Consider the following 56,719-nt stretch of genomic DNA (forward strand, 5'->3'; position numbering starts at 1 on the left):
ATCGCAAGCCTCGACGATGTCCTTCTCGGTCTCCGGCAGCCGCTGGTGATAGGCGTCGCGGACCTCGGTGGCCTCGAACATCTTCCCGAACGCGAAGTCGTGAACCCGGGCGCCCTCCAGCTTGCCGGGCACTTCCCGCAGCGACGCCTCCGCAGTGCGGAGCGCGGCCACGAACGCGCCCATCGGGTCGGTCTCCTCCGTCGTCACCGTACCCCTCCCATCAGTAGGTTCGGCGCGGAGCCTACTCCGAGTTGCAGGGTTCGCAGCACCCCGCGAACACTGGTTCCCATGTATGAGATCAAGGTCGAACGCACCGATGACGGCCGCTACATCGCCACCAACGAACGCGGCGCCCGCATCGAGTTGAGCGGAGACGGCCAGGGCCCGAACTTCTCCCCCGTCGAGCTGCTCCTGGTCGCGGTGGCCGGCTGCAACATCGTCACCACCGAGCCGCTGACCGCGCAGCGCGGGCACCGGATGACCAGGCTGATCGCGGCGGCGACCTCGGAGAAGATCGAGCGGAACAAGCTCGGGCCGGTGACCTTGAGCTACAGCGTGGAGCTGCCCGAGGGCGACGCGGACGCCGAGAAGGTGTTCCGGGACGTCGCCGAGCGCGTGGAGGAGCGGCACTGCACGGTCAGCCGCTCCCTGCGGGAGGGCACGCCGGTGAAGCTGGAGCTCGGGGAAGACTGAGAGAGCGGAGAAAGTTCGCACCGGCGCCGAACCGCGCCCGAAGGCGGTTCGGCCCGGGAGAGCCGGGAGAACCGGCACAGCCTGGGATACGGGATATCAGGGCTTGAGCGAGTCGGTGTGCAGGATCCGGTAGAACTGCTTGCTGTCGGCCCACCGGCCGTTGACGTACAGGTGCGACCGCGACAGCCCGATCTCCTCGAACCCGCACTTGGCCAGCACCCGCTGCGAGGCGACGTTCTCCACGTTCGTCCCGGCCTCGATCCGGTGCAGGTTCCAGCGCTGGTGCGCGTACTCGCACACGCCGTTCACGGCGGCGGTCGCCAGTCCCCGGCCGACCAGCTCGACGTCCACCCAGTAGCCCATCCGGGCGTTGAGAAAGATCCCCAGCTCGATGCTCGACAGCGTGAGGCTGCCGTACACCTCGCCGTCGCCGCGGTCGAAGGTCCAGCGCTCGATGCGGCCCTCGGCCCGGTCCGCTTCGAGCTTCTTCAGCCGCGAGTACTGCCCCGTCTCGGTGTAGAAGTCATCCGGGCGGATCGGGTCCCACTTCGCCAGGTGCGCGCGGTTCCGGTCGAAGGCACGGGCCAGGGCGGCGGCGTCCGTCAGGCGCATCGGCCGCAGCAGGACGTCTTCGGTCAGGCGTATTTCCCCAGTGGTCATCGCAGCAGGGTAAGGCTCAGACCGTCTCGTCTTCCATTGCGTTCTCCGCTGCGGCCTGCGCGGACTCGTCGGCCGAAGCCTGCGCGGACTCCCTCGCCGCCGCCTCCGCGGAGACCTCGGCCGCGGCCTGTGCCGGCACGACCTTCGGTGCGTCGCTTATGGCGCCGGTCTCCTTGTTGCGCAGCTTCTGGCTGATGACCGTGGTGACGCCGTCCCCGCGCATGGTGACGCCGTACAGCGCGTCGGCGACCTCCATGGTGCGCTTCTGGTGCGTGATCACGATCAGCTGCGAGGTGGCCCGCAGCTCCTCCATGATGTTGATCAGGCGGCCCAGGTTGGTGTCGTCCAGCGCCGCCTCGACCTCGTCCATGATGTAGAACGGCGAGGGCCGGGCCTTGAAGATGGACACCAGGAACGCCACCGCGGTCAGCGACCGCTCGCCGCCGGACAGCAGCGACAGCCGCTTCACCTTCTTGCCCGGCGGGCGCGCCTCGACCTCGATGCCGGTGGTCAGCATGTCCTCGGGGTCGGTGAGGATCAGCCGGCCGTCGCCGCCGGGGAACAGGCGGGAGAACACGCCCTCGAACTCGCGGGCGACGTCGTGGTAGGCCTCGGTGAAGACCTGCTCGACCCGGTCGTCGACCTCCTTGATGATGTCCAGCAGGTCCTTGCGGGTCTTCTTCAGGTCCTCCAGCTGCTCGGACAGGAACTGGTGCCGCTCCTCCAGCGCCGCGAACTCCTCCAGCGCCAGCGGGTTCACCTTGCCCAGCGCCGAGTAGTCCTTCTCCGCCTTCTTCAGCCGGCGCTGCTGCTCGGCGCGGTCGTAGGGCACCGGGATGTCGCCCTCGACGGTCGGCGGGATCGGCACCTCGGGCCCGTACTCGGCGACCAGCACGTCGGCCTCGACGCCGTGCTCGGCGAGCGCCTTCTCCTCCATCTGCTCGATGCGCATCCGGCGCTCGGCGCGGGCGACCTCGTCGCGGTGCACCGAGTCGGTGAGCTTCTCCAGCTCGCCGGACAGCTCCCGGACCCGGGTCCGCACGACCTGGATCCCGGCGTCGTGCTCGACCCGGGCCCGCTCCGCGTCCTCGCGCCGGGCCTGGGCCAGCGCCAGCGACTGCTCCAGGTGCCGGATGACCTGCTCGAAGCCGTGGGCCACGGCCCGCGCGACCTCGGCCTCCTCGGCCAGCCGCTCGGCGCGCTCTATGGCCCGTTCGCGGGCCTCGCGCTCCTGCTGCGCGGCGCGGTCCAGCTGGTCGGCGCGGCCGGCCAGGGCGCGGGCCCGCTCCTCGGCGGTGCGCACCGCCAGGCGCGCCTCCATCTCCGCGGTGCGCGCGGCGGTGGCCTGCTGGGCGAAGTCGTCGCGGCGGCCGGTGGACAGGACGTCGTCGAGCTCTTCGGCGGCGGCCGCGACCTCCTGGGCTTCGAGCAGCTGGCCCTCCAGTTCCTCGACCTGCCCCAGGTCCCGGTCGCGCGCCTCCTCGGCCTTCTCGATCGCGGCGACGAAGCGCTCGACCTCGCTGAGCGCGGCACGGGCCTGGCCGCCGAGCCGGCCGAGCTGCTGCGCGACGCCGGCCTTCTGGCTGTCGGCCTCGCGGCGCTGCGCCATCAGGGTGTCGACGCGGGCCTTGGCGGTCTGCCGCTCGGCGGTCGCGAACTCCAGCTCGGTCCGCAGGCGCTCGGCGCGGGCGCCGGCCTCGTACAGCTTCTCGGTGGCCTCGTCGACCGCGGCCTGGACCTCCAGCAGGGTCGGCGCCGAGGACGAGCCGCCGCGCGCCGAGTCCCGGCCCAGTACGTCGCCGTCCCGGGTCACGGCCCGCACGTCCGGGATCCGCCCGATCAGCTCGGAGGCCTCGGACAGGTCCTCGACCACGGCCATCCGGTTCAGCAGCCGGGTGAACGCCGGGCGCAGCTCCTCCTGGACCTGGATCAGGTCGATGACATAGCGGGCGTTGGCCGGCAGTTCGGGCCATTCCCCGTCGTCCGGGTAGGAGACGTCGCCGCCGACGATGACCGTGGCCTGGCCGGCGTCGTCGGCCTTCAGCAGCCGGATGGCGTTGACCGCGCTGTCCACGCTGGTCACGGCGACCGCGTCGGCGGCGGTGCCGAGCGCGGCGGCCACCGCGGCCTCGGCGCCGGACTCCACCGTCAGTATCGCCGCGACGCTGCCGAGCAGGCCGGAGAGCCGGTCGGTGGCGGCCAGCAGGGCGCCGGCGCCGTCCTTGCGGTTCAGGCCGAGTTCGAGGGCTTCCTTGCGGGCCGCGAATCCGGCCTGCTCCTTCTGGGCCTCGCGCTCGGCGGCCCGCAGCTCGGTCAGCTTCTCCTCGGACTCGGACAGCGCCTGCGAGGCCTCCTCGACCTCGTCGTCCAGCCCGCCGCCGTCCGTCTCCAGGCCCTCGACCTCGGCCTTGAGCTCGTCGTACTCGCGCTGCACGCCGGCCGCCCGGCCCCGGGCCTCCTCGGCGGCGGCGCCGAGGCGGCCGATCTCGGCGTCGGCGGCCGTGGCCTTGGAGCGCATCGCGCCGACCCGGCCCTCCAGCTTCGCCAGGCTCTCGCGCTGGTCGGCGGCGGCGCGCACGGAGGCGGCCAGCCGACGCTCTTCCTGCTGCAACGCGGTCTCGGCGTCGGTGCGCTGCATGACCGCGCCGGCCAGCGTCTCCTGCGCCTCGGCGATCTCCTCGGCGAGCTCGGCCTCCTCCTCGCGGATGCGCGCGGCCTCGGCCTGCATCTCCTCGGGATCGCGGCCGTGCCGCTCCTCGGGGGCGGTGCGCGAGGCGTTGCGGACCCGCTCGACGGCGAGCTGCGCCGAGCCGCGGTAGCGCTCCTTCAGAGAGCTGAGGCGATACCAGGTCTCCTGGGTCTGGGCCAGGTACGGGACCAGAGCGGCGCCGCGCTGTTCGAGCTCGGACTCCTGGGCCTGCGCCTCGGAGTACTCGCGCTCCAGCTGCTTGCGCCGGACCTTCATCGCCTCTTCGTCGGCGGACTCCTGCTCGAAGGCGTGGCGCATGGTGACCAGGTCGTCGGCGAGCAGTCGGAGCCGGGCGTCGCGCAGGTCGGCCTGGATGACCACGGCGCGCCGGGCCACCTCGGCCTGCCGGCCCAGCGGCTTGAGCTGGCGCCGCAGTTCGCCGGTGAGGTCGGTGAGCCGGGTCAGGTTGGCCTGCATCGCGTCCAGCTTCCGCAGCGCCTTCTCTTTGCGCTTGCGGTGCTTCAGGACGCCGGCGGCCTCCTCGATGAAGGTGCGGCGGTCCTCGGCGCTGGCCTGCAGCACCGCGTCCAGGCGGCCCTGGCCGAGGATGACGTGCATCTCGCGGCCGATGCCGGAGTCGGAGAGCAGCTCCTGGATGTCCAGCAGCCGGCAGGGGTCGCCGTTGATGGCGTACTCCGAGCCGCCGTTGCGGAACATGATCCGCGAGATGGTGACCTCGGAGTAGTCGATGGGGAGCGCACCGTCGCCGTTGTCGATGGTCAGCGCCACCTCGGCGCGGCCCAGCGGCGCGCGGCCGGTGGTGCCGGCGAAGATGACGTCCTCCATCTTGCCGCCGCGCAGCGACTTGGCACCCTGCTCGCCCATCACCCAGGCCAGGGCGTCCACGACGTTCGACTTGCCCGAGCCGTTGGGGCCGACCACGCAGGTGATGCCCGGTTCCAGGCGCAGGGTGGTGGCCGAGGCGAAGGACTTGAAGCCGCGCAGGGTCAGGGTCTTCAGGTACACGTGCGGCGACACTCTCCTGCGCTGCCCGGCCGGCGGGCCTGGTTAGGGGTCCGGTTAAAGCTTCGCCTGCTGTTCACGAGCCCGGCGATGCTTCTGGCGAGCGTACCCCCTCCAGTGCAAGGGACGCCGGAGGTCGCTCCAACGTCCCTTTAGTGGAGATGCCGCTGATGGGACCAGCTTTCGCCGGCTAGCGGGTCAGAGCGGGTTCCCGCTCCAGCTCGCTGAACTCGGAGTCCAGCCCGGTCGAGCTGTACTTCGAGGCGGCCAGCGCCGCGTTCTCGTCCTCGAGGCGGGACACATACGCCTCCAGGTCGACGACGCGCTGCTTGAGCCGCCTCATCTCGGAAACCATGCGGTGGTCCACCGCAGCGACATGCCCGAGAAGCGCCTTAGCCATAGTGAGGGTCCTTCACGATGAGTGCCTGGCGTCTTCGCCAGAACCTCTGTAGGTGTCAACCTGCCAGACAAGGTGGTGCCGTGGTCGCGCACCGGCTGCGGGTGGCAGCGTCGGAAGCGTTATGAATCGGCGATGACCCCGGTGTTTAGCCGGTTTCACCACAGGGCATACCGCGCCGACAAAAAGGAGTGCGCGACTACCAGGGTCGCACCGAAAGGGGTCTTGGGTCAACACGAAGGCAGGCACCGCAAAGCGGACCGCGCGGGCCGTGAGGCCACTCGATCACTTCGGGCACCCGGCCGTCAAGCTTTATCCGTGCGGGATCCGCCTTATCCGGAGCGGGAATTCACCCTGGAGGAGTCAGTCGCGAGGTCCGGGACGGCAAGGGTCCGCAAAGGTTTACCCAAGTCACTCGAACGGACTAAACGGCCCTTTGTAGCTTGGCGGTATGGCCTCAGTGCTTGACGCCGGAGAGCGGTCCGCCGACCCCCGCCGCCCCACCAGCCACCGCCGCCGGGCGCCGCGCCGGAACCGGGGGCTGCGCCGTCCGGTGATCACCGCGGTGGTCGGCGGACTGGCGATCGTGACGCCGTTGATACTGCGCCCGCACGTGGACACGGAGGTCGCGCTCGGACCGGGGAGTTCGGCGCCGGCCGTCCCGCCGCCGGCGTCCTCCAGCGGGAGCACGCCGGGCCCGATGCCGTCCGCGGACGCCTCAGGCCTCGGTACCGGCCGCAGCGCCTCGCCGGTGTCCCGGGACGCGACCCGCTCCTCGTCGCCGCTGACGCCGTCACAGACCGCGGCCACTTCCGCGACCACTTCCAGGGCCGCCTCCACGACCACTTCCACTGCTGCGGCCTACGAGGCCGAGGTGGTCACACTGACCAACGACCAGCGCGCGGCACACGGCTGCCCGGCATTGCGCGACGATCCCCGGCTGCGCGCGGCGGCCACAGGCCACAGCGTCGACATGCGCGCCCGGGACTACTTCGCCCACAACACCCCGGACGGCGTCACCCCGTGGACCCGCATCGAGGCCCAGGGATACTCAGATCCCTCAGCCGAGAACATAGCGATGGGCCAGCAGACGCCGCAGTCGGTCGTCGACGCCTGGATGAACTCCCCCGGGCACCGCGCCAACATCCTGAACTGCTCGTCCAAGGCCATCGGGGTGGGGGTGCAGTTCGGTCCGAACGGGCCGTGGTGGACCCAGGACTTCGGCTATTCCTGAGCCGTCCGCCACAGGGAAAACCTGTGCCGGAATTCCTGGTCGGACCTCGAATTCTCTTACGCCCCACCCGCCCCGGCGGTAGCATCTGGTGACTTCGGCGCCGGTGGGACAAGGGGGATATCAGTACATGGACATACGCACCTGGCAGGAGGCCGGCGTCCGGGCCGGCGCCTACAGCGCGCGCCATCGGGCCCGCAGCCCGTTCAGCCCGCTGCGGCCGACCCCGATCGCCATCGGCAGCCTGTCCACGGCGGCCATCGCCGCGTTCGCCTTCGTCGCGCCGGGGATCCTGCACAGTCCGGCCGGGTCCGCCTCGACCGTCCTGGACGGCGCGCCGAACCCGATGGCGCCGCTGTCGCCGGGCGGCGGCGGCAACGCGGCCCCGGGGTACGTGAGCGTCACCTCGCCGACGACGTCGGCGACCTCGGACTCCCCCGCCGCGCCGAGCAGCACGGCGACGTCCCCCGCCGCCGCGCCCATGAGCTCGACCAGCCCGTCGCCGTTCACGGAGCGCACGCCGACCATGTCGTCGTCCACGCCACGGCCTTCGCAGCCGCTGCCGAGCCGGTCGCAGCCGCCGCCGACGGGCCCGACCTCGCCGAGCCAGCCCCCGACGACGCCGCCGACCGCGCCGACCACCCCGGTCCCGACCACGCCGACGACGCCGCCGACCACCCAGAGCAGCACGGCGCCGTTCAACGCCTCGGCCGCGGTCGCCTCGGCCCTCGGCGAGATCAGCGCCGCGCGCTCGCAGCAGGGCGTGGACCTGCTGAGCACCGACTCGCTGCTGACCAAGGCCGCCAAGGTGCACTCCACCGACATGGCGCACACCGGCGACTTCAGCCACATCGGCTCCGACGGCTCGGACCCGTTCAGCCGCGCGTCGGACCTGGGCTGCTACTCGCTGTCCCAGGAGCTCATCGCGCACGGCAAGCCCGGGGACGACGTGATCGGGGCGCTGATGCGGGACTCGTCTTCGCGGCGGGCGCTGCTGTCGTTCTGGAACAGCTCGATCGGCGTCTCGGCGCAGCTGGACCCGGCGACCGGGGACGTGTACTGGTCGATCGAGCTCGGCTGGGGATAGCCCCCAGGCGCTCTGGGTTCACTCGCAGAGCGGACAAATCGTGCTGCCGCACGGCCTCGGTCGTTGAACCAAGGCGTGCGTAAACCAAGGATCGAAGACCTCCGTCCGTCCCGGCTCCCGGTGACCGTCCTCGCGGCGGCCGTCGGCGCGGGTTCGGCGGTGTTGCTCATGCTGCGCCTGTTCGTGCCGCGGCCGGTCGGGGTGGCCGACAACTACGACGGCGTCCGGCTGATGTGCCACCTCGGCGTGGACGTGCGGCTGCCGCGGAACACGCCGCGGCTGCGCGACTACGTGTACTACCGCTACGACCATCTCGCGCACTTCAGCTGCCAGCGGCACGCGCTCGGCACGATCCGGCTGCCGGACGTGCCCTACCGCAGCAGCCAGCTGCTGGTGCTGTACGCGGCGCGGGGGCTCACGCGGGTGCTCGGGCTGCCGGGCTACCTGGACCTGCGGGCCGTGGGGATCGTGTGCTGCCTGCTGATCGGCGCGGCCGTGGGGCTGCTGTACCGGGTCGCCACGCTGCGGCACCGGTACCGGCTGCTGGTGTGCGCCGCGGTGGTCGCGGTGGTCGCGGACACGGTGTTCATCGACTACGCGGTCTCGCCGTTCAGCGAGATCGCGTCGGTCATCGGGCTGCTGTACGTCGCGGTCGGCGTGCTGATGCTGGCCGGGCCGAGCCGTCGGCGGCGGTTGGCGGGGATCGCGGTGACCGGCGTGTCCGGGCTCTTCCTCGCCACCGCCAAGACGCAGAACGTGCCGGCGGTGCTGCCGCTGGCGCTGGTGCTGCTGGCCCCGGCGGTGCCGGTGGTGTCGGCCGCGCCGGAGCGCCTGACCCAGCTCGCCGGGCTGCTGCGGCTGCATGCGCTGCGCGGCCTGGACCGGCGGCTACGGCACCGGCTGACCGGCCTGGTGGCCGTGGTCGTGATGGCTGCCGGGGCGTTCGCGGTGTCCGGCAACGAGGACAAGCGGACGGCCCAGCTGACCGAGGCCAATTTCGTGAGCGTCACGCTGCTGCCGACCTCGGCGCATCCGCAGCGGGACCTCGCGGAGTTCGGGGCGCCGGCGTGGCTCGCGCAGTACGCCGGGGCGCCGCCGTGGTGCGCGCCGACAGCGTTGCAGGACAGTGCCGGATATCAGAAGTTCACCAAGAGCCTGTCGCACCAGCGGATCCTCGGCTTCTTCCTGAACCACCCGACCCGGCTGCTGCCGGTGCTGGACACGGTCGCAGGGTACTTCTACGAGCCCCGACCGACCGCGACGCTGTGCGGCGTCGGTCCGCACGGTACGCAGGTCATGGTCCTGCCGCGGCTGGGGAACTACACCCACCTCGCCCACACGCCGCGCGGTCTGCAGGACCACCGTTGGTCGCCGGTCACCGATGCGCTGGGGCTACTGCGCGGCTTCGGTATGGGGACGCTGCTCCTGCTGTGGCTGGTCCCGGCGGCTGCCGTGACCGCGGTGCGGCGCCGGAGGGCTTTGCGGGGCGTCGGGGCGCTGCTCGGGCTGCTGCTGGCCGTCGCGGTGACGCAGTTCGGGGCCTCGGCGTTCGCCGACGGGATCGACACCGCGAAGCACCTGGACCTCGCGGTGCTGGCGACGGCGCTGGCGTGGGTGTTCGCGGCGGTGGAGGTGCTGGCGGCGCTGACGACGCGCGGTGCGCGGGACGAGACAGGGGTCGCGAGCATCCCGCGCCCGGCTACGCAGCCGGAGTCCGAGCCGGTGCGCTGAACGACAAACGGCGATGCCGCAGGTCCATTCGGATCCCGCGGCATCGCCGACGTCGTTCTGGGAGTGTGTCAGACCTTCTGGTCGGACTGGGCCTGCGTCTGCTCGACCCGGCGGCGCGGCAGGATCGGCGCGTCGCGGCCGGTGCCCGAGGTGCCGGACGGCTTCTGCTCCGAGCCCTCCTCGTGGTACTCCTCCTCGACGTTCACCGACCACACGTCGTGCGTGGTGCCGGTAGCGATGTTCTCGGCGGTGAGCATCGCCGTCATCATCGAGTGGTCCTGGTTGTTGTAGCGGTGCATGCCGTTGCGGCCGACCGGGTGCACGTTCGGCACCTCGCGCGCCAGCCACTCGCGGATCACCTCGACGTTGCCGCGGTAGTACTCGTCGTAGACCGGGTACGCCTTCGGCATCCGGACCACGTAGCCCTCCTCGACGGCGTCCGAGGACACCAGGCCGAGGGCTTCGAGCTCCTGCGCGCCCTGCTTGATCAGGACGTCGTCGGCGGCCTCCCACAGGTCGTCGCCCTCGGAGACGAAGTACTCCAGGCCCAGGCAGGTGCGCCCTTCCTTGACCAGGTACGGCGACCAGGAGCCGAAGTTCTGGATCCGGCCGACGCGCACCCCGGGGGTGTGGATGTAGATCCAGTTGTCGGGGAAGCCCGCGGACTCCGGGACCACCAGCGCGACGGTGAGGAAGTCGCGGTAGCGCAGGTCGTCGGCGGCGGCCAGGACCTCGGCCGGGGCCGGCGGGTCCATGGCGCGCACCAGGGCGGAGATCGGCATCGAGGACACGACGTGGTCGGCCGGGACGGTGCGCTCGCCGGCGGCGTCCTTGACGGTCACCGCGACCGCGCCGCCCTCGGCCCGGTGCACGGTCTTGACCCAGGTGTTCATCACGACCGAGCCGCCGCCGTCGGCGACCAGGTCGCGGCAGCGCTCCCACATCATGCCGGGGCCGTACTTCGGGTACTGGAACTGCTCGATCAGGCTGGTGATCTGCTTCTGGTTCCGCTTCGGGGCCAGCGCGTTGGCGACCGCCTTGAACAGCGACAGGTTCTTGATGCGCTGGGCGGCCCAGTCGGCCTCGATCTCGTTGGCCGGCATGCCCCACACCTTCTCGGTGTAGGTCTTGAAGAAGATCGAGTAGAGCCGGAAGCCGAAGCGCGCGGCGACCCAGCCCTCGAACTTGGTCTGGTCCTTCGGCGGCTTGATCTGCGCCCACACGTAGGAGCCGACGCAGCGCGCGGCCTCGACCAGGCCCAGCCCGGACAGCGCGTTGCCGGCCTTGAGCGGGTAGTCGAACAGCTTGCCGCGGTAGTGGATGCGACTCATGCGCGGCCGCATCAGGAAGTCCTCGTCGGGCAGGATCTCGTGCCACAGCGCCTCCACCGGCCCGGCCTTGGTGAAGAAGCGGTGGCCGCCGATGTCGAAGCGCCATCCGCCGCGCTCCACGGTCCGGCTGATGCCGCCGACCACGTCGTCGGCCTCGAAGACCGACGGCCGCACCCCGGCCTTGACCAGCTGGTAGGCGGCGGTCAGTCCGGCCGGCCCGGCCCCGATGACGACGACGGCGGGCGCGTCGGGCGTGCCCTGTCCGGATTCTGGCGCTTGCGAAGAGATTGTTGACACGACGCACCAACGATCCGAAAGGCGCCGAGTAACGCGTATTACGCCAATAGGTGATGGAACTAGGAGTTTGCCGGCTCTGCTACCACCTGGGGTTCGGCCGGTGCCGCGGGGGCTGCGGGGACGGTGGTTCGGACGTTGGACGGACCGGTGGCGGGGACGGCGGTCGGCACCGGCCTCGTCGGCGTCGCGGAGGACGTTTCGGCCGCGGTGGCGGCCCACACCACGGCGATCAGCGCGACGGCCCCGAGCCCCGCGACGACCAGCACAACGAGCGACCCGACGGCCGGATGCCACGACCCGGCGAGCGGGTTCAGCGGAGCGTTCGGCCCGGCCTGCACCCGCGTCATCTCCACGGCGAGCACCCACAGCTGACAGAATGCGACGCCGACGACGACCAGCCGCGGAATCCGGCGCCGCAGCACCGGCGAAAGCTCCCCGGCCGGACCGGACGCCAGCAGCACGGCCGTCCCGGCCAGCCCCGGCAGGAAGTAGCGACCGTACTGCGACCAGCCGAGCGTGCCGAGGTACTTGATCTCCAGCACGACGGTGATGCCGAGCGAAGCCGCCGCGACCCCGAGCGCCACGGCCACCACCCGCCGGCTCCGCAGCATCGCCAACGGAATCAGCACCACGGCCGCGAGCCCGGCCCACAGCATCGGCGCCCACGACGCGGGCACGTCAAGCGCGAACGCCTCGGAGAACCAACCGCCGACCCGGTTCACGGCGACCACCCGCAGCAAAGCACTGACGCGGTGGTCGGCGGGATGCACAGCGATGAGGGTCCGGGTGACCTTGGAGTTGCCGGACACGGCATTCCAGGCCACCGCCGCCAACCCGATCACGAACCACGCGGCACCGACGAGGCGACCGGCGCGCCACCGCAGCAACTCCCGCACCCGACCACGCTCGGCCGCCAACAACGAGCCGCAGACCGCGAGCGCGAACCAGAACGGACCCTCGGCCCGGACGGTGAGGACGACGGCGCCGGAGATCGCAGCGAGGGCGAGGAGTGCGGTCTGGGAGACGGCCGCGGACTCCGCACGCATCGCTTGCCGGACTCGCTGCGGCATGGCCCCCAGAGACAAGCGCGCCGCAGACCCGGGCTCGGAGGTCAGCACAGCAGACCTCGACTCAGCAGACGACCCCGCCACGGAAACTCCCCGCGATCGCCGCCACTGCAACGCACCGACGGACGACCGACGAGCCGCAGACCCCGACACCGCCGAAGCCTGCTCACCCGCGCGCACCACAGCGCCTGACTCAGCCACCGGCGCCGCCGAAGCCGCCCGCCGCCGCCAATGCAGCCTTCCAGCTGGCAACTTTCCCGCCGCCGAAGCCTGCTCGTCCGCGCGCACCGCAGCGCCGTTCTCTGCCGCCGGCGCCGCCCGCCGCCAATGCAGCCTTCCAGCTGGCGACCTTCCCGCCGCCGAAGCCAGTTCGGTCTGAGTCGCCGGCACCGCCCCGGCACCTCCGCGCCGCCGCCAGTGCAGCCTTCCAGCCGGCGACTTTCCCGCCACCGAAGCCTGCTCGCCCACGCGCACTACAGCGCCGGTCTCAACCGCCGGCGCCGCCGAGACCGCCCGCCGCCACCAATGCAGCCTTCCAGCCGGCGACTTTCCCGCTGCCAAGGCCGGTTCGGTCTGAGTCGCCGGCACCGCCCCGGCGCCTCCGCGCCGCCGACCCACCGCACCGCTCACCGCACCGCCCGCCGAAGCGCGCATCGCGGCACCCGGCCGCGCCAGGTCCACCATGCACACCCACAGCAGCACCGCCGCCGAGATCTCGACCCCGTTCGGGTTCACCGTCGAGTTCAGTGCGATCGTCGTCGGCGTCAGCACCGTCAGCAGCGCGGCCAACAGCAGGGGGCGCCGGGTCCGCAGCGCGACCATCGCGGCCGCCGCCACGAACGCCGATGCCAGCAGGGCCGCGAGGATGCGGCTCAGCAGGATGCCGGTCAGGTCCGGCCAGAAGCGGAGCGGGCCGCCGACCGCGAGGTAGTACAGCGGGTTGTAGCGCCCCACCCAGGACACCACGCGGACCTTCGCGTGCGTGGCCGGGGCCGGGTGCTGGCAGCTCGCCGCGCGGGCGACCCAGCTTTCGTCCTGGTGGTAGTTCGGGAAGTAGACGCAGAGGGCGTTCGGCGGCAGCAGGCTCTTGGGGACCTCGAAGGCCGCTCCCGGACGGTGTACCAGCGGGTCCTCGCCCTGCGGTGCCAGCAGGTGGCCGGTCACCGCTCCGTAGGCGCGCTCCAGGTGCTGGCGCTCGTCGGTGGTGCCGTCCGGCGGCATCGCCAGGGACCAGGCGACGGCCAGCAGGGCGAACGCCGCGAAGGCCGACAGCCAGGTGCGGCGGACGAGTGCTTGGCGGGACTGGTGCTTGAAGGCCTGGCGGTTGAGGGCTCGGCGGTCGCGGGCCCGGCGCTCGAAAGCCTTGCGCCGCAATGCCTGTCGCTCGAACGTCTGGCGCTGCCGCGCGGGCACGGTCCGGGACACGGGTCAGCCTCCTGGGACGGGCTTGAACTGGCGCGGGGTGTCCTGCGGACGCTAGACCACCGCCGCCCCCGCGGACCGCGCGGACACACGTGCGTCACCGGATGCGGTGAACATCCCAGCCGTTCGGCTCAGCAACCGGTGCCGGGGGCGGTGGTGGCTCGTTGAACAGCCTCGGCGCGCGTCCCGTCCGCAGAGCGCGTCCTGCGCCCCGCCCGAGGAGTCCTGCGTTGAGTGTCACGCCCCCGGCCCTGCGGCCGCCGGCCCCCCGCCGTCCCCCCGCCGAGGCGGCGGCCGGCCCCGGTTCCGCCCTCCCGCGCAGGGGCCGGCTCCCCCGGCCGCGGACCGACCTCGGGACGGCCGTGCTGGTCGCGGCCGTCGTCGCGGTGCTGGCGCAGATCCCGCTGCTGACCAACCGGTTCTTCTACCTGTGGGACGACAGCGCCGCGGAGTTCCTGCCGGTCTGGCACCGCATCGGCGCCGATCTGCTGGCCGGGCACTGGAACCCGCTGGTGCCGGGGATGTGGAACGGCGGGAACTTCGCCGCCGAGGCGCTGTTCGGCATCTGGAACCCGGTCGAGCTGCTGGACTCGGTGTTCACCGCGCTGACCGGGGACCTGCTGATCGCCGCGATCGTGATCAAGACCCAGTTCCTGGTGCTGCTGACGCTCGGCATCTACGCGGTCTGCCGCGAGTACCGGGCCGGCCGGGCCGCCGCGGCCGTCGTCGCCGTCGCGCTGCCGTTCTCCGGCTTCACGCTCTACTTCGACGCCGCGTCCTGGATCGCCGGCCTGATGGGCTTCGCCTGGACCGCGCACTTCTGGTGGTCGGCGCGCCGGTACATGCGCGGCCGGCTGAACCCGGCGGTGCCGATCGTCTTCGGCCTGCTGATCGTCACCACCGGCAACCCCTACGGCCTGCTCGGCATGGTGGTCGTGGCGTGCGCGCTGGCCGTGGAGTCGCTGGCCGCGCACGACCGGCACGCGATCTGGCGGCTGGCCGGGGTGAGCGCGGTCGCGGCGTCGGCGGCCGCGCTGGTGTTCCTGCCGCTGGTGCTCAGCGCCGCGGTCACCACGCGCTCGCCCGGCTCGGGCATCATGAACACCGGCTTCCTGGTGCCCGGCGTCGGCGACCTGCTGAACCTCAGCGCCCCGGCGTACCTGCCGCACTCGGTGTCCTGGCACATGGCGTTCTGGTCGGTGCCGGCCACGTATCTGGCCTGGTTCATCGCGCCGCTCGCGCCGTGGCTGGACTGGCGCCGCGTCATGCACCGGCCGCGGACGCTGATCGGTGTCGGCCTGCTCGCGGTCGTGTACCTGGCGATGACGGTCGGCCCCTCGCAGATCTGGCTGTTCCGCTGGCCGCTGCGCGTCATCGAGTACGCCTACCTCGGCCTGGGCGTCGTCCTGGCCAGGGCACTGACCGCGTCGCCGCGCACCGACCTGGCCCGGCGCCGCACCGTGGCCACCGCGGTGATCATCGTGGTCGGCGGCTACCTGTCGTGGTCCGCGCAGCCGGGCCGGGCCGTCACCGTCATCGTCGCGACCGCTCTGGTCGGCGCGCTGTCCTGGCTGATGGTCCGCAGGGTGCGCGCCGGACGTCCGCTGTCCCGGCTGCTGATCGGCGGGACGGTGGCCGTGCTGGGCTTCCAGGCCGTGGCGTTCCCGGCCAACCAGAACGTCACCGACTGGCACCCGCAGCACGACGTGGCCTCGATGAAGCAGCACTTCGGCACCCTGTACCAAGGCAATACCCTGATGGTCGGGGACCCGCTGACCGAGGCCGACCGGCTGGGCCGCCGCCGGGTCTGGCACGACCTGCCGGGCGGCAGCCTGCTGCAGGTGGCCGGGGTGACGAGCCTGAACAACTACACCGGCGTCTCCTACCGCGCCTACATGCGGCACCTGTGCATGTCGTACTACGGCGGCACCTGCCAGTCGCTCTACACCAACCTGTGGCGCAAGGACACCGACTCCCCCGCCGAACTGGCCGACCTGCTGCGGCTGCAGACCGTCGTGGTGCAGACCCAGCAGCACGTGCTGGACGCCCTGAAGCCGCCGGTGGTGCCCGGCAAGAAGCCCGCGAAGCCGCTGACGGTTCCGGCCGGCTGGAGCGTGCGCGCACTCGACGACCACACGGCGCTGCTGAGCCGTCTCAAGCCCCTGCCGTGGCCGGACGGACGGGTGTCCTACACGGCGGCGAGCGCACATGTCACGGCGGACGACGTCGCCTCGGACGGCGTCGGCGAAACCGTGCGCTACACGGGCTCCGGCGAAGTGCGGATCGCGGCGCTGCTCTGGCCGGGATGGCGGGCCACCGTCGACGGACACCAGGTGCAGTTGAAGGGCACTGATGTCGGGATCATCAAGGTTCTGCTTCCGCGGTCCCGCGCGGGCGGCAGCACGCTGAAGCTCAGCTTCCGGCCGCCGGGCTACAAGATCGGGCAGGCGATGGCGCTGCTCGGGCTGGGTCTGGCGGCGCTGATCATCGCGCTGTGGTACCGCGGCAAGCGGCGGCTCCGGATCAGCGGGGCAGCCGCTGGCACTTCGGACAGAAGTAGCTCGACCGATTCATGAAGGACTCGCGCCTGATCGGCGTGCCGCAGCGTTCGCAGGGTTCTCCTTCGCGACCGTAGGCGTGCAGCGACCGGGCGAAGTAGCCGCTCTCGCCGTTGACGTTCACGTAGAGGCTGTCGAAGGACGTGCCGCCGACGGCGAGGGCGGCGGTCATCACCTCGCGCGCGCCCTGGAGCACCCGGTCGGTGTCGGGGCGGCGCATCTTCGAGGTGGGCCGGTCGTAGTGCAGGCGCGCGAGCCACAGGGCCTCGTCGGCGTAGATGTTGCCGATGCCGCTGACGCGGGTCTGGTCCAGCAGGGCACGCTTCAGGCCGGTGTCGCGGCGGCGCAGTTCGCTGTGGAAGTGGTCGACGTCGAACTCGGGGTCCAGGACGTCGCGCGCGATGTGCGTGACCGAGGCGGGGACGATGACGCCGTGCCGGTCCTGCTCCAGCTTCTCCAGGGCCATGCCGCCGAAGGTGCGCTGGTCCACGAAGCGGAGTTCGGGGCCGTTGTCGGTGAAGGTGAAACGGATGCGGAGATGCTTCTCGTCGGGCGTGCCCGCGGGCTGGACCAGGAGTTGGCCGCTCATGCCGAGGTGGCCGGTCACGGCCTCGCCGACACTGACGCTGCCCTGGCCGCCCGCGCCGCCCTCGCCGAGCGGCAGCCACAGGAACTTGCCGCGGCGTTCGGCGCTGAGCAGGGTGAGCCCGGCGACGTGGGCCGCGAACGCCTCGGGGCCGTCGGCGTGCCGGCGGGTCGCGCGCTCGTGCAGGACCTCGGCTGTGGCGACGGTGCGCCCGACGGCCCAGCGTTCCAGGCCGCGGCGGACGACTTCTACTTCAGGTAGTTCGGGCACGTGCCGAGCGTATCGAAGGGCACCGTCAAGACGCGGCTCGGCCATTTTGTTAGGAGGATCGACCCCCTGGCACGTCTATAGCGCACGCCGCTGACACGGCGGCCGCGCTCGGCCCAGACAGGAGCCCCGACCAGGGCCGGAGCCCCGCGCCGTCAAGAAGCTTCGGCGGCCGGATCCGGGTCGATGTCGTACGGACCGTGCGTCAGCTTCCGGTCCCCAGCAGCGCCCGGCAGCACGCCCTTCGCGGCCAGCGCCTCCGCATGCGTCTCGCGGATGGTGCGCCACGCCTCCTCGGCGGCCTGCTGCTCGGCTTCCTTCTTCGAGCGGCCCGAGCCGTGGCCGTAGACCTCGCCGCCGACGCAGGCGTCGGCCTCGAAGAACTTGTCGTGGTCCGGACCCGTCTCGGTCACCCGGTAGTCCGGGACGCCGATGCCGGCGACCGCCGTCAGCTCCTGCAGGGAGGTCTTCCAGTCCAGGCCGGCGCCGAGGGTGGCCGAGGTGGCGATCAGCGGGCCGAACAGGCGCCGGACCAGGTCGAAGGCGACTTCGATGCCGTGGTCCAGGTAGACCGAGCCGATCAGGGCTTCCAGGGTGTCGGCCAGGATCGAGGCCTTGTCGCGGCCTCCGGTGGTCTCCTCGCCGCGGCCGAGCTTGACGTAGTCGCCCAGGCGCAGGCCTCGGGCCACTTCGGCCAGGGCCTTGGAGTTGACCACGGCCGAACGCAGCTTGGCGAGCTGCCCCTCGGGCAGCTCGCTGTGCGTGGTGTAGAGCGTGTCGGTGACCACCAGGCCCAGCACCGAGTCGCCGAGGAACTCCAGGCGCTCGTTGGTGGGCAGGCCGCCGTTCTCGTACGCGTACGAGCGGTGGGTGAGGGCCCGGTCGATGAGCCGGGCGTCCACGGGCAGGCCGAGTAGGGCGATGAGGTCCTCCGGCGGGGCGGAGGCTCCTGTCCCGCCCTTGCCGGACTTGTTCGAAGACGCCACAGCTATCGAGATCTCCGGGTTGCTCAGACCTCGACGACCTGGCGGCGGTCGTAGGTGCCGCAGTTCGCGCACAGGTGGTGCGGGACCTTCGTCTGGCCGCAGTTCTCGCAGGCCACCAGGGTCAGCGGGGCGGCCTTCCACTGGGCACGGCGGGAACGGGTACGGCTGCGGGACTTCTTGCGCTTCGGGACGGCCACGGGCCTACTCCTGGTCTCGGGCGGGCGGGGCGACCGGCGCCGTACCGCTGTTGCTTGCTACTTGGTCCTTCAGGTCCGCCAAGGCCGCCCACCGGGGGTCGGCGGTCTCGTGCGAGTGGTCCGGGTCGTCATTCAGGTTGGCCCCGCATTCGGGGCACAAACCCTGGCAGTCGTCCCGGCACAGCGGTGCCGACGGCAGTGCGAGCACCACCGCGTCGTGCACGACCGGCTCGAGGTCGAGCAGGTCGTTGACGAGGAACACCGCGTCCTCGTCGCCTCCCGTGTCTTCACCCGGGAAGAAGTACAGCTCCTGGAACTCCGCCTCGACCTCGAGGTCGAGCGGGTCCAGGCAGCGGACGCACTCCCCGGCGACGGCGGCACTCGCGCTACCGGTCGCCAGGACGCCCTCGACGACGGCTTCCAGCCGTACGTCCAGGTCCACGTCCGAGCCCGCCGGTACGTTGGCGACCCCGTCCTTGTCCCCGATGGACTCCGGCGCCGGAACGGTCTCGTGCAGCTTGCGCATCGAACCCGGGCGCCTGGCGAAGTCTTGGGTGTCCACGACATACGGCGAGCGGGGGTCGGGCTGCGCCGGATGCTTCGGCGTCGTGCCAGGCATGATCCCTCTATCGTCGTGTGTGGTGGACCTCAAGGCGAAAGGCGTGCGTCAGCCGTTCGGCAGTCAGGCAGACGACCACGATAGCCGAGGGCCGGGGTGTCGGCCAAACTCAGAGCCGCTTCGCCTGCCCAGGCCATGCTCCGGGGTGCCGCGGCGAGGTCCGCGGCACGCCGTTTGGCGATCTTCAGGTTGTGACGCTCAGTAGCTGACGACGACCTCGCCGCCGGAGCCCGGCTGCGGGTCCACGTTGTCGCCGCCGCCGTCGCCGCCGAGCCCGGTGCCGTCGGCGTTCCCGGTCCCGCCGCTGCCGCCCACGGCGCTGGTGGTGCTGCCGGCCGCGGAGCCGCCGGTGGCGTCCCCGCCCGGGGTCACCGTGGCGCCGATGGCCTGCCCCTGGGAGACGCAGGATCCGTCCCGGCCGCCGAGGCCGGGCAGGCCGCCGTAGCCGCCGTCCTCCGCGCCGACCGAGCCGGCGCCGCCGCCCCAGCCGCCGGAGGCCACCACGTAGGTGTTGAGGTCCGCGGTGGCGAAGGTGCTGGCTCCGCCGCCGCCGGCCCCGCCGCCCCCGGTGTAGACGTCCGTGGCCCCGTTCCCGCCGGGACTGGAGATCCCGGAGATCAGGGCGGAGCCGTTGCCGCCGTTGCCGCCGTGCGGCTCCATGCCGGTCGGCAGGCCGTTCGCGCCGCCCCCGCCCCCGCCCCCGCCGGTCCCGGGAGCGCCGTCGCCGCCGTTGGACGCCACGTCCTGGCCGTCCTGGCCCGCCGTGCCGCCGCCGGTCCCGCCGCCGGGGGTGGCCGTGACCATGGCCGCGGCCTGGGACGAGCCGCGGCCGCCGTTCCCGCCCACCGAGACGGTGAAGACCTGGCCCGGCGTCACCGGGAGCACGCACTGCACGATCGCGCCGCCGCCCCCTCCGCCGCCACCCCACGAGGCGACGCCGGGCTGGACGCTGTCCCCGCCTCCGCCGCCCCCGCCGCCGACCGCCGTGACGGTCAGCTGGGTGACGCCGTCGGGGACCGTGAAGGTGCCGTCCTGGGTGAAGCTCTGCGAAGTCTGTGCTTGCGAAGTCTGGGCCCACGCCGCCGGGGCGCCGGCCAGGCAGGCGCCGACCAGCATGGCCGCACCTGCGGCCGCCGCCAGGCGCCGGGTCAGAACCGGCTTCACGTCCTCGCGCACGATGGCTCCCTGGGTCGCGGTCGATCGGTCACGGTCGACCGGGCGTGGTCAGTCCGGCATGGTCGGGCACTGTCGGCGCCCACTTGACTACCGCCGACCGCGCGCCGCCAAGTCCCTTTGCGCCGAATGAGTGCATTGTGACCCTCCGGTTCCGGCACCGCGTGTCGTGCCGGAACTGAACCGCATCAGACGTGTACGGATAGCCCGGATCGTCCGAAGCCGTCAGTTTCCCCTCATCGAACTGGACATCTCCATGCGCCGCCCTCCCAGATTCCGCGCCGCCGTGCTGGCGTTCGCGGCGGCCCTGCTCGGCGTGCCGCCGTCACCAGCCCACGCCGACACGTTCGCCGCCTCGCCGACCATCGTCCAGGTCGTCGCGCACGCGGACGACACGTTCCTGTTCTTCAACCCGGACCTGCGCAAGGTCTACACTTTCCCGCTGGTCACGGTGTTCCTCACCGCCGGCGCGGCCACCACGCAGGTCGGACCGGGCCAGCCGTTCGCCGACACCTGCCTGTACGGCGAGAGCCGCGACATGGGCGCCCGGGCGGCCGCCGCGGAGATCGCCGGCGTGCGCAACCCGACCTGGACCCGGACCCCGCTCACCTTCGCCGGCAAGGTCGTGGAGGAGGACACCCTCGACCAGGCGCCGCAGGTGAAGCTGGTGTTCTTCAAGATGCACGACGCCGGGGACGCCAACTACGTCAGCGGCGTGAACCACCAGGGGATCCTGGAGCAGATCTACAACTCCGGCCAGATCACCGGCTGGCACGAGGCCACCATGGGCACGCTGGCCGCGGACGGCGGCTCGGACTGCGAGCAGCAGTACGCGAACCAGACGTACACGAAGTCCCAGCTGACCGCCTCGCTGACGGCGCTGTACGCGCACTACAACGCGACCGTCGTCTACGGCATGGACCCGCACCGGTTCGACAGCGACCCGGGGAACACCGACCACCTCGGCGCCGGCGGCTTCACCCTGGACTCGGTCGCGGCCTACCACGGCCCGGGCAACAACGGCCACGTGCTGCTCCGGCCCTACCGCGACTACAACATCAGCAACGAGGGATCAGACCTCGACGCCGGCAACGCGGCGGCGAAGAACGGCGACTTCCTCAGCTATCTCGGCCCGGACCGCGGCGACATCCCCGGGGTCTACCACGGCCTGTACGACACCTCGCCGGATCCGAACAACTCGTTCTACACGCCGTTCTACACACGCCAGTACTCGCGCTGGCCGAACGGCTCGGTGTGGTCGGCGACGGACGGGACCGGCAAGCTCAACGCCTTCGCCATCCTGGACAGCCAGATCCAGCAATGGGTCGAGACGAGCCCCGGAGGGGCCTGGACGGGCCCCACACCGATCCCCGGGAGTGCGGGGCTGACCCCGAGGCTGTCGGTCACCGTGGACCCCTCAGGCATGCTTCGGGTGTTCACCACGAGGCTCTCGGACTACTCGGTCATGACGGACGTGGAGACCGCGCCGGGCGTCTGGGGAGGCTGGAAGTCGCTGGGCACCCCCAACATGTCGAACCCGACACTGGTGGGCGATCCGGCCGCGTTCACCGAGCAGAACGGGAACGTGACGGTGTTCGTGCGCAACCTCGGCACCGGGGTCAGTGCCAAGACCCTGAACCCCGGGAGCAGCTGGCCCAGCGCCTGGGCCGACCTCAAGGGCTTCGAGGTGCGCGACGACCTGACGGTGGGCCTGGGCGGCAGCGGCGCCGGCGAGCTGTTCGCGCCGTCCGGCCAGGGCATCCTGCACTGGAAGCAGAACGCCCAGCGCCGGTGGGCGATGGACTCCGCGCCGCTGACCCCGGCGGCGATCGGCAAGACGCAGGTCTCGTTCGCGCTCAACGGCGACGGCCGGCCGGAGATCTTCTACGCGGACCCGAACAATCCGACGGTCGCGACCCAGTGGACGCAGCTGAACGGCGCCTGGACCACCTCGCCGGGACTGCTCGGCGGCAGCCCGCCGATGCTGGAGAGCGTCGGCGCCGCGACCGCCGGCGACGGCCGGATCACCATCGCGATCCGGAACGCCGGAGGCGGGGTCAGCATCGCGTCGCAGGCCGCGCCGAACGCCGGGTTCGCCGGATCCTGGCCGGACCTGGGGAACGTGATCGTCGGGGCCCCGGCGCTGGCAGTGGACTCCGACGGCACCCTGGTGGTGTTGGCGTTCGAGCTGGACGGGGCGCTGCACGTCAACCGGCAGACCGCGGTGGGGACGGACAGTCCGTTCGGCGGATGGCAGTTGGCAGGGGCCTGATACCGCCGGATACCGCCCGCTACCGCGACAGCGAACGGCCCGCTCCCCTTCATCGGGGTGCGGGCCGTTCGCCGTGTCAAGTACTGCTCAGTGCTGCTGGTACGGGTCGTCCCGGAACTGGCGCACGTCGATCATCCCGGTGTCGAAGAACCCGGACGCCTCGGGGTGCTGCTGGTGCGAGGGCTGCTGGGCGTACTGCTGTTGCTGCTGCTCGTGCTGCGGGTACGCCTGGTACTCGCCGGTGTGGTACTCCGGCTGCTGCTCGTACTGGGTGCCGTAGGGCTGCACCGGGTACGGCACCGAGGCCGGGTCGTTGTAGTTCGCGGCGTAGCCGTTCTCCTGGTCGTAGCCGTAGCCCACCGCGACCTGCGCCGGCTGCTGCTGGTGCTGGTACTCCTGCGGCGGGTAGTCCTGGGAGAAGTCCGGGCGCTGGAAGACGCCGCTCATGTCCGCCGCGGCGAACTCGTGCGAGAGCTCGGGCTCGGGCAGGCCGTACTCGCTGTGGCCGTACTCGTTCTGGCCGTACTCGCCGGCCTGCGCGTAGGCGGGCTGCTGGCCGTAGCCGGCGTCGGCCGGGTAGGCGGCCTCCTGGTAGGCGGGCTGCTCCTGGTACGAGGGCTGCTCCTGATAGGACGGCTGCTCCTGGTACGCGGGCTGCTCCTGGTAGGAGGGCTCCTGCGGCTGGTAGGCGGGCTCCTGCTGGTAGCCGTCCTGCTGGGCCTCGTACCCCTCGTCGGTGTACTTGGGGTACTCGCCGGTGTTGTACTCGACGCGGCCGCCGGCGTCGCGCTCGTTGAAGTCGTACTCCGGCCGGGTCGCGGCCTCGGCGGCGTCCTGCTCGGCCATGTGCTCGCCGAGTTCGGACATCGGGTCCTGGCCGACCATCTTGGCCCGGCCGCGGCCCACCGCCTGCAGCGTCTTGGTGAGCACCACCTCGAAGTTGGCGAGCTTGTCGTCGACGTAGTTGTCGGCGTCCTCGCGGATCCGGCGCGCCTCAGCCAGGGCGGCGCCGCGGATGCGCTCGGCCTCGCGTCCCATCTCGGTGCCCGAGAGCATGCTGCCGCGCTCACGCCGGGCGGCCTCGATGTGCTCGGAGGCGTCCCGCCGAGCCTGGGCTATCACCTCGTCGCGCTCGGCCACGAGGCGCCGCGACTCGGCGAGTTCCTCGGACACCCCGGCGGCGAGCTCGTGCAGGATCTCCAGGACCTCGGCGCGGTTGATCACGCAGGAGGCGGACATGGGGACCGCCTTCGCGGTCTCCACGATCTGCACGAGATCTCCGACCATCTGCTCCAGGCGGTCGCTTGTGGTCACTTCTCACTCGCTCCTCTAGCGGCCCCGAGGGGCCGCCCCTTCTTGGCGACGGTCGGTCTTCGCGGGGTCCGTTCGCGAGCCCCTAGCGGCAAAGGCTACGCGGACTTCTTCTTCCGTTCAGCCAGTCGGTCGGTAAGGGCCGAAAGCACCAGGTCCGGGACCAGGCCCGAGACGTCCCCGCCCAACGAGGCGACCTCTTTGAGCAGTGACGAGGACAGGTAGCTGTACAGCGGGTTCGAGGCCACGAACAGGGTCTCGATGCCGGACAGCCGGTGGTTCATGTGCGACATCTGGAGTTCGTACTCGTAGTCGCTCACGGCCCGCAGGCCCTTCATGATGGCCCGGATCCGGTGCGTCGCGCAGAAGTCGACGAGCAGCCCCTCGAAGGGCTCGGCCCGCACGTTCCCGTACTCGGCGCTGACCTGCTCCACCAGATCGATCCGCTCCTCGATGGTGAACAGCGACCCGGCCTTGCCGGCGTTCACCCCCACCGCGACGATCACCTCGTCGAACAGCCCCGAGGCGCGTCCGATGATGTCCAGATGACCGTTGGTGATCGGGTCGAAGGACCCGGGACAGACCACTCGGCGGATGACGGGCTCGTCCATGGTTACTCCGGCGGATTGAGGGGACCGGTCGTTGACGCGCCGCGAACGTACCAGACAGCGAAGTTCATACGGGCCTCCCCGTAGTCCTTGGTCCGCGTCGCCTCATAGCCCGCCGGCCAGCGGAAAACCTCGTCGCGCGCTGATCGTTCCAGCACGACGACGGCGTCCGGAACGAGCCAGCCGCCGGCACCGAGCGCTGTGAGGATGGTCACGACCTCGGCGTCCGGCACCGCGTACGGAGGATCGAGCAGCACCAGGTCGAACGGCGCCTCCTTCGGCACGTCGCCGGCCACGGCCCGCTCGGCCCGGTCGGCGACGACCCGCGCGCCGGGCAGGTCGACGGTGGCGACGTTCTGCGCGATCAAGCGGGTGACCCGCCGGTCGGCCTCGACCAGCAGCACCCTGTCGGCCCCGCGCGAGAGGGCTTCCAGGCCCAGGGCCCCGGAACCGGCGAAGAGGTCGAGCACTGACAATCCGGACAAGCCGCCGAACTCGGATTCGAGGGCCGAGAACAGGCTCTCGCGGGCCCGGTCGCCGGTGGGCCGGGTGCCGTCGCCCGGCGGGACGGCCAGGCGGCGGCCCCGGGCGGCGCCGGCGATGATGCGGGTCATGAGTGGTGTCCCGGACTCCTGACGGACTCGCGCTTGATCATGTCTTGCCCAAGTATTCCGCGCGCTCCGGGTCCAGCAAGACGGCAATTGTCCGGGCGAGCGCCGGATACGCCGCCAGCGTCGGGTCCGCCTCGACCAGCGGGGTGGCCTCCTCGCGCGCGGCGCGGATCACGTCCTCGTCGTCGATCACGCTCAGCAGGCGCAGTGAGCTGCGGTAGCCGGACTGAGTGGCGCCCAGGACATCGCCTTCCTTGCGGATCGCAAGGTCTATCTTCGACAGCTCGAAGCCGTCCAGGGTGGAGGCCACCGCCGCCAGGCGTTCGCGGGCCGGTGCGCCGTCCGGCGACTCGGTGACCAGCAGGCACAGGCCGGCCCACTGGCCCCGGCCGACGCGGCCGCGGAGCTGGTGCAGCTGTGAGACGCCGAAGCGGTCGGCGTCCATAACCACGATCACCGTCGAGTTCGGGACGTTCACGCCGACCTCGATGACCGTGGTCGCGACCAGGACGTCCAGCTCGTGCGCGGCGTACGCGCGCATCACCGCGTCCTTGTCGTCCGGCGCCATGCGGCCGTGCAGCATGCCGACGCGCAAGCCCTTCAAAGGACCGTCTGCCAGCTTCGCCGCGACCTCCACCACGGCCAGCGGCGGCCGTTGCTGGCCGGGCTCGGAGACGAGTTCGGAGCCGTCGTCCGACACTTCACCCGCCTCGCCGATGCGCGGGCACACCACATAGGCCTGATGCCCCGCGCCGACTTCCTCGCGGATCCGCTCCCACACCCGCGCGAAGTGCGACGGGTGCTCGTGCGCGGCCACCACGTGGGTGGCGATCGGCGAGCGCCCGGCCGGCAGTTCGGACAGGATCGAGGTCTCCAGGTCGCCGAAGACGGTCATCGCCACGGTGCGCGGGATCGGGGTCGCGGTCATGACCAGGACGTGCGGCGGGTCCTCGCCCTTGGCGCGCAGCGCGTCGCGCTGCTCGACGCCGAACCGGTGCTGCTCGTCGATCACCACCAGGCCGAGGTCGGCGAACTGGACGTGGTCCTGGATCACCGCGTGCGTGCCGATCACGATGCCCGCCGCGCCGGAGGCCGCGTCCAGCAGGTTGCTGCGGCGGTCCTTCGCGTTCTGCGATCCGGTGAGCAGCGCGACCTTCACCTGCTTGCGAGACGGATCGAACGCCGGCGCGTCGGCCTCGGAGAACAAGTCCATCGGCACGTCCGCCGAGGCGCCCAACATCTGCACGATCGACCGGTGGTGCTGCTGCGCCAACACCTCGGTCGGGGCCAGCATCACCGCCTGCCCGCCGGCGTCCACCACCGCGAGCATGGCGCGCAGCGCGACCATCGTCTTGCCCGAGCCCACGTCGCCCTGCAGCAGCCGGTGCATCGGGTGCGAGGAGGCGAGGTCCTGCTCGATCTCCACGCCGACCTGGCGCTGGCCGGCGGTCAGGGTGAAGGGCAGCGCGGCGTCGAAGGCGTCGAGCAGGCCCCCGGCGACGCGCGGGCGCGGCACCGCCGGCAACGCCTTCAGCGCCTCGCGCCGCTGGGCCAGCACGACCTGCATCGGCAGCGCCTCGTCCCACTTCAGGCGCTTGCGGGCGACCGCGATCTCCGGCCAGTCCTCGGGGCGGTGGATCTTGCGGAACGCCTCGGTCAGCGGGAGCAGTCCGCGCCGGGCCCGGACCGGGCGGGGCAGCGGGTCGTCGGCCAGATCGGCGTCGAGCTGGTCCAGGACCATCGCGACGCAGCGCGCGATCATCCGCGGCGACAGGCCGCTGGTCGTGGGGTAGATGGGCAGCAGCTCGCCGGCCCAGCTGTCCACGTCGGCGTCCTCGGAATCCGGGTCCAGCTTCTCGAACTCCGGGTTGGTCAGCTGGATCTTGCCGTGGTACTCGCCGACCTTGCCGGCGAACATGCCGAGCATGCCGGGCTTGAGCGCGTTGGCCGCGCGCGGGTTGAAGAACGTGATCTCCACCGGCACGTCGGCGGCGTCCCGCACCTCGACCGTCATCATCTGGCCGCGCCGGGCCGCCATCGAGCGCCGGCTGACCTTGGTGACCTGCGCGACGATCGTGGCCTCGCTGCCCGGCTCCAGCTCGGAGAGCTCGGTCAGCTGGCCGCGCTTGACGTACTTGCGCGGATAGTGGCGCAGCAGGTCGCCGATCGTCTCCAGATTGAGTTTCGTGCGCAGCACCTTGGCGGTGCGGTCGCCCACGGCCTTGTGCAGGGGCTCCTCCAAGCGGATGCCCATTTCGGACACCTCCCGGACTACTCGACGCCGATCAGGAGCGGGTAGCCGGTCTGCCCGCCCTCGTACACCACCACGTCCACGACCGGATGCCGGGCGCGCACCCGCTCGGTGACGGCTTCGGGCACGCCGGCCTCGGCGCCGTCGCCGACCACCAAGGTCACCATCTCACCACCGGCCGACAACATCCGCTCCAGCACGGCCTCGGCCGCGGCGGCCTGGTCGTCCTCGATCAGGGCGACGTCGTTCTCGACGTGCCCCAGCACCTGCCCGGGCCGGCACACCCCGGCCATGGTCCAGGCCTCGGTGGCGGCCACCTCGATGGCCCCGTACCGGGTCGCGCCGGCGGCCGCGGTCATGGCCACCACGTCGGCGTCGAAGCGCCGGGACGGCTCGTGCACCGCCAGCGCCGCTATCCCCTGCACGGTCACCTTCGCCGGCACCGCGGCGACCCGCATCGACGGCTGCCCGGCGGAGAGCCGCTCGGCCACCGCCGCGGCGACCGCGGTGGTCTCTGCGTCGTTGGACAGCAGCACCACCTCCGAGGCCCGGGCGGCGGCCACGGCGCGTTCGAAGTCGGCGGCGCTCGGCGGCCGGCCGGGCTCGGCCCGCAGGACGTGCGCCCCGGCCGACTCCAGCAGCCCGGCGATGCCGTCGCCGTAGGCCACGGCCACCACGGCCCGGGTCGGGCGGACGGCCGGCACGGTCAGGACACCCACGAAGCCCGAGCCGGCCGCAGCCGACGGCGGCTCGGCGTGCGGCGCGGCCTGCGAGGCCAGGTGGGTGATCTGGATGTCGCGCGGACGCCCGGCGGCGATCCCGGCCTCCAGCGGCACGCCGGCGTCGTCGACGTGCACGTGGACCCGCCACAGCCCGTCGCCGCCGACCACCACCAGGCTGTCGCCGCCGCCGCGCTCGCAGAACTCGTCGAGCTCGCGCCGCAGCTCGGCGATCGCGGTGTCGGTGGCCTCCACCAGGTAGATGACCTCGAACTCGGGGTCGGTCCGGGCCGGGGCCGGGGGACGCTCGAGGGCCGGGGCGGCGGCCAGCCGCCGCTGCCGGAAGGCGCCGCGCGGGTCGAGGCCGCCGGTGTAGGCCGCGAGCGTGTCCAGGAGCACGACCAGGCCGAGCCCGCCGGCGTCGACCACGCCGGCCTGGCGCAGGACGTCGAGCTGGTCCGGGGTGCGGGCCAGCGCCTCGCGGGCGCCGGCCGCCGTGGCCTGCGCCACGTAGGCCAGGGAGTCGTTCGCGGTGAGCTGCGCCGAGGCGGCGGTCAGCTCCCCGATCGCCACCACCGCCGCCGAGGCGGCCTGGGCCGCGGCCGCGGCCACCGACAGGATCGTCCCGGGCGCGGGCCGCGCCACCGCCTCGTACGCCGACTCGGCCCCGGCCGCGAGCCCCGCGGCCAGCGCCGCGCCGTCGACGGCCGAGCCGGTGTAGCGGGCCCCGGCGGCGCCGCGCAGCAGCTGGCTGAGGATCACCCCGGAGTTGCCGCGGGCGCCGAGCAGGGCGCCGTGGGCCAGGGCCTGGAGCGCCTCCGGGACCGAGGGCGCGGGGCCCGAGGCGGCCAGCCGGTCGTCCAGCGCGCGGCAGGCGGCCTCGAAGGTGAGGTACATGTTGGTGCCGGTGTCGGAGTCGGCGATGGGGAAGACGTTGAGCGCGTCGATCTCCTCGCGGTGCCGGCCCAGCACCGCGAGCGCCGCCCCGGCCCAGCGGCGCAGCGCCCCGGCGTCGACGGGGGCCGCGTCGGGGGTCGCGTCCGCGCGCGAAGGCGGCACGGCCGCGCTCGCGGCGGATCGGGGGACGCTGGGGGGCATGGCCGCCAGGGTACCGCTGCGGCCTGTGGCAACCGGTGCACGCACCGCCTGGACGCCGCCTGTGCGCTGCCTGTGCACCGCACAGGCACCGGATTGGCGTCACGCCCCGCGCGTCGGGTACTCTGACCAGGTTGCCAGGACGGGCAGTGCCCCCTGGCCATCAGTACCTGCCCGCCGATGACGGCGGGGCTCAAGCAAGCACGCAGCCGCAAAAGACAAGCAACCGGCAGCGTCAACGACTCGGTAGAGGTGAATCGAAGTGGCTGCCAACTGCGACGTGTGCGGCAAGGGGCCGGGCTTCGGCCACAACATCTCGCACTCGCACCGCCGGACCAAGCGGCGCTGGAACCCGAACATCCAGACCGTCCGCGCGGTCGTGAACGGGACCCCGAAGCGCGTCAACGCCTGCACCTCCTGCATCAAGGCGGGCAAGGTCGCGCGCTGAGCGTGTGCGTCGGCGGCGTGCTCGGTTCCGAGCACGCTGTGCTTCCTGGAAGCACAAAGCGGTGGTAAAAAGCCGCACGCCGTGACGACTTGAGAAACCGCAGGTCAGCCCCACCGGGGCGGACCTGCGGTTTTTCGTGTTCAGAAAACGGTAAGGCTCTCGACCCGCGACTGTGTCGGACCCGCATGTCACGATGGAGTGCATGACCCATCTCACGGTGGAAGGTGCCCTGGAGTACATCTCGGGCATCTGTTTCAAGACCGGTCCGCCCAGCCGTGTCGGCGTGGAACTGGAATGGTTCCCCCGGGACGCACGTCGTCCGGAACACCTGCCGGACCGTGATCGCCTCCTGCGTGCCTTCGCGGACGCGGCGGAGCAGCCGCTGTCCGGCTCTCTCACGATGGAACCCGGCGGCCAGTGGGAACTCAGTTCCTCCCCCGCCGACACGGTCCGCGATCTGATCGCCACCACGGACCGTGACCTGACCCTTTTACGGCGATCGGCTGCGGAGGCAGGCTTAGAGCTCGTCGGCATGGGCCGCGAGCACGGCCACCCCCCGAGTCGTGTCATCGACCATCCCCGCTACGTCGCGATGGAGCACTTCTTCGACCGCGACAACGGCTCCGGCCGCGTCATGATGTGCTCGACGGCCTCGATCCAGGTGAACCTGGACGCCGGCACCGAGCACGACGGACCGGAGGGTTTCCGCCGCCGCTGGCGGCTGGCGCACCAGCTCACCCCGGTCCTGACCGCCGTCTTCTGCCGGACCGACCGGCCGGCGGTGTGGGCCGCGATCGACCCCGGGCGCACCGCCGCCCCACCCCTGGAATCCCCCGACCTGCGTCTGGCGTACGCGCAGTACGCGCTGGACGCCAAGCTGATGTGCGTCCAGCGCCCGGACGGCGCGCCGTGGACCGCACCGCCGGGGCTCACCTTCCGGGAGTGGATCAAGACCGGTGCGCTGGAGCCCGGCGAGGACCGCGCCCCCACCCTGGACGACCTCGCCTATCACCTGACCACCCTCTTCCCGCCGGTCCGGCCGCGCGGGCACCTGGAGTTCCGGGTGCTCGACGCGCTGCCCGGCGATCTGTGGCGGGTGCCGACGGCACTCCTCACAGCCCTGTTCCACGACGCCCGGGCGACGGACGACGCCCAGGCCGCCCTCGAACTGACCCCGATCCGGAAAGCCGCCGCGGCCTGCTTCGACGCCGCCCTGTCCGCCCTGGAGCGGATGGACGCGCCCGCCGAGCTCACAGCCGAAGTCGCGCGCTACGCCGAGGAGGACCTCCCATGACAGTGCCCATAGACCACACCAGCTCGGCAGCCGGCACAACCGACCTGACCGAGCGCATAGCCCGCAGCCTGGAGCGCGCCCGCGAGCGCACCCAGGGCCTGACCGGTCCGGTCGACGAACCCGACCTGATCCGCCAGCACTCCCCGTTGATGTCGCCGCTGGTCTGGGACCTGGCGCACATCGGCAACCAGGAGGAGCTGTGGCTGCTGCGCAACCTCGGCGGCCGCGAGCCGATGCACCCCGAGATCGACCCGCTGTACGACGCCTTCGAGCATCCGCGCGCCGAGCGTCCCACTCTCCCGCTGCTGCCTCCGGACGAAGCGCGCCGCTACGTCCACGAGGTCCGCGGCCGGGTGATGGACATGTTGGAACAGCCCCGATGGGGAGACGCGGAGCTCAGCCGCGGCGGATTCGCCTTCGGCATGATCGCGCAGCACGAGCAGCAGCACGACGAGACCATGCTGATCACCCACCAGCTGCGGACCGGCGAACCGGTCCTGCACCGCCCCGCGCCTCCCGCGCCGCCGGCCGACGCGCACGCGCTGCCGACGGAGGTCTTCGTCCCGGGCGGCCCGTTCACCATGGGCACCTCGACCGAGGCCTGGGCCCTGGACAACGAGCGGCCGGCACACGAGGTCGACGTCGCAGGGTTCTGGCTCGACACCACGCCGGTCACCAACGGCGCGTACCTGGAGTTCATCGCCGACGGCGGCTACGACGACCCCCGCTGGTGGTCCGAGGCCGGCTGGGCGCACCGGCGGAAGGCGGACCTGGTCGCCCCGCTGTACTGGACGCGCGAGGGCGAGCAGTGGCTGCGCCGACGGTTCGGCGTCGTCGAGCCGGTGCCGGCGCAGGAGCCGGTCGTCCACGTCACCTACTACGAGGCCGAGGCCTACGCGGCGTGGAAGGGCCGGCGCCTGCCGACCGAGGCCGAATGGGAGAAGGCCGCGCGGTACGACCCGGTCAGCGGCCGGTCGCGGCGCTACCCGTGGGGCGACGAGGATCCCCTGCCGCAGCACGCGAATCTCGGCCAGTCCTACCTCCAGCCCTCGGCCGCCGGCTCCTACCCGGACGGCGAGGCGCCGTGCGGGGCCCGGCAGCTGATCGGCGACGTCTGGGAGTGGGTGTCGTCGGACTTCCTGCCCTACCCCGGCTTCGCCGCGTGGCCGTACCGGGAGTACTCGGAGGTCTTCTTCGGCCCGGACTACAAGGTGCTGCGCGGCGGATCGTTCGCCGTCGACCCGGTGGCGTGCCGGGGCACCTTCCGGAACTGGGACTACCCGATCCGGCGGCAGATCTTCTCCGGCTTCCGGACGGCGCGGGACGGGGTGCTCTGATGTGCCGACATCTGGCCTACCTGGGGCCGCGAAAATCCTTACGCGAGTTACTGATCGACCCGCCGCACTCCCTGTACCGGCAGAGCTGGGAGCCGGCCCGGCAGACGCACGGCGTGGTGAACGCCGACGGCTTCGGCGTCGGCTGGTTCGCCGACGGGGATCCGGTTCCGGCGCGGTACCGGCAGGCCGGCCCGATCTGGGCCGATCCTTCGTTCCCTGATATCGCCCGGGTGACTCGCAGCGGCGCGGTGCTGGCAGCCGTCCGCGACGCCACGACCGGCTCGGCCACCGGCACCGAGGCCGCCGCGCCGTATCAGGGCGGAGGCTGGCTGTTCAGCCACAACGGATCGATCGGCGGCTACCCGGGCTCGGTGGCGAAACTCGCCGAGACCGTGCCGGCCGCCGATTTGTTGGCCCTGGAATCACGGACGGACTCGGCGTTCGTCTGGGCCCTGATCCAGGCCCGGGTCCGCGAGGGCGCCGCGATGCCGGAGGCGGTCGCCTCGGTGGTCGCCGACGTCGCCGCGGTCGCCGAGGCCCGGCTGAACCTTTTGCTGACGAACGCCACCACGATCGTCGCCTCGGTCTTCGGCGACACCCTCAGCGCCCGGACCGGTGACGGCTTCACGGTCGTCGCCTCGGAACCGGACGACGACTCGCCCGGGTGGGCCGACGTCGGCGAGGGAGTCCACACGTGGAGCGCGGAAGGCTGGAAGGGATCTCAGGAAAGGTCAGTGGGACGATGAGCGGTATAGAGATCGAGCGGCACCTGCCGGAGGACTTCTTCGCGGCCGCGCTGCGGGACGACGTTCTCAAAGGCCTGACGGACGAGCCGAAATGGCTGCCGCCCAAGTGGTTCTACGACGCGCGGGGCAGCGAGCTCTTCGAGGAGATCACGCGGCTGCCGGAGTACTACCCGACGCGCGCCGAGCGGGAGATCCTGGCCGCCCGCGCGGCCGAGATCGCCGACGTGACGCGCGCCGAGACGCTGGCGGAGCTCGGTTCGGGCTCGTCGACGAAGACGACGCTGCTGTTGGACGCCCTGCGCGACATCGGCACGCTGCGCCGCTACGACCCGATCGACGTCAGCGAGGCCGCGCTGCTGGCGTCCGGCGAGCAACTGCAAGAACGCTACCCGGACCTGACGATCCACGCGGTCGTCACCGACTTCGAGGAACGCCTGGCGATCCCGGAGTCGGTGGGCCCGCGGCTGGTGGTCTTCCTCGGCGGCACGATCGGCAACCTGCTGCCGGAGGAGCGCTCGGTGTTCTTGGCACGGGTGCGCGCCGGGCTCCGGACCGGCGAGTGGCTGCTTCTCGGCACCGACTTGGTGAAGGACCCCGAGACGCTGGTCGCGGCCTACGACGACGCGGCCGGGGTGACAGCGGAGTTCAACAAGAACGTGCTGTCCGTCGTGGACCGCGAACTGGACGCCGACTTCGATCCGGACGACTTCGACCACGTCGCGCTCTGGGACGCCAACGCGGAGTGGATCGAGATGCGGCTGCGGGCCCGGCGGGACCTGTCGGTCCGGCTCAAGGAGCTGGATCTGGGGGTGTCGTTCGAGCGCGGCGAGGAACTGCGGACGGAGATCTCGGCGAAGTTCCGGCGCGAGGGTGTGGCGCGGGAGCTCGGCGCGGCCGGGTTCGCGGTGCGGCGGTGGTGGACCGATGAGGCCGGGCGGTTCGGGCTTTCGCTGGCCGAAGCGGTCTGAGGTCTGAGGCCGGCTGAGGCTGGCTGCGGCTGTATGAGCTCTGATGCTGTTCGAGCTCTAAGGCTGGCCGAGGTCTGATGGCCTCCGGGGAACGAGATGCGGATCCCGTTCCCCGGACGGCCACGGCGAGGGCCACGGCTCAGTGCAGGTGGACCAGCCGCTCCCAGCCGGCCCTGTCCAGCGTCTCCGTGTAATAGAAGTTGGGTGCGGTCCAGTGCCCGTCGGGCAGACCGTTGAGACCGCCGGACTCGTCGTAGGCCTTGATGATCTGGATCGACTTGGTGAGGCAGTTGTTCACCATGAGGTTGTAGTCCTTGCCGTTGATCCGGTTGACCACGCCGTTGGCGTCGCGCTGGTCGGCGGCCAGCGTGTCCTTGCAGCGGTAGCTGAAGTAGCCCTCGGCGTCGTTGCGGTTTCGGAAGTCCTTCACCATCTGCTGGAACGAGCCGTGCTTGCGCCAGCCGTGGTGCGGGTCCACGGTCGCGCCGTAGTCCCACTGGCCGTGGTCCTGGGACCAGCGGTAGGCCCAGCCGATGTGCCCTAAGTGCACCGGTGCCTTCGGCGCGTCGAACAGACACACCCGGCCGTCCAGGTAGCTGCGCGGCTTCGCGGGCTGCGCCGATGCCGCAGGGGCGGTGAGGGCTGTCGCGGACGCGGCTGCCAGCGCCGCGACGGCGTACTTCATCGTCTTTCGCAAGGTGGTCCTCCATCTCCGGGGAGGCCGCCGCGATCCGGCGGCCTCTTGGGATATCGGCCTTGTCGATCAAGGACTGAAGGACGCGCGGCCCGGCGCTACCGCCAGCGCCAGCCGTGGTCCACCGGCCCGATGCCGGCGCCGAGCGGGAAGCCGGCCGCGATGCCGCCGGTGACGTACTCCTTGGCGGCGCGCACCGCCGCCGGGACGTCGTCGCCGAGGGCCAGGCGGGAGGCGATGGCGCTGGCGAGCGTGCAGCCGGTGCCGTGGGTGTGGCGGTTGTCGTGGCGCGGGGCGCGCAGCCAGTGCTCCGCGCCGTCCGGGCCGACCAGGAGGTCCACCGATTCCGGGTGGTCGCTCAGGTGTCCGCCCTTGACCAGCACCCAGCGCGGGCCGAGGTCGGCCAGGGCGCGCGCGGCGGCCACCATCCCGGACTCGGCCACCACGTCCAGGCCGGTGATCAGGCGGACCTCGTCGAGGTTCGGGGTGACGACCGTGGCGCGCGGCAGCAGTTCGCCGCGCAGGGCGTCGAGCGCGTCCGGGGCCAGGAGCGGGTCGCCGTGCTTGGACACGCTCACCGGGTCGACGACCACCGGGACCGCCGGGTCCAGCGTGCCGATCAGCCGGGCGACGGTCGAGGTCAGCTCCGGCGAGGCCAGCATCCCGGTCTTCACCGCGTCCACGCCGATGTCGTCCACGACGGAGCGGAACTGCCGCTCCACCGCCTCGATCGGCAGCGCCCAGAAGTCCTGGACGCCGACCGAGTTCTGCGCGGTGACGGCGGTGAGGACGGACATGCCGTGCACACCGTGCGCCAGCATCGTCTTCAGGTCGGCCTGGATGCCCGCGCCGCCGCCGGAGTCGCTGCCGGCGATGGTGAGGACGCGGGGCGGGGCGCTGGAAGCGGAACCTGCGGGGGCATCGGGGGCTGCGGACATGGTGATCAGCATACGAGCCGCGGCGGTGAGCTCCCCGGGCACGGTCAGGCGCGGAAGTCGAGCATGTAGAAGACCTTGTCGTAGCGCCGCTCGCCGACCGCGACGAACCCCGGGAGGCGGCCGTACTCGCGGAAACCGAGCGTGCGGTACAGATGCAGCGCGTTCTCGTTGTCGCCGCGGGCGTCGAGGGTCAGGACCTCGACGCCGGCCTCGCGCGCGCTGTCCACCAGCGCGGCGGTGAGCAGGCGGCCGACTCCCATGCCCTGCGCGTCGGAGGCGATGGCGAGCTTTTCCAGATCCGCGTTCGGACGGTGCGTGGGCCGCTCGTAGCGCAGCCAGTAGCCGAGGCCCAGCAAGCGGTCGCCGGAGTACGCCAGCCGCAGCGCGCCGTCGCCGGCCCGCGAGGCGGCGCTCACCTTCGCCAGGAGCGCGGCGATCTCAGGCTTCGACGGCGGATCGACCCAGCCGAGGGCGGCGCCGCCGGCGACCAGGTCGCCGAGGATGGCCTGCGCGGCATCGACCAAGTCCGTATCGGCCGCGCTATCAGCGGCTGCGGCGCCATCGCGGATTTCTACCGAATTGTTCACGCCATCGCCCAAGCCGCCGGGCTGAACTTCTGCGTCAGCTCCACCAAAGCCTTCAACGGCGCCGCCGCCGGCCCGATCCCGTCCCGCCACCGCGCCTCGATGGTCAGCGGCGCCAGGCCCTGCTTCAGATCCAGCATCACCAGGTCCCCGGACTCCAGTTCCGCCGCGACCGAGAACCTGGGCAGCAGTGCGGCACCGCGGCCGTTCACCGTCAGCCGGCGCAGCGCGTTCAGCGAGCCGGTGATCATCGCGATCTTCAGCGACGGGCCGAGGTCGCGTCCGCTCTCGTCGAAGAGCTGCCGGTAGATGCAGCCGATCTCGGTCACCATGAACTCGGTGGCGCGGACGTCGTCCAGGGTCAGCGGGTGCACGCTCGCCAGCGGGTGCGAGGGCGCCGTCACCAGGACCACGCGGTCGGTGCCGACCACCGCGGTCGGGCCGTCGTAGGCCGGGCCGCTGTCCAGCGTGAACACCGCGTCCAGGCGGCCCTCCTGCAGCTCCTCCATCAGCCGGGTGCGGCTGGTGACGGTGACCGTCACATCCGCGGTCTCGGGCCCGGCGGCCCCGTGGTCGAAGGCGGTCAGCATCTCCGGCAGCCACTCGTCGGCCAGCGACTGCAACGCCCCGATGCGCAGCAGCGGACGCTTCCCGGAGACGGTGCGCCGCATCTCGCCGTCCAGGTCCAGCATCCGGCGCGCGTACGGCAGCAGGCGCTGCCCGGCCTCGGTCGGGACGGTGCCGATGCTCGTCCGGTTCAGGACCGGGGTGCCGAGGTCCCGCTCCAGGGTCCGCAACTGGTCGCTGACGCTGCTCTGCGCGTAGCCGAGCTGCTCGGCGGCCGCGGAGATGCCGCCGGCGTCCACGACCGCGAGGAACGCGCGCAACTGTCGGGTGTCCATGCCACCATCCTGCCATCGGCTTCTCCGATAGGGGCGGTCCGCAGGGTACGGTGCGTGCGAGGCCCGGGGCCGCGCGCCGGATCCCCCGGAGCCTTTGAACAGAACGCCGTCGCTGGACTGAAACTTCCATTCCCAAGGAGACATGGTGGCTCGCTTCGCCGTCGAATACGTCTACACCGCGGACACCGCCAAGCGGGACGAGATCCGCCCCGCGCACCGCGCTTTCCTGGCGGAGGCCCAGGGCCGCGGGGAACTGCTGGTGTCCGGGCCGTGGGCCAACAACACCGGCGCGCTGCTGGTCTTCGAGGTCGAGGACGAGGCGGCGCTGAAGGCGCTGCTGGAGCACGACCCGTTCGCCGAGGCCGACCTGGTCAGCCGGGTGCGGATCAACGAGTTCAACCCGGTGCTGGGGAGCTGGCTGGCCGGCTGAGGGAGCAGCCGGCCGGCGACCGGCCGGATCGACCGGTCAGATGCGGAACAGGATCCGCTCGCGCTGAGCGCGGATCGGGTCCAGGTACCGCGACCGCACCTCATGGTGTCCCGGGTCCGCGACCCAGGCCCGGTAGGCCTCCTCGTCGTCGAAGTCGGCGATCACCGCGGCGTCCATCGCGTCGTCCGTCAGCCGGGCGTCGCGGTGGAACTCGAAGTGGCGCCGCCGCTCGAACGGCAGGTCTCCGAGCGCCTTGCCGAAGGCCTCGATCTGTTCGTCGGTCGCTTCGGGCGTGAATTTGATGAGCAATATGCTTCTGATCACGCTCCGATCCTCGCGCAGACTCCGCTGATCCCGCCATCGGAGTCCCCGATGGCCCGATCGGAAAGTCGGCCTGTCGGCGACAGCGGGGCGGGCCCGATCCTCGGGTCATGGCACTGACCGACGAAGCCGCACCGCAGACCACCGATCCCGCCTCTGCTCCCCCAGCTGCTCCCAGCCCTGCTCCCGCCGCAGCTCCCACCGCCCGGACCAAGGCCGCGTTCGCCGGCATCGTGGCCGGCAACTTCATGGTCCTGATCGACGCGACCATCCTGAACGTCGCACTCCCCGACCTGAAGGCGAACCTGCACGCCTCGGCCTCGGCGCTGCCCTGGACCGTGGACGCCTACACCGTCGTGTTCGCCGGGCTGATGCTGGCCTCCGGCGCGATCGCCGACCGGTTCGGCGCCCGCCGCGTGTACCAGAGCGCGGTCGCGCTGTTCGGTCTGATTTCGCTGCTGTCCGCGGCGGCGCCGAACGTCGGCGGCCTGATCGCCGGCCGCGCACTGCTCGGCGCCGCGGCGGCCGGCATGGTCCCGGCCTCCCTGGCGCTGCTCGCCGGCCTCTACCCCGACGCCAGGGAGCGGATGAAGGCGGTCGGCGCGTGGGCCGCGCTGTCCGGAATCGGACTGGCGGTCGGGCCGGTCCTCGGCGGCGCGCTGGTCGCGGCCGGCGGCTGGCGCCTGGTCTTCATCGTGAACCCGCCGCTGGCGCTGGTCTCGTGGTTCCTGGTGCGCGGCCTGTCCGCGAACCGTTCCGGGCAGCGCAAGAAGTTCGACGTCCCCGGCCTGGTCCTGTTCACCGTCGCGCTCAGCGCCCTGACCTACGGCCTGGTCGACGCCGGCACCGAGGGCTGGGGCACACCGTCCGCGCTGGCCGCGCTGGCGGTCGCGGTCCTGGCGACGGTCGCGGTGGCGCTCGTCGAGCGCCGGGCCGAGGCGCCGGTGCTGCCCCCGGAGCTGCTGCGCCTGGGCCGGGTCCGTACCAACCTGGTGACCGCGGTCGCCGCGAACTACATCTTCTACGGCCTGCTGTACTCGGTCACACTGTGGCTGGAGGAGACGCGGCACATGAGCCCGGCCATGACCGGCGTCGCATTCCTGCCGATGATGGTGCCGCTGTGCTTCCTGCCCTTCGCGACCAGCCGACTGGCGCACCGGTTCGGCGCCCGCCCGATGGTGCTGGCGGCGATGGCGGTGGACGTCGCGGTCGGCGCGGTCCTGTACACGGTCGGCCCGCACACCTCGCTGGCCGTGGTGACCGTCGCGCAGGTCCTGATGGCCGTCGCCACCACGATGACCATCCCCTCGATCACCGCCGACATGGCCGTGGCCACCCCGCGGGCGCTCGCCGCGACCGGCCAGGGCGCCCTGAACGCGGCCCGCCAGACCGGCAGCGCGCTGGGGGTGGCGATCCTCGGCACGCTGTCCGGGATGCACGCCGCCGGGATCGCGATGGCCGTCGGGGCGCTGGTCACGCTGGTGCTGACCGGGCTGACGCGGCGCGGTGCCTGATCCGGATGCCGGGTGCCCGAGGCACGCGGCGCGGTGCCTGATCCGGATGCCAGGTGCCCGAGGCCGGATATCGAGGCGCGGTTCGTTCGGCGGGCGGCGCCGGTCCCACGGGGGGATCGGCGCCGTTCCCGTTACGCCGAATGGCCGAAGTGGCTGAAGCCGCCGGGGCCCTCCCACGGCTTGCCGTCCACGGTCACGGCCGCGGCGCCTTCATGAACGGTTCCGATCGGACGCCAGCCCTCAGGAACCTCGGCGGCGAAGGTCGCGACCAGCGCGTGGTCCTCGCCGCCGGTCAGGATCTGGTCCAGGCGCGGGCCCGGGGTGGCGACCAGCAGAGTGCTGTCGACGTCGACCGCGACCCCGCTGGCCACGGCGAGATGCTTCAGGTCGGCCAGCAGGCCGTCGCTCACGTCCAGCATCGCCGTGGCACCGGCCCGCGCCGCTTGCGGACCGGCCGCGTACGGCGGACTCGGACGGCGGTGCGCGGCAAGATAGTCAGCGGACTGCGGAGGCGCCTCGATCCCGGACCCCGCCTCGATCCCGGATCCCGCCCCGGTCCCGCCACCGGCCGCTTGCGCCGCGCCATCACCCGCCGCACCGTGCGAATCCTGCCCGGACAGCAGCAATTCCAGCCCCGCCGCCGACCACCCGAGCCGTCCGGCCACCGCCACCGTGTCCCCCGGCCGCGCGCCGGAGCGCAGCACCGGGGCCCGGCCCTCCAGCGTGCCGAGCACCGTCACCGAGATGGTGATCAGGTCCCCGCGCACCATGTCGCCGCCGGCCACGATCGCCCCGAGCGGGGCGCACTCGCCGGCCACGCCCTCGGCGAACTCCTCGACCCAGGCCACCGGCAGGTCGCCGGGCAGCACCATGGACAGCAGCAGCGAAGTCGGGACGCCGCCCATCGCGGCGATGTCGCTGAAGTTCTGGGCCGCGGCCTTGTGTCCGACGTCACGAGGGCCGGACCAGTCGCGCCGGAAGTGCCGGCCCTCCAGCAGCACGTCGGTGCTGATCGCCAGGCGGCCGTCGGGCGCGGCGAGCACCGCGGCGTCGTCACCGGACGGCACCAGGGTCTCGGGGCTGGTCAGGGGCAGGCGCGCCTGGACGCGGGCGATGAGCCCGAACTCGCCGACGTCGTCGATGGTCTCCACGCCGGTACCTTAGAGCGTGCGCGGGTTGGTGGCCGGGCGAAAAATCGCCGGAGCTCCGAGCCTGACCGCACCGGTCCCTTGCCGCGCTGCGCTTGCAAGCCGCCCGCCCACGACCAACACCGGGTCGAGGGCGGCCATCCGGCACGCCCAGACTCGTTCCCGACGAGTTTTCCGTGCGCTGCGGCGGCGTTGCCGCCTCGCCAGGCCGGCCACCAACCCGCGCACGCTCTCAACCCGCCCCGGCCCGGCACTACTCGTTCGGGTGAACCGTGGCGGTCCGCCCAACGGGCATGGACTCCCGGAATGGGGGAACCGCAGGCTAAGGTGGCGTTTCCGACAGTAGGAGGACACGTGGTTCAAGCGTACATCCTGGTCCAGACCGAGGTGGGGAAGGCGGGCGCCGTGGCGCAGGCGATCGCCGAACTCGAGAGCGGCATCACCACCGCCGAAGACGTGACCGGGCCCTACGACGTCATCGTTCGCGCCGAGGCCGCGACCATGGACGAGCTCGGCCGGCTGGTGATCGCCAAGATCCAGGTCATCGAAGGCATCACGCGCACACTGACCTGCCCCATCGTGCACTTCGAGTGATGTGGTAGACCAATCTTCCGTGTCGGTGACTGCGGGAGATTCCAAGAATCCATACTCGGGGAACAGGTGGATACCGGCCGCGGCTGTAGCGACAGCCGCGGTTTTGGCGTGCGTGGGGGCGGTGTGGGGCTATCACGTCGGCCAGACCGGCGCCGTCGGCGTCGCCCTTCCGGAGACCTCCGATCCGACCGTCCTCACCGCCTGCGCCAACCTCGTCAAGGCCCTGCCATCGGAGCTGGAGGGCAAGCACCGGCGCGGCGCGGTCGGCACCGCCGACCACGTCCGGCAGCGCGCCGCGGTCTGGGGCTCCCCGACCACCGTGCTGCGCTGCGGCGTCGCGGAACCGGCCGCGATCGTGGTCGGCGGCCCGGACTACACCCCGCTGTCCAACCAGTACGCGAGCATGGGTGACGACACCTCGCAGGTCAACTGGCTGATCGAGGACAACGGCACGGACAGCGTCACCTACACCACCACCGACCGCGCCGTGTACGTCGAGGTCACAGTCCCCTACGACGGCGCCGCCCAGAAGCAGGACGCCTCGAACGCGCTGGTGGACCTGGCCCCGCTGATCGTGAAGACCGTGCCGACCAAGGCCGGGCAGTTCGTCAGCGACCAGATCCAGTAACCGCCCGGCGGGTTCAGCGCGATCAGCAGGTTCAGCGCGATCAGCGCGAGATCAGCAGGTTCAGCGCGCTCAGCGCAGCCCGGCCGGACGCCGCAGCGCCGTGTCGATCAGCCGCGCGATCAGCTCCGGGTACGACAGCCCGGCCGCCTGCCACATCTGCGGGAACATCGACGTCGGCGTGAACCCCGGCATGGTGTTGATCTCGTTGACGATGAACCGCCCCGGGCCGCCGTCGGCCGACTCCTGGTAGAAGAAGTCGACCCGGGCCAGCCCCTCGCAGCCCAGCGTCTCGAAGACGCCGACGGCCTGCTCCCGGATGTCCGCGATCTCCTCGTCGCTCAGCCGCGCCGGGATGTCCACCTCGGTGCTGCCGTCGAGGTACTTGGCCTCGAAGTCGTAGAACGCGTGCGGCCCGGTGACCCGCAGCTCGGCCGGCATCGAGGCCTCGGCCGGGGCCAGCGGGTCGACCGCCTCCAGCACCCCGCACTCGATCTCGCGGCCCGCGATCGCGGCCTCCACCAGCACCTTGGGGTCGTGCCGCCGGGCGGTGTCGACGGCCTGGTCCAGATCCTCGGGCCGGTCGACCTTGGTGATGCCCATCGAGGAGCCGGCGCGGGCCGGCTTGACGAACACCGGGTATCCGAGCTCTTCCACGGCCAGCCGCACCGCGGACCGGCCCTCCTCGGTGGCCCAGTCCCGGGGCCGCACGACCTCGTACGGGCCGACCTCGAACCCGGCCTGGGCCAGCAGCCGCTTCATGAACTCCTTGTCCATGGAGACCGCGGAGGCCAGCACGCCGGAGCCGACGTAGGGGATGCCGGCCAGCTCCAGCAGGCCCTGCAGCGTGCCGTCCTCGCCGTAGGGGCCGTGCAGCAGCGGCAGCACCACGTCCACCTCGCCGAGCGACTTCGGCACCGCGCCGGGCTCGTGCACGGTCAGCTCGCGCGCGGTCGGGTCCCCGGCCATGGTGACCAGGTTCGCGCGCTCGGCCGAGGCGGGCTGCCCGATCTCCGGCAGCCGGCCGTCGGTGATGGCCAGGTTCAGGCCGCCGCCGTCCGGCAGGTCGGCCAGCACCCAGCGGCCGTCGGCGGCGATGCCGATCGGCAGGATCTCGTAGCGCTGCGGGTCCGGCCCGTTGCGCAGGGCGTCCAGCACGGAACCGGCGGTGACGCAGGAGATGGCGTGCTCACTGGAGCGCCCGCCGAACACGACGGCCACCCGGATCCGCTTCTGATCGCTCATAGGACTGACCCTACCGAAGTCGGAGTAGGGTCCGGTGCATGATCAAGCGGGGTGGGAATCCGGCGGGTTACGACGATTCGGCTCGTCACGAAGCCCCGCAACGCATCCCCGGCTGGTTGACCCGGGCGCTCCCGGACACCGGACCGCAGCGCGCGCTGGTGATGTCGAGCTTCGTGAACCGGGTCGGCACCGGCATGTTCCTGGCCACTTCGGCGCTGTATTTCACGGTGATCGTGGGCATCCCGGCGCGCCAGGTCGGCACCGGCCTGAGCCTGGCCGGACTGGCCGCGCTGCTGGGCTCGGTGCCCGCCGGGACGCTCGCCGACCGGGTCGGGCCGCGCACCGTCCAGCTGGTGACGCTCGCGGTGCAGACGGTCACGATGGCGCTGTTCGTGGTCGTGCATTCGTGGTGGGCGTTCACCGTGGTGGCGGCCTTCGACTACGTCGCCGACGCGGCGAACAACGCGGCGCGCGGGGCGATGATAGGCCGCGTCGGGGGCGAGCGCCCGGCGCTGTTCCGGGCGAAGCTACGGACGTTCGTGAGCGTCGCGGTGGTGGCCGGGACGCTGCTCGCGGCGGTGGCGATCCAGATCGGGACGCGCGGGGCCTACGTCACGGTGATCCTGGTGAACGCGGTGTCGTATGTGGTCTGCGCACTGTTGCTGTTGCGTGTCCCGGACTTCGCACCGCTGCCGCGTCCCGAGGGCGCGCGCCGGTTCGCAGCGCTGGCGGACCGGCCGTACGCGACGTTCGCCGTTCTCAATGGTCTGATCAACCTGCAGGCGGTGGTGGTGACGCTGCTGATCCCGCTGTGGATAGCGTCGCGGACGCACATCCCGCACTGGGCCGCCGCCGCGGTGTTCGGACTGAACTTCGTGCTGGGGACGGCGCTGATGCAGCCGGTCGGGCGCCGCATCGAGACGACGGAGCAGGGCGGGAAGGCGTTGCGCGTCGCGGGCGTCGCGATCGCCGCGGGGTGCGCGGTGCTGGCCGGCAGCGGTTCGGGACCGCGGTGGTCCGAGACGCTGGTGTTGTTCGCGGGGGCGGCGGTGTTGTGCGCGGCCGGGGTGTGGGTGACCGCCGCCGGGTTTTCGTTGAGCTTCGGTCTGGCCCCGGCTCATGCGCAGGGCCAGTACCAGGGACTCACGCTGCTGGGGCTCGACGCCGCCGGCGCGGTGGGCCCGGCGCTGTTGACAGCGTTGGTGCTGGGACTCGGCGGACCGGGGTGGATCGTGCTCGCGGTGGGGTTCGCGGCGGCGGGGTTGGCGGGGCCGGTGGTCACGCGGTGGGCGGAGCGGACCCGGCCCGTGGAGATCGCGGTCGGCGATGCCGCGCCGGAACCTGCCTAGCGCTTAGTGCCAAGCGCCTGGTGGCTTGACGCCTGACGCCTGGTGCCTGGTGGCTTGACGCCTGGTGTGCCTAGGTGCCCTGGTGCCCGGTGCCCATGTCTAGTGCCCGTGGCGCTCCGGCTTCACGGGCCGCGTCATCAGTTCCTTGAGCATCTCCGCCGGCGCCCGGCCGTCGTGCACGATCGCCACCACCGTCTCGGCGATCGGCATCTCCACGCCGTGCCGGTCTGCCAGCTCCAGCACCGCCTCACACGATTTCACGCCCTCGGCGGTCTGCTTCACCTCCGCCTGCGCCTGCTCCAGCGTCAGCCCGCGCCCGAGGTGCACGCCGAAGCTGCGGTTGCGGGACAGCGGCGAGGCGCAGGTGGCCACCAGGTCGCCGAGCCCGGCCAGGCCCGAGAACGTGTAGGGATCGGCGCCCAGCGCCGCGCCGAGCCGCGCGGTCTCGGCCAGCCCGCGGGTGATGATGGTCGCCTTGGTGTTGTCGCCGAAGCCCATGCCGTCGGCGATGCCGACCGCCAGGCCGATGACGTTCTTCACCACGCCGCCGAGTTCCACGCCGGTCACGTCGCTGGCGGTGTAGGTGCGGAAGTAGGGGCCGTTCGTGGCGGCCTGCAGGCGCAGCGCCACGTCCTCGTCGCGGCTGGCCACCACCGAGGCGGCGGGCTGGCGGCGGGCGATCTCCGGGGAGAGGTTGGGGCCGGACAGGACCGCGACGCGCTCGCGGCCGAAGCCGGTCAGCTCGCGGATCACCTCGGTCATGCGCTTGGCGGTGCCGACTTCCAGGCCCTTCATCAGCGACACCAGGACGGTGTCCGGGCCGATGAGGTCCTTCCAGGCGGTGAGGTTCGCGCGCAGCGTCTGGGCCGGGACGCTCAGGTACGCGAACTCCGCGCCGGCCAGCGCCTCGGCGGCGTCGGTGGTGGCGCGGACCTCGTCGGGGAGGCGGACGCCGGGGAAGTACTCGGCGTTCTCGTGGTCGGCGTTGATCGCGGCGATCTGCGCCTCGCGGCGTCCGACCATCACGACCTCGTTGCCGGCGTCGGCCAGGACGATGCTCATCGCCGTGCCCCACATGCCGGTGCCGAAGACGGCACAACGCCTCATGCGCTCTCGACCTGCTTTCCGCTGTCGCCGTTCTCGTGCTCGTGCTTGTTCTCGTGCTTGTTCTCGGGCTCGGTGTCGAGCTCGTTCTCGCCGTTCTCGCCGTTGTCGTCCCCGTTGACCGGCACGTAGCGCACCGCCGGCGGGGCCTCGCCGCGCACCTTCGCCAGCAGCTCGGTGACCGCGTCCATGATGCGGTCGGTCGCCTCGCGCAGCGTCTCCGCGTTCTGCGGGAGGCCGCGCAGGTCGTCCAGGTCCACCGGCGGACCGGCCAGCATGATCATCCTCTTGCGCGGCAGCAGGTGCGGCCTCTTCTCGTGGTACGCCAGGATCTCCTGCGCACCCCACTGTGCCACCGGGACGACCGGACAGCCCGTCGCCAGCGCGATCCGCGCCGCGCCGCTCTTGGCCGCCATCGGCCACAGGCCGGGGTCGCGCGTGATCGTGCCCTCCGGATACAGCGCGACCGCCTGGCCGTCGTTCACCGCGGCGATCGCGTCGCGCAGCGCGTTGGCCGCGTCCGCGCTGTCCCGGTAGACCGGGATCTGCTTCGCCGCGCGCAGCACCCCGCCGACGAACTTGTTCTTGAACACCCCGGACTTGGCCAGGAACCGCGGGACGCGGCCGTTGCCGTAGACGTAGTGGCCGAACGCGAGCGCGTCCACGTGCGAGATGTGATTGGCCGCGATCACCACGCCGCCGGCCTCCGGGATGTTCTCCCCGCCGCGCCAGTCCCGCTTCATCAGCACGCGCAGCAGTGGCACTAACACCACAACGATGAACCTGAAGGCCGCGCCCTGTTTCCTCGGCGGCCGGTAGGGGGTGCTGGAGGGCATCCCCCAAGTGTTCCCGAGTGCGGGGCGTCCGAACAAGTACGCCGGTCGTCGTCCCGGCGTGACAGGATCAAGTCATGCCCCGGTCAGACCTCTCCGAGCTCGGTGCGAGCAGCACCCCGCGCGCCGCGGACGCCACCCCCTGGTGCCTGGTGGTACCGGTGAAACGACTGGGGCAGGCCAAGACCCGCCTGGCCGGCCCGGACATGCCCCCAGCGCTGCGCGAAAGGCTGGCTTTGGCCTTCGCCGCGGACGCGGTGGAAGCGGCCCTTTCGGCGTCCCGGATAGCGCACGCGGTGGTGGTGACCGACGACCCCCGGGCCGCCGAACTCCTCACCGCGATCGGCGCGATGATCGTCCCCGACAAGCCCGACGCGGGATTGAATACCGCATTCTTGTTCGGTGCCGCAGCCGCCCGCCGCGAATTCGGAACCGAAATGGGTATCGCCGCCTGCACAGCGGATCTCCCGGCATTACGCGCCACCGAGTTGGATATCGCACTTGCGCACATTTCTTCGGCCGCGCACAACTCCCCCGCCACCCGCCATTTCATCGCCGACGCCCACGACATCGGCACGACGATGCTCTTCGCACCCCCCGCCACGGAACTGAACCCCCGCTTCGGCGGCCCCTCCCGAGCAGCCCACACCGCCAGCGGCGCCCTGGAACTGCCCCCACTCCCGCCCACCGGCATCAGCTCCCTGCGACGCGACGTCGACACCGCGGCGGACCTCGCCGACGCCCTCCGCCTGGGCGTAGGACCACACACCACCGAGATCTGGAGCGCACGGGACCGAGTCGCCTCGGGTGTATAAACAGTGCGTGACACGCAAAGAGGCCCAAGGCACCGCAAGGGTTTTCGACCCCACGACCCGCACCGGCACCCTCCTGCTCGACGACGGCACGGAGGTCGCCTTCGACACCGCCGCCTTCGACGCCGGCGGCCTCCGCCTGCTCCGCATCGGCCAGCGCGTGAAGATGCGCGTGGAGGACGGCCGGGTCACGGCAGTGACGCTGGTGACGCTGCCCCTGCCGGAGTAGGGCGGGGCGCGGCCTGAGGGCGCCCGAGAGAGCGCCTGAGCCAGCACACCAAGCCGCGCCGGCAACCGGCACAGCCACAGACCGCGCCCCGACCGACCAAGCCGAGCCAGCCGCCGCACAGACCGCCGGGCGGTCTGCGGCACGCCATCGGCTGCGCCTGCGCACACCAAGCAGTTGCAACAACCTCGATCCCACCGCCCGCGCCGCTCGCGACGACCACTCGCTCAAGCAGAGTGGCCGCGTGCTCGCCCAAGCCAGCCACGGCCACCGGCAGCCCGGTCGCCGAGCGCACTAGCCACTCTGTTGAAGGCAAGTGCCCACGCCATCGCCCGCACATCGAGCAGCAGCGACAGCCTCGACCCAAGCATCTCGCCGCCACCGACAGCCCGGTCGCCGAGCACACCAGGCACTCGCTGAAGCAACGGCCCACGCCATCGCCTGCACATCGAGCGGCTACGACGGCCTCGACCCAAGCATCTCGCCGCCGCCGGCAGCCCGGTCGCCGACTCGCTGAAGCAACTACCCGCGCTCGCCCCAGTCAGCCCAGCCATCGGCCTCAGCCCGACCGGCAGCCGCAACCGCCGGAGCACACCAGCCCGCGCGCGACATCCCCATCAGCTCGCAGCCCGCGGGACATCATCATCTGAATCATCTGAGCACTCTGACTCGCCGCCCCCGCGCATGCGACGAGGCGGCGCCCGCCAGGGGCACCGCCTCGTATCAGGCTGCTGGGACAGCGGTCCCGGCCGTCATACCATCACCGCGCGGAGTCAGCGCTTCGCGGCGGTCTTCTTCGCGGGCGCCTTCTTGGCGGTGGTGCGCTTGGCCGGGGCCGCCTTCTTTGCCGGGGCCTTGGCGACCTTCTTCGCGACCGGTCGGGCCGCTGCCTTCTTGGCCGGGGTGGCCTTCTTGGCCGGGGCCTTCTTGGCGGTGGCGGCCTTCTTGGCCGCCGCCTTCACGACGGTCGCCTTCTTGGCGGCGGCCTTCTTGGCCGGGGCCGCCTTCTTTGCCGGGGCCTTCTTGACCGGGGCCGCCTTCTTGGCGGTGGCCTTGACGGCGGTCTTCTTCGCGACGACCTTCTTCGCCGGGGCGGCCTTGGCGGCGGTCGCCTTGGCCGCGGTCTTCTTGGCCGGGGCCGCCTTCTTGGCGGTGGCCTTCACGGTGGTCTTCTTGGCGGCGGCCTTGGCGGCGGCGGGGGCCTTCTTGTCGCCGTTGACCATGTCCTTGAAGCCCTGACCCGCCTTGAACTTCGGCGCGGAGGAGGCCTTGACCTTCACCGCCTCGCCGGTGCGCGGGTTGCGGGCGGTGCGCGCCGGGCGCTTGACCTTCTCGAAGGAGCCGAATCCGGTGATGGAGACCTTGGTCCCCGAGGCCACCGAGGCGATGATCGCGTCCAGGACCGCGTCGACCGCGTCCCCGGCGTCCTTCTTGGACGCAGCGAGCTTGTCGGCGACGGCCTCGATCAGCTGGGCCTTGTTCATGTCTACCTACCCTTGGGGCTGTTGGTACGTCTTGCTCTGATTTCGGCCGTACGTCGCATGCTTGCTCCGTATCAGAACCAATCGCACCGTATGGTGGCGCCAGAGGGCGAATCAAATACCTAGGGGTTAAATCACCCTTGTGTCGCAGTGTTTTTCCCAGAAGGGGTGTCTGCGGGGCCGGAAACGGGGGTGGAAACCGCCCCGGGAGCGAGGATCGCGAGTTCGCTGAAAAACTCTTCCAAACGGTGTGCCGCGACCGTCACGTCATGCCGCGACAAAGCGGTGATGGCGAGCACCCGCTTGGTGAGTTCGGCACGCCGCTGCGCGGGGATGCGCGGATCGCCGAGCGCCTTGTGGACGTCCTTCAGACGCGCCGCGAAGGCCGCATAACGCGAAGGGCGGGGCCGCAGAGGCGCGTCGGGTGACATTCACCCATAGTGCCCCTGGGCCCCGCCCAAGAAGAAACTGATCAAGAGGTGACGTCAGCCGACGCCGCCGACCTTCACGCCGCCGTCGACCTTCACGCCCGCGCCACGCCTCACACCGCCGCCGGCAGCGTCTTCGGCTTGAACCCCGGACGCGTCTCCTCGAACCCGTCGATCGCCTCGGCGTGCCGCAGCGTCAGGCTGATGTCGTCCAGCCCCTCCAGCAGCCGCCAGCGCGTGTAGTCGTCCACCTCGAAGCTGAACACGTGCCCCTCGACCCGCACCTCGCGGGCCTCGAGGTCGACCGTCACCTCCAGCTCCGGGTTCTCCTCCACCAGCTTCCACAGGAGCTCGATGTCCTCCTGCTTCAGCACGGCGGTCAGCAGCCCGTCCTTGGCCGAGTTGCCGCGGAAGATGTCGGCGAACCGCGCCGAGAGCACCACCTTGAACCCGTAGTCCTTCAGCGCCCACACCGCGTGCTCGCGCGAGGAGCCGGTGCCGAAGTCGGGTCCGGCGACCAGCACCGTCACGTCCTGGTACTGCGCCTGGTTCAGGATGAACTCCGGGTCCGCGCGCCAGGCCGCGAACAGCCCGTCCTCGAATCCGGTACGCGTGATGCGCTTGAGGTACACCGCCGGGATGATCTGGTCGGTGTCGACGTTGGAGCGGCGCAGCGGCAGCGCGCGCCCGGTGTGCGTCGTGAACTTCTCCATGACTGTCCTCGCTCCTAAAATCTCTGCCGGCTCAGGCGGCCAGATCCGACGGGGACGACAGGGTCCCCCTGACCGCGGTCGCGGCGGCCACCAGCGGCGACACCAGGTGCGTGCGCCCGCCCTTGCCCTGCCGCCCCTCGAAGTTACGGTTGGACGTGGACGCCGAGCGCTCGCCGGGGGCCAGCTGGTCGGGGTTCATGCCCAGGCACATCGAGCAGCCGGCGAACCGCCACTCGGCGCCGGCCGCGGTGAACACCTCGTGCAGGCCCTCGGCCTCGGCCTCCAGCCGCACCCGCGCCGAGCCCGGCACGACGAGCATCCGGACGCCGTCGGCCACCTTGCGGCCCTTGATGACGGCGGCTGCGGCGCGCAGGTCCTCCAGCCGGCCGTTGGTGCACGAGCCGAGGAAGACGGTGTCCACCTTGATCTCGCGCAGCGGCGTGCCGGCCTCCAGGCCCATGTATTCCAACGCCTTGCGCGCCGCGACCTTGTCGGTCTCCACGCCGAAGTCCGTCTCCGGGTCCGGGACCGACGCCGACAGCGGCAGGCCCTGGCCGGGGTTGGTGCCCCAGGTGACGTACGGGGTCAGCGCGTCGCCGTCGATGACCACCTCGGCGTCGAAGGTCGCGCCCTCGTCGGTGCGCAGCGTCTTCCAGTAGGCGACCGCCGCGTCCCAGTCGGCGCCCTCGGCGGGCGCGTGCGCGCGCCCCTTCAGGTACGCGAACGTGGTCTCGTCCGGCGCGATCATCCCGGCGCGGGCGCCGGCCTCGATGGACATGTTGCAGACCGTCATCCGGCCCTCCATCGACAGCTTCTCGATGGCCTCGCCGCGGTACTCCAGGACGTAGCCCTGCCCGCCGCCGGTGCCGATCTGCGCGATGACCGCGAGCACCACGTCCTTGGCGGTGACGCCCTCGGCCAGCGCGCCGGTGACGGTGACGGCCATCGTCTTGAACGGCTTCAGCGGCAGCGTCTGGGTGGCCAGCACGTGCTCGACCTCGCTGGTGCCGATGCCGAACGCCAGCGCGCCGAAGGCGCCGTGGGTCGAGGTGTGCGAGTCGCCGCACACCACGGTCATGCCGGGCTGGGTCAGGCCCAGCTGCGGGCCGACGACGTGCACGATGCCCTGCTGGGCGTCGCCCAGGGAGTGGATCCGCACGCCGAAGTCGGCGCAGTTCTTGCGCAGCGTCTCGATCTGCAGCCGCGACACCGGGTCGGCGATCGGCTTGTCGATCTCCAGCGTGGGGGTGTTGTGGTCCTCGGTGGCGATGGTGAGATCGGGGCGGCGCACGGACCGGCCGGCCTGGCGGAGTCCGTCGAACGCCTGCGGCGAGGTCACCTCGTGCAGCAGGTGGAGGTCGATGTAGAGCAGGTCGGGCTCGCCGTCGGCCGAGCGGACCACGTGGTCCGCCCACACCTTTTCGGCCAGGGTGTGGGGCATCGTCGCTCCTGTCTTCCCACTTGGATACTTCTGTTGTCGCCGATCGCGCGCCGGCGGCCGCCGCAGCGGCTTCGATCATTCCCCGCGCACGCCTTGCGTCTCGGGATCTGAGACGGCAGAATTCGGTCTATGGACAACTCTAGCGGAGTCGGCGTCCTGGACAAGGCCGCCGTCGTACTCAGCGCCCTGGAAGCGGGCCCGACCACCTTGGCGGGCCTGGTCACGGCCACGGGATTGGCGCGCCCGACAGCGCACCGGCTGGCGGTGGCTCTTGAGCACCACCGTCTCGTATCCCGGGACATGCAGGGCCGCTTCATCCTCGGGCCCCGGTTGCAGGAACTGGCCTCGGCGGCCGGCGAGGACCGGCTGCTGGCCGCCGCCGGGCCCGTGCTGGCCGCGCTGCGCGACCACACCGGCGAATCGGCGCAGCTCTACCGCCGCCAGGGCGACCTGCGCGTGTGCGTGGCCGCCGCCGAGCGCATGTCAGGGCTGCGCGACACCGTGCCGATCGGCTCGGCGCTGCCGATGACGGCCGGCTCGGCGGCGCAGATCCTGCTGGCCTGGGAGGAGCCGGACCGGCTGCACCGCGGCCTGCAGGGCGCGCGCTTCACCGCGACCACGCTGGCCGGCGTGCGCCGCCGCGGCTGGGCCCAGTCGGTGGCCGAGCGCGAGCAGGGCGTGGCCTCGGTCTCGGCGCCGGTGCGCGGGCCCAACAACCGCGTCATCGCCGCGGTGTCGGTCTCCGGCCCGATCGAGCGCCTGACGCGCCAGCCGGGACGGCTGCACGCGCAGTCGGTGGTGGAGGCGGCGGCGCGGCTGAGCGAGGCTGTGAAGCGCGGCTCGTAACGCCGTCCGCAGGAGCACACTGGACCGGTGAGGTCCTTTCGGAGTCGACGACACAACGGCGTGTCCGTCGCCCGGTCCGCGGGAGTGCTGCTGGCACTCGCGGTGGCCGCGACGGCGAGTTGTTCGGCGACCGGCAGCGGGAGCAGCGGCGGTAGCGGCAAACCGACGACGGCTGCGCCGACAGCAGGAACAGCGGGACCAACGGTTCCGACGGTGAAACTCGACGGGCCGGTCTACGGAACACCCGCCGATGGCGGGGACAAGGTGTTCGCCGCCACAGAGAACGACACGGTCTACGCGCTCTCACCGACCGACGGGTCGGTGATCTGGAGCAGGCATCTGGCCGAACCCTTTAGGCCGCACGGGTGCGGGAACATCGTTCCCCTGGGCATCACCGGGGCTCTGGTATACGATCCCGCGTCTCATCTCGTGTACGCGGTCGCCGAGGATGCGAACGCGCACCATGTGTTGTACGGACTCAGCGCCGCGGACGGCCACGTCGTCTCGCGTGCGACGGTCGATCCCCCGGTCGGCGACCAGGCCTTCCTGCAACAGCGTCCGGCGCTGACGCTGTGGCACGGACATGTGTTCGCGGCCTTCGGGGGCTTGTCCGGGGACTGCGGTACCTATACCGGAGCGGTCGCATCCGTAGACACCGCCTCGGGATCCGTCAATTGGTTCGAGGCCTCATCGGACGGACGCGGAGGCATGTGGGCTCCCGGCGCCGCGTCGGGGGGCCCGGACCGCCTGTACTTCTCGATCGGCAACGGCAACGGAGATAAGGCAAGCCAACCCTTCGACGGCACCGACTCGGTCGTGGCGCTGGACGAGAACGCCAAGCGGGTGGACTTCTTCGCGCCGGCATCATGGGCCGCCGACAACGCGTCAGACCTCGATCTGGGCTCGATGAACCCGGTACTGGCCGCCGGACATGTGATCATCGCCGGTAAATCAGGACAGGGATACCTCCTGGATCCGACGCACCTCGGCGGCATCGGCGCGGGCACGGCGTTCGCCGCGTGCGCCGCCTTCGGGGCGGCCGCGGTGCGGGGCGACGTGGTGTACCTGCCGTGCGCGGACGGCACGCGCGCGTTCCGGATCGGGAGCCAGGCGACGCAGCTGTGGCGTGCGGCGCACACCAACGGACAGCCGGTCGTGGCCGACGGCCGGATCTGGGCCACCGACTACGACGCCGGCGTGCTCTACGCGCTCGATCCGGCGACGGGACAGACGACGCGGCAGGTGTCGACCGGCGCGTTGCCGCATTTCGCCACGCCGGCCGCCGTCGGGGGCAAGCTGTTCCTCGGGACGATGACGGGGGTCGCGGTCGTCAGTGCGACGCCGTAGCCTTCGACTCCAGGTCGCCGCTCCCTGAGTCAGGGCCCCGTCACAGGCAGGGCCCCCTCAGTCAGGGCCCCCTCAGTCAGCGCCGCACAAGCTGCCGCCGCGCCGCCTCCACGGTCTGCTCCAGCAGCACCGCGATGGTCATCGGCCCGACGCCGCCGGGCACCGGCGTGATCAGGCTCGCCTTCTCCGCCGCGCTGTCGAAGTCCACGTCGCCGACGTTGCCCGGGTTGTAGCCGGCGTCGATGACGACCGCGCCGGGCTTGATGTCGGCACCCGTGATGAACCTCGGCCTGCCGACCGCCGCGACCAGGATGTCCGCCTGCCGTGTGTACGAGGCCAGGTCGGCCGTGCGCGAGTGGCAGTACGTCACCGTCGCGTCCCGGGCCAGCAGCATCATGCCCACCGGCTTGCCGAGGATCGGGCTGCGGCCGACCACCACCGCGTGCTTGCCGGCCGGGTCGACCTCGTACTCGTCGAGCAGGCGCAGGATCCCGCCGGGGGTGGCGGAGACGAAGCCGGGCTCGCCGAAGGCCATCGCGGCGAAGGAGTGCATCGTCACGCCGTCCACGTCCTTGGCCGGGTCGATGGCCTCGAAGGCGGCGCGTTCGTCGATGTGCGGCGGGACCGGGTGCTGGAGCAGGATGCCGTGCACGTCCGGGTCCTGCGACAGCTCGGTGAGCGCGGCGACGAGGGTGCCGGTGGTGATGGTGTCCGGCAGTTCCACGTGCCAGGAGCCGATTCCGGCCTTCGCACTGCGGTTCTGCTTCATCCGGACGTAGGTCACCGACGCCGGGTCCGAGCCGACGAGCACGGTCGCCAGGCACGGCGTCACGCCGTTGGCGGTCAGGGTGGCCGCGTCGGCCGCGGCCTGGTCGACGATGCGCCGGGCCGCGGCGGTTCCGTCCATGAGCATGAGCGCGCCTCCTGGGCGGCTTGTCACGAAGTCGCCCAGGCGCACGGCAAAGACACGGTGTCAGGCCGCTCCCCGGTGGTGTCCCACCTCAGCGCCAGTCACGGCCCGACAGCACTCTATTTGAAAACGCCGCTGATGCCAGTCCTACGCGTCCGGCGCGATCTTCGCCATCGCGTTGATGATGCGGTCCATCGCGTCGCCACCCTTGGGGTCGGTGAGGTTGGCGAGCATCTTCAGCGTGAAGCGCATCAGCATCGGATGCGACAGCCCGCGCTGGGTCGCCAGGCGCATCACCTTCGGGTTGCCGATCAGGCTCACGAACAGCCGGCCCAGCGTGTAGTAGCCGCCGTAGGTCTCCTTCAGCACCCGCGGGTACGCCGACAGCGCCAGCTCCCGCTCCGGCCCGGAGGGACGCGCCAGGGCCTGCGCGATCACGTCCGCGGCCAGCTCGCCGGACTCCATCGCGTAGGCGATGCCCTCGCCGTTGAACGGGTTCACCATGCCGCCGGCGTCGCCGACCAGCAGCACGCCGCGGGTGTAGTGCGGCTGGCGGTTGAAGCCCATCGGGAGCGCGGCGCCGCGGATCGGCTCGGTGCGGTTCTCCTCGTTGAAGCCCCACTCCTCGGGGGTGTTCTTCAGCCAGGCGCGCAGCAGGTCCGGGTACTTGACGTTGCGGAAGGACTTGGTGGTGTTCAGGATGCCCAGGCCCACGTTGGAGGTGCCGTCGCCCATGCCGAACACCCAGCCGTAGCCGGGGAGCAGGCGGGTGCCGTCCCAGAGCTCCAGCCAGGACTCCAGGTAGTCGTCGTTGGTGCGCGGCGACTTGTAGTAGGTGCGGTAGGCCACGCCCATCGGCCGGTCGTCGCGCTTGTGCAGGCCCAGCGCGATCGACAGCCGGGTGGAGTTGCCGTCGGCGGCGACGATCAGCGGGGCGTGGAAGGCGGTGTCGCGCTTGCCGCCGTCGGCGTCCGTGATGCGCGCGGTCACGCCGATCACCCGGTTGCTGCGCGGGTCCACCACCGGACCGGTGACGTTCGTGTTCTCGTGCAGCCGGGCCCCGGTCTTCTGCGCCTGGCGCGCCAGGATCTGGTCGAAGTCGGCGCGCGGCCGCACCAGCCCGTAGTTCGGGTAGGCGGCCAGCTCCGGCCACGGCAGCTCCAGCCGCATGCCGCCGCCGAGGATCCGCAGGCCCTTGTTGTGCAGCCAGCCGGCCTCCTCGGACGTGTCGACGCCCATCCGCACCAGCGACTTCACCGCACGCGGCGTCAGTCCGTCGCCGCACACCTTCTCCCGCGGGAACTGGGACTTCTCCAGCAGCAGGACGTCCAGGCCGGCGGTGGCCAGATGGTGGGCCGTCGCCGAGCCCGAGGGCCCGGCCCCGACCACGATGACGTCGGCGACGTTCTCCGAGGGCACGGCCTCGCTCGGAGCGGTGGAAGAGGTTTGCGCGGTCACCCGCCCGATTCTAAGCGCAGGCGGGTCGGGACCTGCGCGAGGGCCGGGCAGTGCGGCACACGGCGCGCACACGAGTCGCGGCACCCGCGATCCAGCAGGCGCGGACCGGCGAGCGGCGCTGCTTGACGCCGAAGCCACCGAGTTGATGCCGAAGCCGGTCAGCCATCCCTCACAAGCGCGCCGCCGCTACGGCGCCACCCCGCCCCGGCTCGGCGCCGGCTTGAGCTTCGCCGTGTTGTCCACCGCCGGGTGCGCCTGGCCGGCCGGGCCGGCCGCGAAGGCCAGCAGCATGTTGGCCGTCACCTGCTGCGCGAAGGTGTGCGCGGCGGCATCCATCTTGTCCGTGCAGCCGCCGCTGACCAGGGCGCAGTTCCAGCGCATCGTGCCGGTCGCGAAGACCCCGGCGCCCGAGGGCACCGTGTAGTACGCCGAGTCCGCGTAGGAGGCCTTGCCCTGGCAGGTGATCGGCGAGTGCGTCAGCGCCTCGATCGGGTGCGGGGTCGAGGAGTCCGACACCACCCGGTCGTACTCCACCCCGATCAGCCCCTTGAACGACTCCCCCGCGTGCGCGTTCGTGCCGGCCAGCAGCCAGGACGTGGGGTCGTACACGACCATGTTGGCGTTCGCCGGGTTGCACTCGTAGAAGACGCCGGTCAGCACGTTCTCCGGCCGCGGGTCCGGCGGGTTGCGCCAGTCCTGGGTCGCCTCCTCCGGGTTGGTCACGTGCATCGGGTCCTCGGCCGCGTCCTTGTAGTCCACCTGGATGCGGTCCTTGCCCAGCGGCGAGTCCTGGAAGCGGATGTGGCGGAAGATCGCGTTGGCGCCGAGGAAGGCGAGGTTCGTCCCGGCGTCGCGCGCCTGCGTCAGGGTCTGGCGCATCTGCGTCGAGTAGTACTCGTCGTGGCCCAGCGAGATGATCGCCCGCGCGCCCTGGAACAGGCCGGGGTTCTCGTGCAGGTCGAGGTCGGTGGCGTAGGCGAGCTGCAGGTTGTGGGACGCGGCCAGCTTCTCGGCGAACACGATCGAGGACTGCTCGTAGGTCTGGAACCGGTCCGCGCCGGTGGTGTCGTACGGCCGGTCGAAGGACACGATGCGCGCGCGG

The 56,719-nt window shown here is 71.7% G+C and carries 52 protein-coding genes and 1 riboswitch (2 of these 53 running past the window's edge); of the genes, 20 read left to right on the forward strand and 32 right to left on the reverse strand.

Annotated features, from left to right (window positions below; translation table 11 throughout):
- Positions 1–207: the 5' portion of a hypothetical protein gene (locus ABH920_RS05550; RefSeq protein ID WP_370347467.1), read on the reverse strand. It extends 162 nt beyond the left edge of the window; 207 of the gene's 369 nt are visible here — the first part of the coding sequence; it begins with the start codon at positions 205–207; its stop codon lies off the left edge, out of view.
- Between the two features lie 81 nt (positions 208–288).
- Here ABH920_RS05550 and ABH920_RS05555 point away from each other — a divergent pair, with 81 nt between their 5' ends.
- Entirely contained in the window at positions 289–693 is a 405-nt protein-coding gene (locus ABH920_RS05555; protein WP_370347469.1) for an OsmC family protein, read from the forward strand.
- 96 nt (positions 694–789) lie between these two features.
- On the opposite strand, the gene ABH920_RS05560 is transcribed toward ABH920_RS05555, so the two are convergent.
- The 3 genes from ABH920_RS05560 to ABH920_RS05570 form a co-directional block, all read right to left on the reverse strand.
- Positions 790–1,353 carry a GNAT family N-acetyltransferase gene (locus ABH920_RS05560; protein ID WP_370347471.1) on the reverse strand — a complete coding sequence of 188 codons (564 nt, stop codon included), beginning with the start codon at positions 1,351–1,353 and terminating at the stop codon, positions 790–792.
- 16 nt (positions 1,354–1,369) lie between these two features.
- A complete protein-coding gene (gene smc / locus ABH920_RS05565) occupies positions 1,370–5,068 on the reverse strand; it encodes a chromosome segregation protein SMC (RefSeq protein ID WP_370347473.1) in 3,699 nt (1,232 codons plus the stop codon).
- A gap of 187 nt (positions 5,069–5,255) precedes the next feature.
- Positions 5,256–5,465 (reverse strand): hypothetical protein, encoded by a 210-nt coding sequence (locus ABH920_RS05570; RefSeq protein WP_194913159.1) that lies wholly within the window; start codon positions 5,463–5,465, stop codon positions 5,256–5,258.
- A 448-nt stretch (positions 5,466–5,913) separates the two neighbouring features.
- Between ABH920_RS05570 and ABH920_RS05575 the strand changes: the two genes are divergently transcribed.
- The 3 genes from ABH920_RS05575 to ABH920_RS05585 all read left to right on the forward strand — a co-directional run bounded on the left by ABH920_RS05575 (position 5,914) and on the right by ABH920_RS05585 (position 9,511).
- Positions 5,914–6,696, forward strand: coding sequence for a CAP domain-containing protein (locus ABH920_RS05575; RefSeq protein WP_370347476.1), 783 nt, complete (start codon positions 5,914–5,916; stop codon positions 6,694–6,696).
- Between the two features lie 127 nt (positions 6,697–6,823).
- On the forward strand, positions 6,824–7,780 hold the full coding sequence (locus ABH920_RS05580; RefSeq protein ID WP_370347478.1) for a CAP domain-containing protein: 957 nt from the start codon (positions 6,824–6,826) through the stop codon (positions 7,778–7,780).
- Between the two features lie 75 nt (positions 7,781–7,855).
- Positions 7,856–9,511 carry a hypothetical protein gene (locus tag ABH920_RS05585; RefSeq protein ID WP_370347480.1) on the forward strand — a complete coding sequence of 552 codons (1,656 nt, stop codon included), beginning with the start codon at positions 7,856–7,858 and terminating at the stop codon, positions 9,509–9,511.
- A gap of 68 nt (positions 9,512–9,579) precedes the next feature.
- On the opposite strand, the gene ABH920_RS05590 is transcribed toward ABH920_RS05585, so the two are convergent.
- Positions 9,580–11,139 carry an NAD(P)/FAD-dependent oxidoreductase gene (locus ABH920_RS05590; RefSeq protein WP_370347482.1) on the reverse strand — a complete coding sequence of 520 codons (1,560 nt, stop codon included), beginning with the start codon at positions 11,137–11,139 and terminating at the stop codon, positions 9,580–9,582.
- Between the two features lie 59 nt (positions 11,140–11,198).
- On the reverse strand, positions 11,199–13,631 hold the full coding sequence (locus ABH920_RS05595) for a DUF2142 domain-containing protein (protein ID WP_370347484.1): 2,433 nt from the start codon (positions 13,629–13,631) through the stop codon (positions 11,199–11,201).
- Between the two features lie 227 nt (positions 13,632–13,858).
- On the opposite strand from ABH920_RS05595, the gene ABH920_RS05600 reads away from it, so the two are divergent.
- Positions 13,859–16,204, forward strand: coding sequence for a hypothetical protein (locus ABH920_RS05600; RefSeq protein ID WP_370347486.1), 2,346 nt, complete (start codon positions 13,859–13,861; stop codon positions 16,202–16,204).
- Here ABH920_RS05600 and mutM read toward each other — a convergent pair.
- From mutM to ABH920_RS05625, 5 genes are all read right to left on the reverse strand, one after another.
- Positions 16,152–17,042, reverse strand: a complete 891-nt coding sequence (gene mutM / locus ABH920_RS05605) for a bifunctional DNA-formamidopyrimidine glycosylase/DNA-(apurinic or apyrimidinic site) lyase (RefSeq protein WP_370347488.1) — start codon at positions 17,040–17,042, stop codon at positions 16,152–16,154. The two genes, ABH920_RS05600 and mutM, sit on opposite strands and share 53 nt — an antisense overlap.
- A 152-nt stretch (positions 17,043–17,194) precedes the next feature.
- Positions 17,195–17,962, reverse strand: coding sequence for a ribonuclease III (gene rnc, locus ABH920_RS05610; RefSeq protein WP_370348003.1), 768 nt, complete (start codon positions 17,960–17,962; stop codon positions 17,195–17,197).
- 86 nt (positions 17,963–18,048) lie between these two features.
- The gene (gene rpmF / locus ABH920_RS05615; RefSeq protein WP_015796566.1) at positions 18,049–18,222 is read right to left on the reverse strand and encodes a 50S ribosomal protein L32; all 174 of its coding nucleotides are present in this window, start codon (positions 18,220–18,222) and stop codon (positions 18,049–18,051) included.
- A gap of 4 nt (positions 18,223–18,226) precedes the next feature.
- Positions 18,227–18,841: a DUF177 domain-containing protein gene (locus tag ABH920_RS05620; RefSeq protein WP_370347491.1), complete on the reverse strand. Its 615-nt coding sequence runs from the start codon at positions 18,839–18,841 to the stop codon at positions 18,227–18,229.
- A 198-nt stretch (positions 18,842–19,039) separates the two neighbouring features.
- Positions 19,040–20,017 (reverse strand): hypothetical protein, encoded by a 978-nt coding sequence (locus tag ABH920_RS05625; RefSeq protein WP_370347493.1) that lies wholly within the window; start codon positions 20,015–20,017, stop codon positions 19,040–19,042.
- Positions 20,018–20,270: 253 nt separating this feature from the next.
- Between ABH920_RS05625 and ABH920_RS05630 the strand changes: the two genes are divergently transcribed.
- Complete coding sequence (locus ABH920_RS05630; RefSeq protein ID WP_370347495.1) at positions 20,271–22,286, forward strand: hypothetical protein; 2,016 nt, start codon at positions 20,271–20,273, stop codon at positions 22,284–22,286.
- An 87-nt stretch (positions 22,287–22,373) separates the two neighbouring features.
- Here ABH920_RS05630 and ABH920_RS05635 read toward each other — a convergent pair whose 3' ends face one another.
- The 5 genes from ABH920_RS05635 to ABH920_RS05655 all read right to left on the reverse strand — a co-directional run bounded on the left by ABH920_RS05635 (position 22,374) and on the right by ABH920_RS05655 (position 28,884).
- The gene (locus ABH920_RS05635; protein WP_370347497.1) at positions 22,374–23,600 is read right to left on the reverse strand and encodes a hypothetical protein; all 1,227 of its coding nucleotides are present in this window, start codon (positions 23,598–23,600) and stop codon (positions 22,374–22,376) included.
- Positions 23,601–23,695: 95 nt separating this feature from the next.
- Positions 23,696–24,193 carry a pantetheine-phosphate adenylyltransferase gene (coaD, locus tag ABH920_RS05640; RefSeq protein ID WP_370348004.1) on the reverse strand — a complete coding sequence of 166 codons (498 nt, stop codon included), beginning with the start codon at positions 24,191–24,193 and terminating at the stop codon, positions 23,696–23,698.
- A 17-nt stretch (positions 24,194–24,210) separates the two neighbouring features.
- Positions 24,211–24,819 (reverse strand): 16S rRNA (guanine(966)-N(2))-methyltransferase RsmD, encoded by a 609-nt coding sequence (gene rsmD, locus ABH920_RS05645; protein ID WP_370347499.1) that lies wholly within the window; start codon positions 24,817–24,819, stop codon positions 24,211–24,213.
- 37 nt (positions 24,820–24,856) lie between these two features.
- Positions 24,857–27,070, reverse strand: coding sequence for an ATP-dependent DNA helicase RecG (gene recG / locus ABH920_RS05650; protein WP_370347501.1), 2,214 nt, complete (start codon positions 27,068–27,070; stop codon positions 24,857–24,859).
- Between the two features lie 17 nt (positions 27,071–27,087).
- Complete coding sequence (locus ABH920_RS05655; protein ID WP_370347503.1) at positions 27,088–28,884, reverse strand: DAK2 domain-containing protein; 1,797 nt, start codon at positions 28,882–28,884, stop codon at positions 27,088–27,090.
- 259 nt (positions 28,885–29,143) lie between these two features.
- On the opposite strand from ABH920_RS05655, the gene rpmB reads away from it, so the two are divergent.
- The 5 genes from rpmB to egtD all read left to right on the forward strand — a co-directional run bounded on the left by rpmB (position 29,144) and on the right by egtD (position 33,674).
- Positions 29,144–29,329 carry a 50S ribosomal protein L28 gene (rpmB, locus tag ABH920_RS05660; protein ID WP_194909835.1) on the forward strand — a complete coding sequence of 62 codons (186 nt, stop codon included), beginning with the start codon at positions 29,144–29,146 and terminating at the stop codon, positions 29,327–29,329.
- 202 nt (positions 29,330–29,531) lie between these two features.
- Positions 29,532–30,623, forward strand: coding sequence for a glutamate-cysteine ligase family protein (locus ABH920_RS05665; protein WP_370347506.1), 1,092 nt, complete (start codon positions 29,532–29,534; stop codon positions 30,621–30,623).
- Positions 30,620–31,960, forward strand: a complete 1,341-nt coding sequence (egtB, locus tag ABH920_RS05670) for an ergothioneine biosynthesis protein EgtB (RefSeq protein ID WP_370347508.1) — start codon at positions 30,620–30,622, stop codon at positions 31,958–31,960. Before ABH920_RS05665 ends, egtB begins: the two co-directional genes overlap by 4 nt.
- Positions 31,960–32,706, forward strand: coding sequence for an ergothioneine biosynthesis protein EgtC (egtC, locus tag ABH920_RS05675; RefSeq protein WP_370347510.1), 747 nt, complete (start codon positions 31,960–31,962; stop codon positions 32,704–32,706). Before egtB ends, egtC begins: the two co-directional genes overlap by 1 nt.
- Complete coding sequence (gene egtD, locus ABH920_RS05680) at positions 32,703–33,674, forward strand: L-histidine N(alpha)-methyltransferase (protein WP_370347512.1); 972 nt, start codon at positions 32,703–32,705, stop codon at positions 33,672–33,674. The genes egtC and egtD overlap by 4 nt, the downstream gene beginning before the upstream one ends.
- 139 nt (positions 33,675–33,813) lie before the next feature.
- Here egtD and ABH920_RS05685 read toward each other — a convergent pair whose 3' ends face one another.
- The 4 genes from ABH920_RS05685 to ABH920_RS05700 all read right to left on the reverse strand — a co-directional run bounded on the left by ABH920_RS05685 (position 33,814) and on the right by ABH920_RS05700 (position 36,792).
- Positions 33,814–34,371: a hypothetical protein gene (locus tag ABH920_RS05685; RefSeq protein WP_370347514.1), complete on the reverse strand. Its 558-nt coding sequence runs from the start codon at positions 34,369–34,371 to the stop codon at positions 33,814–33,816.
- Between the two features lie 95 nt (positions 34,372–34,466).
- Positions 34,467–35,306 (reverse strand): bifunctional hydroxymethylpyrimidine kinase/phosphomethylpyrimidine kinase, encoded by an 840-nt coding sequence (gene thiD, locus ABH920_RS05690; RefSeq protein ID WP_370347516.1) that lies wholly within the window; start codon positions 35,304–35,306, stop codon positions 34,467–34,469.
- 44 nt (positions 35,307–35,350) lie between these two features.
- Positions 35,351–35,875, reverse strand: a complete 525-nt coding sequence (locus ABH920_RS05695) for an N-acetyltransferase family protein (protein ID WP_370348005.1) — start codon at positions 35,873–35,875, stop codon at positions 35,351–35,353.
- Positions 35,876–35,889: 14 nt separating this feature from the next.
- Positions 35,890–36,792, reverse strand: a complete 903-nt coding sequence (locus ABH920_RS05700) for a LysR family transcriptional regulator (RefSeq protein ID WP_370347518.1) — start codon at positions 36,790–36,792, stop codon at positions 35,890–35,892.
- A gap of 142 nt (positions 36,793–36,934) precedes the next feature.
- Between ABH920_RS05700 and ABH920_RS05705 the strand changes: the two genes are divergently transcribed.
- Positions 36,935–37,222: a YciI family protein gene (locus tag ABH920_RS05705; protein WP_370347520.1), complete on the forward strand. Its 288-nt coding sequence runs from the start codon at positions 36,935–36,937 to the stop codon at positions 37,220–37,222.
- Positions 37,223–37,258: 36 nt separating this feature from the next.
- On the opposite strand, the gene ABH920_RS05710 is transcribed toward ABH920_RS05705, so the two are convergent.
- A complete protein-coding gene (locus ABH920_RS05710; protein ID WP_370347522.1) occupies positions 37,259–37,546 on the reverse strand; it encodes a Dabb family protein in 288 nt (95 codons plus the stop codon).
- Positions 37,547–37,653: 107 nt separating this feature from the next.
- On the opposite strand from ABH920_RS05710, the gene ABH920_RS05715 reads away from it, so the two are divergent.
- Positions 37,654–39,057, forward strand: a complete 1,404-nt coding sequence (locus ABH920_RS05715; protein ID WP_370347524.1) for an MFS transporter — start codon at positions 37,654–37,656, stop codon at positions 39,055–39,057.
- A 131-nt stretch (positions 39,058–39,188) separates the two neighbouring features.
- Here the strand turns inward: ABH920_RS05715 and ABH920_RS05720 are convergent, their stop codons facing one another.
- The gene (locus tag ABH920_RS05720; protein ID WP_370347526.1) at positions 39,189–40,208 is read right to left on the reverse strand and encodes a thiamine-phosphate kinase; all 1,020 of its coding nucleotides are present in this window, start codon (positions 40,206–40,208) and stop codon (positions 39,189–39,191) included.
- Between the two features lie 351 nt (positions 40,209–40,559).
- Here ABH920_RS05720 and ABH920_RS05725 point away from each other — a divergent pair, with 351 nt between their 5' ends.
- Positions 40,560–40,799 carry an Lrp/AsnC family transcriptional regulator gene (locus ABH920_RS05725; RefSeq protein ID WP_015796587.1) on the forward strand — a complete coding sequence of 80 codons (240 nt, stop codon included), beginning with the start codon at positions 40,560–40,562 and terminating at the stop codon, positions 40,797–40,799.
- A 25-nt stretch (positions 40,800–40,824) separates the two neighbouring features.
- The gene (locus ABH920_RS05730; protein WP_370347528.1) at positions 40,825–41,427 is read left to right on the forward strand and encodes a DUF3515 domain-containing protein; all 603 of its coding nucleotides are present in this window, start codon (positions 40,825–40,827) and stop codon (positions 41,425–41,427) included.
- A 69-nt stretch (positions 41,428–41,496) separates the two neighbouring features.
- On the opposite strand, the gene ABH920_RS05735 is transcribed toward ABH920_RS05730, so the two are convergent.
- Complete coding sequence (locus ABH920_RS05735; RefSeq protein ID WP_370347530.1) at positions 41,497–42,669, reverse strand: D-alanine--D-alanine ligase family protein; 1,173 nt, start codon at positions 42,667–42,669, stop codon at positions 41,497–41,499.
- Positions 42,670–42,707: 38 nt separating this feature from the next.
- Here ABH920_RS05735 and ABH920_RS05740 point away from each other — a divergent pair, with 38 nt between their 5' ends.
- Entirely contained in the window at positions 42,708–44,018 is a 1,311-nt protein-coding gene (locus ABH920_RS05740) for an MFS transporter (protein ID WP_370347532.1), read from the forward strand.
- A gap of 99 nt (positions 44,019–44,117) precedes the next feature.
- Here ABH920_RS05740 and ABH920_RS05745 read toward each other — a convergent pair whose 3' ends face one another.
- Together ABH920_RS05745 and ABH920_RS05750 are read right to left on the reverse strand one after the other, a co-directional pair.
- Positions 44,118–45,125 (reverse strand): NAD(P)H-dependent glycerol-3-phosphate dehydrogenase, encoded by a 1,008-nt coding sequence (locus ABH920_RS05745; RefSeq protein WP_370347534.1) that lies wholly within the window; start codon positions 45,123–45,125, stop codon positions 44,118–44,120.
- Positions 45,122–45,958 (reverse strand): lysophospholipid acyltransferase family protein, encoded by an 837-nt coding sequence (locus ABH920_RS05750; RefSeq protein ID WP_370347536.1) that lies wholly within the window; start codon positions 45,956–45,958, stop codon positions 45,122–45,124. Before ABH920_RS05750 ends, ABH920_RS05745 begins: the two co-directional genes overlap by 4 nt.
- A gap of 74 nt (positions 45,959–46,032) precedes the next feature.
- Here ABH920_RS05750 and cofC point away from each other — a divergent pair, with 74 nt between their 5' ends.
- The gene (cofC, locus tag ABH920_RS05755; protein ID WP_370347538.1) at positions 46,033–46,770 is read left to right on the forward strand and encodes a 2-phospho-L-lactate guanylyltransferase; all 738 of its coding nucleotides are present in this window, start codon (positions 46,033–46,035) and stop codon (positions 46,768–46,770) included.
- Between the two features lie 7 nt (positions 46,771–46,777).
- Positions 46,778–46,996 (forward strand): hypothetical protein, encoded by a 219-nt coding sequence (locus tag ABH920_RS05760; protein ID WP_370347540.1) that lies wholly within the window; start codon positions 46,778–46,780, stop codon positions 46,994–46,996.
- Positions 46,997–47,766: 770 nt separating this feature from the next.
- Here ABH920_RS05760 and ABH920_RS05765 read toward each other — a convergent pair.
- The 4 genes from ABH920_RS05765 to leuC all read right to left on the reverse strand — a co-directional run bounded on the left by ABH920_RS05765 (position 47,767) and on the right by leuC (position 51,056).
- A complete protein-coding gene (locus ABH920_RS05765) occupies positions 47,767–48,477 on the reverse strand; it encodes an HU family DNA-binding protein (protein ID WP_370347543.1) in 711 nt (236 codons plus the stop codon).
- Between the two features lie 131 nt (positions 48,478–48,608).
- A complete protein-coding gene (locus tag ABH920_RS05770; RefSeq protein ID WP_370347545.1) occupies positions 48,609–48,905 on the reverse strand; it encodes a hypothetical protein in 297 nt (98 codons plus the stop codon).
- Between the two features lie 110 nt (positions 48,906–49,015).
- Positions 49,016–49,615 carry a 3-isopropylmalate dehydratase small subunit gene (leuD, locus tag ABH920_RS05775; RefSeq protein ID WP_370347547.1) on the reverse strand — a complete coding sequence of 200 codons (600 nt, stop codon included), beginning with the start codon at positions 49,613–49,615 and terminating at the stop codon, positions 49,016–49,018.
- Between the two features lie 31 nt (positions 49,616–49,646).
- Positions 49,647–51,056 carry a 3-isopropylmalate dehydratase large subunit gene (leuC, locus tag ABH920_RS05780; protein WP_370347549.1) on the reverse strand — a complete coding sequence of 470 codons (1,410 nt, stop codon included), beginning with the start codon at positions 51,054–51,056 and terminating at the stop codon, positions 49,647–49,649.
- A gap of 129 nt (positions 51,057–51,185) precedes the next feature.
- On the opposite strand from leuC, the gene ABH920_RS05785 reads away from it, so the two are divergent.
- Entirely contained in the window at positions 51,186–51,902 is a 717-nt protein-coding gene (locus tag ABH920_RS05785; RefSeq protein ID WP_194909796.1) for an IclR family transcriptional regulator, read from the forward strand.
- 213 nt (positions 51,903–52,115) lie between these two features.
- Entirely contained in the window at positions 52,116–53,249 is a 1,134-nt protein-coding gene (locus ABH920_RS05790) for a PQQ-binding-like beta-propeller repeat protein (protein ID WP_370347552.1), read from the forward strand.
- A 76-nt stretch (positions 53,250–53,325) separates the two neighbouring features.
- On the opposite strand, the gene ABH920_RS05795 is transcribed toward ABH920_RS05790, so the two are convergent.
- From ABH920_RS05795 to ABH920_RS05805, 3 genes are all read right to left on the reverse strand, one after another.
- Positions 53,326–54,162 (reverse strand): bifunctional 5,10-methylenetetrahydrofolate dehydrogenase/5,10-methenyltetrahydrofolate cyclohydrolase, encoded by an 837-nt coding sequence (locus ABH920_RS05795; RefSeq protein ID WP_370347554.1) that lies wholly within the window; start codon positions 54,160–54,162, stop codon positions 53,326–53,328.
- 26 nt (positions 54,163–54,188) lie between these two features.
- Positions 54,189–54,274: riboswitch (ZMP/ZTP riboswitch) on the reverse strand.
- Positions 54,275–54,306: 32 nt separating this feature from the next.
- Entirely contained in the window at positions 54,307–55,626 is a 1,320-nt protein-coding gene (locus ABH920_RS05800) for a geranylgeranyl reductase family protein (RefSeq protein WP_370348006.1), read from the reverse strand.
- Positions 55,627–55,803: 177 nt separating this feature from the next.
- Positions 55,804–56,719, reverse strand: the 3' portion of a protein-coding gene (locus tag ABH920_RS05805) for a N,N-dimethylformamidase beta subunit family domain-containing protein (RefSeq protein ID WP_370347556.1). Its footprint extends 710 nt past the window's final position; only the last 916 of its 1,626 coding nucleotides appear in the window; the start codon falls outside the window, past its right edge — the gene reads right to left on this strand; it ends in the stop codon at positions 55,804–55,806.

Origin of the sequence: Catenulispora sp. EB89, from assembly GCF_041261445.1 — a bacterium.
GTDB lineage: Bacteria > Actinomycetota > Actinomycetes > Streptomycetales > Catenulisporaceae > Catenulispora.

Bases quoted from the DNA above. Each gene is read 5' to 3' on its own strand.
- ABH920_RS05555 (WP_370347469.1), top strand. From the start codon at position 289: ATGTATGAGATCAAGGTCGAACGCACCGATGACGGCCGCTACATCGCC.
- ABH920_RS05560 (WP_370347471.1), bottom strand. From the start codon at position 1,353: ATGACCACTGGGGAAATACGCCTGACCGAAGACGTCCTGCTGCGGCCG.
- ABH920_RS05570 (WP_194913159.1), bottom strand. From the start codon at position 5,465: ATGGCTAAGGCGCTTCTCGGGCATGTCGCTGCGGTGGACCACCGCATG.
- ABH920_RS05575 (WP_370347476.1), top strand. From the start codon at position 5,914: ATGGCCTCAGTGCTTGACGCCGGAGAGCGGTCCGCCGACCCCCGCCGC.
- ABH920_RS05580 (WP_370347478.1), top strand. From the start codon at position 6,824: ATGGACATACGCACCTGGCAGGAGGCCGGCGTCCGGGCCGGCGCCTAC.
- ABH920_RS05620 (WP_370347491.1), bottom strand. From the start codon at position 18,841: ATGCCTGGCACGACGCCGAAGCATCCGGCGCAGCCCGACCCCCGCTCG.
- ABH920_RS05630 (WP_370347495.1), top strand. From the start codon at position 20,271: ATGCGCCGCCCTCCCAGATTCCGCGCCGCCGTGCTGGCGTTCGCGGCG.
- rsmD (WP_370347499.1), bottom strand. From the start codon at position 24,819: ATGACCCGCATCATCGCCGGCGCCGCCCGGGGCCGCCGCCTGGCCGTC.
- recG (WP_370347501.1), bottom strand. From the start codon at position 27,070: ATGGGCATCCGCTTGGAGGAGCCCCTGCACAAGGCCGTGGGCGACCGC.
- ABH920_RS05655 (WP_370347503.1), bottom strand. From the start codon at position 28,884: ATGCCCCCCAGCGTCCCCCGATCCGCCGCGAGCGCGGCCGTGCCGCCT.
- ABH920_RS05665 (WP_370347506.1), top strand. From the start codon at position 29,532: ATGACCCATCTCACGGTGGAAGGTGCCCTGGAGTACATCTCGGGCATC.
- egtB (WP_370347508.1), top strand. From the start codon at position 30,620: ATGACAGTGCCCATAGACCACACCAGCTCGGCAGCCGGCACAACCGAC.
- egtC (WP_370347510.1), top strand. From the start codon at position 31,960: ATGTGCCGACATCTGGCCTACCTGGGGCCGCGAAAATCCTTACGCGAG.
- egtD (WP_370347512.1), top strand. From the start codon at position 32,703: ATGAGCGGTATAGAGATCGAGCGGCACCTGCCGGAGGACTTCTTCGCG.
- thiD (WP_370347516.1), bottom strand. From the start codon at position 35,306: ATGTCCGCAGCCCCCGATGCCCCCGCAGGTTCCGCTTCCAGCGCCCCG.
- ABH920_RS05700 (WP_370347518.1), bottom strand. From the start codon at position 36,792: ATGGACACCCGACAGTTGCGCGCGTTCCTCGCGGTCGTGGACGCCGGC.
- ABH920_RS05705 (WP_370347520.1), top strand. From the start codon at position 36,935: ATGGTGGCTCGCTTCGCCGTCGAATACGTCTACACCGCGGACACCGCC.
- ABH920_RS05715 (WP_370347524.1), top strand. From the start codon at position 37,654: ATGGCACTGACCGACGAAGCCGCACCGCAGACCACCGATCCCGCCTCT.
- ABH920_RS05735 (WP_370347530.1), bottom strand. From the start codon at position 42,669: ATGAGCGATCAGAAGCGGATCCGGGTGGCCGTCGTGTTCGGCGGGCGC.
- ABH920_RS05740 (WP_370347532.1), top strand. From the start codon at position 42,708: ATGATCAAGCGGGGTGGGAATCCGGCGGGTTACGACGATTCGGCTCGT.
- ABH920_RS05745 (WP_370347534.1), bottom strand. From the start codon at position 45,125: ATGAGGCGTTGTGCCGTCTTCGGCACCGGCATGTGGGGCACGGCGATG.
- ABH920_RS05750 (WP_370347536.1), bottom strand. From the start codon at position 45,958: ATGCCCTCCAGCACCCCCTACCGGCCGCCGAGGAAACAGGGCGCGGCC.
- cofC (WP_370347538.1), top strand. From the start codon at position 46,033: ATGCCCCGGTCAGACCTCTCCGAGCTCGGTGCGAGCAGCACCCCGCGC.
- ABH920_RS05765 (WP_370347543.1), bottom strand. From the start codon at position 48,477: ATGAACAAGGCCCAGCTGATCGAGGCCGTCGCCGACAAGCTCGCTGCG.
- ABH920_RS05770 (WP_370347545.1), bottom strand. From the start codon at position 48,905: ATGTCACCCGACGCGCCTCTGCGGCCCCGCCCTTCGCGTTATGCGGCC.
- leuD (WP_370347547.1), bottom strand. From the start codon at position 49,615: ATGGAGAAGTTCACGACGCACACCGGGCGCGCGCTGCCGCTGCGCCGC.
- leuC (WP_370347549.1), bottom strand. From the start codon at position 51,056: ATGCCCCACACCCTGGCCGAAAAGGTGTGGGCGGACCACGTGGTCCGC.
- ABH920_RS05785 (WP_194909796.1), top strand. From the start codon at position 51,186: ATGGACAACTCTAGCGGAGTCGGCGTCCTGGACAAGGCCGCCGTCGTA.
- ABH920_RS05795 (WP_370347554.1), bottom strand. From the start codon at position 54,162: ATGCTCATGGACGGAACCGCCGCGGCCCGGCGCATCGTCGACCAGGCC.